Here is a 55,699-nt window from a genome sequence, read left to right as displayed (position 1 = left end):
GGTCCAGATGGGAGTGGGGGTTTCGGGCGTGCGCATGTGGCAGCCTCCAGTTATGTGCTTGTTGTGACTGAAGCCATACGTAACGTAGCGGATTAGGTTGCCAATACTCAACCTACTTGTGGGAGAGGTGGGTTGTTGGATACTTCAGTGGATGGCGATGAGGAGGCTGCATGGGGCTGAGGGCGAACCCGACGTATCGACAGCGACGCTTCGGCTCCGAGGTGCGAGCCATGCGTGAGAGTGCCGGATTCACTGCCGCACGTGCGGCAGAGGTGATGGAGATGAACGCCTCTCACATCAGTACCGTCGAGGCGGGACGGACGGGCCTGTCCGCAGACCGGCTCCATCGGCTTGCTACTGCTTCAGGTAGCGATGACTCAACCTATGTGGATGCCTTGGTTGATCTGGGTGCTGCGTCCGGCAAGGGATGGTGGACGGAGTATCGAGACCGGGTGCGTCCTTCGCTTCTCGATCTGGCCGAGTTGGAGGACGGGGCCGCTGAAGTGGTCTGCTACGAACCGTTCTTCGTGCCGGGGCTGCTCCAGACCGAGTCATACGCCTCGGTGATCCACCGCCAGGGGTACTCGAAGGCGCGGGAAGCCGAGCACGATCTGGCGGTCGAGTTCCGAGTCGCCCGCCAGCGGATCCTCCAGGGGGAACACCCTCCCCGGGTCCACGCGATCGTCCATGAGGCGGCACTGCACCCGTCGTACGGAGACAGGCGTGTCATGCGCGAGCAACTGGTCCGGCTGATTGAACTGTCACGCCTGCCTCACGTGACCATTCAAGTGCTTCCCTTTGACGGACCTGTGCCGTTCGGCACGTCCTTCACCGCGCTTCTGCCACCCGTGAAGAGGCTCGGAACCGTGATCGTCGCGCACGTCGAACAGTCCCTGTACCTGGGAGAGGTTGAGGCTCTTGCTCGGTACACGGACTTGTTCGCTAGGCTGCGGCACGCGGCGCTTCCGCCCATGGATGTGTCCGTGCCGCCTGAGGGGCACCTCGCCAAAGACTCCTTGGGCCTGATCCAGAGACTCCTCTATCCCCTCCTTTGAAGAAGGCGAGCATGACTGGGCTGCGGTGGCAGAAGTCGACCTACAGTGAAGGTGGCGCCGACACCTGCGTCGAGGTAGCCATTGACCCCGCCGGCACCCCCCACCTCCGGGAGAGCGACACCCCGGACGCCGTACTCACCGTGGCGCCGTCCGCCCTCGCGGCGCTGCTCGGCCGAGTCAAGAGCGGGAAAGCGTCCGGCGGTTGACCCCAACACGGGCCCGCCGAAACCCGTCGCGTACCCGAGCACCATCACCCCTTCAGCTCGACCCCGCCTTGCCGTAGCGGCGGAAGGCGCCGGTCTCCACGCTCCACGGGCCGAAGGGCACCGTATCGCCGAAGATGTATGGGTCCTTGTGCTGGTAGCGATCCTTGCAGGGGTCGGAGTGCACTTGGATGGTGCCGGTGCGAGGGTCGACGCCCATGTAGTGGGCGATGCCCATGGCTGGGTACTCGGCGAGTTTTTCGCCGTAGTCGTTGTCCGGATTTGACGGCGAGACGATCTCGATGACTGCCAGGACCTGCGTGGCGTCGACGGCGAGCCCCTCTTCGTCCAAAACGTCCTCGGGGATCACGACGGCGTCCGGGCGCCGCATCCGGCCGATCGCCGGGTGCTCGATCTCAGGGCCGTTCTCGCAGACATGGCCGGGGTGGGTTGCGGGCAGCTGCTCGTTGAGCTGGTTGCGGATACGGCGGACCGTGCCCCCATGGCGCTTCGAGGGGCTCATCATCGCGAGGAACGGTCCGGAGGGACCGATTTCGACATCCCAAGATCCCTCAAGGTGCTCGGCGTACGCCGTCAGCTCCTCGGCGATCGCGCGCATCTTCGCGTAGTCCATAACGTGAGACTAGCGAGGCCGATGCCTCCGTGCCGTCGCCAAGGAGGGGGTCCGCACCCTCCTGGTCGCGCACCCCCGTACGTGCACCCGCGTACGTGCATACGGATGGTCCATCCCCTCAGAAGGACGGATTCAATGCGCGCCATGTACCTTCTGCCCCGATATTGGGCGCTAAAGGTACAGCGCTCCGGCGCCGGAGCCACAGCGCACTCCGAGGAGGCACACCATGCGTGGAGCCACGCACGCCAGATGGGCCGCGAGCGCGGTGGCGGTAGCCCTCGCCGCGACGGCCTGCGGGGACGACGGGGGCGGCGAAAGCGGCGGCGAAGGCTCCGGCATCGTGAGTTCGTCGTGGGGTGACCCGCAGAATCCGCTGGAGCCGGCCAACATCAACGAGGTGCAGGGCGGCAAGGTCCTCGACATGGTCTTCCGCGGTCTGAAGCGGTACGACGCCGAGACCGGCGAGGCCAAGGACATGCTCGCCGAGAAGATCGAGACCACGGACTCGCGGAACTTCACGGTCACCATCAAGAGCGGGTGGACGTTCAGCAACGGCGAGCCCGTCACCGCCAAGTCGTTCGTGGACGCCTGGAACTACGGCGCCGGCCTCAAGAACAACCAGAAGAACGCGTACTTCTTCGGGTACATCGACGGCTACGACAGGGTCCATCCGGACGACGGCAGCAAGCAGAGCGCGGACACGCTGTCCGGGCTCAAGGTCACCGGCGACACCACGTTCACCGTCAGGCTCAACCAGAAGTTCTCGTCCTTCCCCGACACCCTCGGCTACGCGGCCTTCTCGCCGCTGCCCAAGGCGTTCTTCGACGACCACGCGGCCTGGCTGAAGAAGCCGGTCGGCAACGGCCCGTACACCATCGACTCGTACACCAAGGGCTCCCAGATGTCCCTCAGGAAGTGGGACGCCTACCCCGGCGCGGACAAGGCCCGGAACGGCGGCGTCGACCTCAGGGTCTACACCGACAACAACACCGCCTACACCGACCTGATGGCGGGCAACCTCGACCTCGTCGACGACGTGCCCGCCTCACAGCTCAAGAACGCCCCGAGCGACCTCGGCGACCGGTACATCAACACGCCGGCCGGCATCATCCAGACCCTCGCCTTCCCGTTCTACGACAAGGCCTGGGACAAGGACGGCATGGAGAAGGTCCGCATGGGCCTGTCCAGGGCGATCGACCGCGAGCAGATCACCGACACGATCTTCCAGAAGACGCGCACGCCCGCCACCGACTGGAACTCGCCCGTCCTCGGCAAGAACGGCGGCTACAAGGCGGGGCTGTGCGGTGACGCGTGCGAGTACGACCCCGGCGAGGCCAGGAAGCTGATCGAGGAGGGCGGCGGCCTGCCCGGCGGACAGGTCAAGATCTCGTACAACGCGGACACCGGCTCGCACAGGGAGTGGGTGGACGCCGTCTGCAACTCCATCAACAACGCGCTGGACAACGACAAGGCCTGCGTCGGCAACCCCGTCGGCACCTTCGCCGACTTCCGCGACCAGATCACGCAGTCGAAGATGAGCGGTCCCTTCCGGGCCGGCTGGCAGATGGACTACCCGCTGATCCAGAACTTCCTCCAGCCGCTGTACTACACCAACGCCTCGTCCAACGACGGCAAGTGGAGCAACGCCGAGTTCGACAAGCTCGTCGACCAGGCCAACGCCGAGACGGACCAGGCCAAGGCGGTGCAGCTGTTCCAGCAGGCCGAGGAGGTCCTGCGGGACAACATGGGCGCCATCCCGCTCTGGTACCAGAACGGCAGCGCCGGCTACTCGGACCGACTCTCCAACGTGGCCCTGAACCAGTTCAGCGTGCCCGTCTACGAGGAGATCAAGGTCAGCTGAGCCGCGAGGGCACCTCCCCCCCCAGAACCCGGAACACGGTGCCCCATCTACCTCCGGAGCCCTCATGGGACGGTATGTGATCCGGCGTCTGCTGCAGATGATCCCGGTCTTCTTCGGCGCCACCCTGTTGATCTTCCTGATGGTGAACGTGATGGGTGACCCCGTCGCGGGCCTGTGCGGCGACCGGCAGTGCGACCCCGCCACGGCCGCTCAGCTCCGGAAGGAGTTCGGCTTGGACAAGCCGGTGTGGCAGCAGTACGCGACCTACATGGGCAACGTCTTCACCGGCGACTTCGGCACAGCCTTCAACGGGCAGGAGGTCACCGAGCTGATGTCGACCGCCTTCCCGGTCACCATCCGGCTCACGATCGTCGCGATCCTCTTCGAGATCGTCATCGGCATCACCCTGGGCGTCGTCACCGGGCTGCGCCGCGGCCGCCCCGTCGACACCGGTGTCCTGCTCGTCACCCTCGTCGTCATCTCGGTGCCGACCTTCGTCACCGGTCTGCTGCTCCAACTGCTGCTGGGCGCCGAGTGGGGCTGGATGCGGCCCTCCGTCTCCTCGGAAGCCCCCTTCGACGAGCTGATCGTGCCCGGTCTCGTCCTCGCGTCCGTCTCCCTCGCGTACGTGACCCGGCTGACCCGTACCTCCATCGCGGAGAACCGGCGTGCCGACTACGTCCGTACGGCCGTCGCCAAGGGCCTGCCCCGGCGCCGGGTCGTCACCCGGCACCTTCTGCGCAACTCACTCATCCCCGTGGTCACCTTCATCGGCACCGACATCGGCGCGCTGATGGGCGGCGCGATCGTCACCGAGCGCATCTTCAACATCCACGGCGTCGGCTTCCAGCTCTACCAGGGGATCCTGCGCCAGAACACCCAGACCGTCGTCGGCTTCGTGACCGTCCTCGTCCTCGTCTTCCTGGCGGCCAACCTGCTGGTCGACCTCCTGTACGCCGTACTCGACCCGAGGATCCGCTATGCCTGAACCCCAGCCGCCGGAGCCGTACATCTCGGGCGGGGGCCGCGCACCGGAGGACGCCGCCGTCGCCTCCACGGGCATGGGCGGCGCCGTGGACCTGGCGACGAGCGAGGGCGCGAGCCTCGAAAAGGTCCCGGGCGGCCCGGAGGGCACGGGCCCACACCGGGGAGGCATGGGCCCACACTCGGGAGGCACGGGCCGACCAGAGCTGGATCCATCAGCCGCCTCCGGCGGACGGGCCCGCTCCCTCTGGTCCGACGCCTGGCGCGACCTCCGCCGCAACCCCGTCTTCATCGTCTCGGGGCTCGTCATCCTCTTCCTGGTCCTCATCTCCCTGTGGCCCTCGGCGATCGCCTCCGGCAACCCGCTCAAGTGCGAGCTCGCCAAGGCGCAGGAGGGCTCCCAGCCCGGCCACCCCTTCGGATACGACGGCCAGGGCTGCGACGTCTACACACGGACCGTGTACGGGGCGCGGGTGTCCGTCACCGTCGGCGTGTGCGCCACGCTCGGGGTCGCGATCCTCGGCTCGGTGCTCGGCGGGCTCGCCGGGTTCTTCGGCGGGGCGTGGGACGCGATCCTGTCGCGGATCACCGACGTCTTCTTCGCGATCCCCGTCGTCCTCGGCGGTCTGGTGCTTCTCTCCGTCGTGACCAGCTCCACCGTCTGGCCGGTGATCGGGTTCATGGTGCTGCTCGGCTGGCCGCAGATCTCCCGTATCGCCCGCGGCTCCGTGATCACCACCAAGCAGAACGACTACGTCCAGGCGGCCCGGGCCCTCGGCGCCTCCAACTCGCGGATGCTGCTGCGGCACATCACGCCCAACGCGGTCGCCCCGGTCATCGTCGTGGCGACCATCGCGCTCGGTACGTACATCGCGCTGGAGGCGACCCTCTCGTACCTCGGCGTCGGTCTGAAGCCGCCGACCGTGAGCTGGGGCATCGACATCTCCTCGGCGTCCGTGCACATCCGCACGGCGCCGCACGCGCTGCTCTGGCCGGCCGGCGCGCTGGCCGTCACCGTCCTCGCGTTCATCATGCTCGGCGACGCGGTGCGCGACGCCCTCGACCCGAAGCTGAGGTGAGCGACGTGCTGCTCGAAGTGCGCGATCTGCACGTGGAGTTCAGGACCAGGGACGGGGTCGCCAAGGCCGTCAACGGGGTCACGTACAGCGTGGACGAGGGCGAGACGCTCGCCGTGCTCGGCGAGTCGGGGTCCGGCAAGTCCGTGACCGCGCAGGCCGTGATGGGCATCCTCGACATGCCGCCCGGGAGGATCACCGCGGGCGAGATCCTCTTCCAGGGCCAGGACCTCCTGAAGTTCGGGGAGGAGGAGCGGAGGAAGGTCCGCGGCGCCGGGATGGCGATGATCTTCCAGGACGCGCTCAGCTCCCTGAACCCCGTCCTGTCCGTCGGCGCCCAGCTCGGCGAGATGTTCACCGTCCACCAGGGCATGTCGAGGAAGGACGCCAGGGCGAAGGCGATCGAGCTGATGGACCGCGTGCGCATCCCGGCCGCGGCCGCCCGGGTCGGCGACTATCCCCACCAGTTCTCCGGCGGCATGCGCCAGCGCATCATGATCGCCATGGCGATGGCCCTGGAACCCGCCCTGATCATCGCCGACGAGCCCACCACCGCACTCGACGTCACCGTCCAGGCCCAGGTCATGGACCTGCTCGCCGAGTTGCGGCGCGAGCTCGACATGGGGCTCATCCTCATCACGCACGACCTGGGAGTCGTCGCGGACGTCGCCGACAGGATCGCCGTGATGTACGCGGGCCGGATCGTCGAGTCGGCCCCGGTCCACGACATCTACAAGGCACCGGCGCATCCCTACACGAAGGGGCTCCTGGAGTCGATCCCGCGGCTCGACCAGAAGGGCCAGGAGCTGTACGCCATCAAGGGCCTGCCGCCGAACCTGACGCACATCCCGCCGGGCTGTGCCTTCAACCCGCGCTGCCCCCTGGCCCAGGACGTGTGCCGCACCCACGTGCCCCCGCTGTACGAGGTCGAGGTCTCCGGCGAACGCGGGAGCGCGTGCCACTTCTGGCGGGAGTGCCTCAATGGCTGAGCCACTCCTCCAGGTGCGCGGCCTGGTCAAGCACTATCCGCTCACCCAGGGCATCCTCTTCAAGAAGCAGGTCGGCGCGGTCAGGGCCGTCGACGGCGTCGACTTCGAGCTCGGCGCGGGGGAGACCCTCGGCATCGTCGGGGAATCCGGCTGCGGCAAGTCGACGGTCGCCAGGATGCTGGTCAACCTGGAGAGGCCGACCGCGGGCGAGATCAGGTACAACGGCGAGGACATCACCAGACTCTCCGGCCGCGCCCTGAAGGCCGTACGCCGCAACATCCAGATGGTCTTCCAGGACCCGTACACCTCGCTCAACCCCCGGATGACCGTCGGCGACATCATCGGAGAACCGTACGAGATCCACCCCGAGGTCGCGCCGAAGGGCGACCGGCGCCGGAAGGTCCAGGACCTGCTGGACGTGGTCGGGCTCAACCCGGAGTACATCAACCGCTATCCGCACCAGTTCTCCGGCGGCCAGCGCCAACGCATCGGCATCGCGAGAGGGCTGGCGCTGCGGCCGGAGATCATCGTCGCGGACGAACCGGTGTCGGCCCTCGACGTGTCGGTGCAGGCCCAGGTCATCAACCTGATGGACAAGCTGCAGAGCGAGTTCGATCTCTCGTACGTCTTCATCGCGCACGACCTGTCGATCGTGCGGCACATCTCCGACCGGGTCGGCGTGATGTACCTCGGGCGGATCGTGGAGGCCGGCAGGGACGCCGAGATCTACGACCATCCGACGCATCCCTATACACAGGCACTGCTGTCCGCCGTGCCCGTCCCGGACCCGGAGGCCCGCGAGCACCGGGAACGGATCATCCTCTTCGGCGACGTGCCCTCACCGGCGAACGTCCCCTCCGGCTGCCGCTTCCGCACCCGCTGCTGGAAGGCCCGGGACCGATGCGCGCTGGAGGTACCGCTGCTCGCGGTGCCCGCGGAGTTCCGGTTCGAGGCCGGTCCGGCCGCCCATGACTCGGCGTGCCACTTCGCGGAGGAGAAACAGGTGGTTCCACCCGAAGAGCCCACCGACGAGCCGACAGACGGGCTGAAATAGGATGAAAAAAGCGCATCAACTTCGTTAACACGCAGGCAACTTCACCGACCCGATACCGATATACGGACGCGTCACTCTCTACAACGTACGGCCGTGCGGGTGCCGTAGACCGGCCGGGGCGCGCCATGTCTCCCCGGCCGGTCGCACGTTCGCGTCCCGTCAGACGATGCCCAGCGAGCGCTTCAGGAAGTCCACCTGAAGCAGCAGCAGGTTCTCGGCGACCTGCTCCTGCGGAGTCATGTGCGTGACCCCCGAGAGCGGCAGCACCTCGTGCGGGCGGCCGGCGGCCAGCAGCGCGGAGGACAGCCGCAGGGAGTGCGCGACCACCACGTTGTCGTCGGCGAGGCCGTGCACGATCATCATCGGGCGCGCGGGCTCGACGGCGCCCACCAGGCCGTTGTCATCGATCAGTGAATTCGCGGCGTACACGTCGGGCCGGCTGTTCGGATCGCCCAGGTAGCGCTCCGTGTAGTGGGTGTCGTACAGCCGCTGGTCGGTGACCGGCGCGCCCACCACACCCGCGTGGAAGACGTCCGGGCGGCGCAGCACCGCGAGCCCCGCGAGATAGCCGCCGAACGACCAGCCGCGAATGGCGACCCGGCTCAGGTCCAGCGGGAAGCGCTCGGCGAGCGCCCGGAGCGCGTGGACCTGGTCGTCGAGGACGACCGCCGCCATGTCGTCCTTGATCGCCTTCTCCCAGGCGGGGGAGCGGCCCGGCATGCCCCGCCCGTCCGCGACGACCACCGCGAAGCCCTGGTCGGCGAACCACTGCGAGGTCAGATACGGGTTGTGCGCGGCCAGCACGCGCTGGCCGTGCGGCCCGCCGTACGGGTCCATCAGGACCGGCAGCGGACCGTCCGTGTAGCCGGTGGGGAGCAGAACGGCGCACGGCACGCGGCGCTCGCCCGCCTCCGTGAGCGTCACGCGCGGGCGCAGACCGGGGTGTTCGGCGTACGAGGCCACGGTCGCCACCCTCTTGCCGTCCCGCAGCACCTGCACCTGGGCGCCCGGCAGGTCGGGCACCGCCGAGACGAGCACCGTCACTCCGCCCGCGCGCACCGCCGAGTGCACCCCGGGCTCCTGCGAAATCCGTTCCATACCAAGGTCGTTGACCCGGTAGACGTGCACCTCACCGGTCTCCGGGACGGCCGCCTCCTCGCCCGCGGACGCGGAGACCAGCACGTCGTCGTCCGACACGTCGAGCACCGCACGCACATGCAACTGCGCTCCGGTCAGCGGGCGTTCACCCACCGCGAGCACGCGCGCCCCGCCCTCGTCGGTGATCCGCACAAGCTGTCCGCTGGGACTCCAGCTCGGTACCCCGGGGAAAAGATCAAGCCATTGTGGATCTTCGTCGGCGTGCACCATCCGGGTCACGCCGGTGTCCGGGTCCACGGCCAGGTAGAGCTGGCTCGCCTGGTCCCGCGCCTGCACGAGGAGAAGCGGCGCTCCGGCGGCTGACCAGTGCACTCGTGCCAGATACGGGTAGCGCGCCCGGTCCCAGACGACCTCCGTGCGCACCCCGTCGAGGTCGACGACGAAGAGCCGTACGTCCGCGTTGTCCGTCCCGGCCGCCGGGTACGCGACCTGCTGCGGGTCACGTTCCGGATGCGCGGGATCGGCGATCCACCAGCGGCGTACGGGAGCGTCGTCGGCGCGTGCGACCAGCAGCCGGTCCGAGTCCGGCGACCACCAGAAGCCGCGTGAACGGCCCATCTCCTCCATCGCGATGAACTCGGCGAGTCCATAGGTGACCGTGTCGGATTCGGGCTGCGCGAGTGCCCGATCGTCCTCGCCCTCGGCGCCGACGACACGCAGGGCGCCTCCGGATACGTATGCGACGAGCCGTCCGTCGGGGGCCGGGCGTGGGTCGAGGACCGGCCCCGGGACGGTCAGTTCACGTGCCGTGCCCGCCCGCAGCTCCGCTGTGAAAAGCCGCCCCGACAAGGCGAAGGAGGCCAGCTCAACGGCCGTGTCGGTGGCGTAGCCGACGATGCCCGCCCCGCCCTCGCGGCTGCGCTCGCGCCGGGCCCGTTCCGCGGCGGACAGCCGCTCCGAGGTACCTCCGAGCAGGGCCTGTGGATCGGCTGCCAGACGCTCCTCGCCGTTCGCCACGTCGAGGACCCACAGCTTGTTCGCCCGGTCCGTGCCGGAACCGGACCGCAGGAACGTGACGCGGGAATCGTCGGGCGCCACGGTGAACGCCCGGGGCGCCCCGAGCGTGAAGCGCAGGGTGCGCGCCTGCCGGCGCGGAAAGGAGAGAGGCTCGATCGTCATGCCTCGACCATATTGGCCATGCGCCCCCTTGTGCGGCCGTGCGCCGATCAATGCGCAGGTACGAATAGTTATGATCACTAGCGCTGCGTGGGTATCAACCTGCTGGCCCGCTGTATGGATTTACTGCCCCCACAATCCAACCCCCCGACCCCCATGTCCCTGGGATCCTTGGAGGTGAGCCGCCGTGGCACTCTCGATTTCGGCGGTGGTGCTGCTGGCGATCATCGTCTTCATCCTGATCAAGAAATCAGGGTTGAAGGCGCCTCACGCCATCGTCTGCGTTCTGTTCGGCTTCTACCTGGCCAGCTCGACGATGGCCCCCACGATCAACGAGGTGACCACGAACATCGCGGACATGGTCGGAGGCATCAAGTTCTGACCTGCCTCGTAGGGTGGGGTCCATGACGGAACCGCCCTCCCGGCGTCTCCTCCTGGTGCACGCGCACCCGGACGACGAGGCGATCAACAATGGCACGACCATGGCCCGGTACGCGGCCGAGGGCGCCCATGTCACGCTCGTGACCTGCACGCTGGGCGAGCAGGGCGAGGTCATCCCGCCCGAGCTCGCCCACCTGACGGGCGAGGCCCTCGGAGCCCATCGCCTGCGGGAACTCGGCGCGGCGACGCGCGAGGTCGGTGTGCACGACTTCCGCTCCCTCGGCGGCGCCGGACGGCACCAGGACTCCGGGATGATGGGCCTCTCCGAGAACGACAACCCGCGCTGCTTCTGGCGGGCCGACGTCGACGAGGCCGCCGCGGACCTCGTCCAGGTGATCCGCGAGGTACGCCCTCAGGTGCTCGTCACCTACGACCCGAACGGCGGCTACGGCCACCCGGATCACATCCAGGCCCACCGCGTCGCGATGCGCGCCGCCGACCTGGCCGCGGATCCCGGCTACCGCACGGACCTCGGCGAACCGTGGACGATCACGAAGATCTACTGGAACCGCGTGCCGCGCTCCGTCGCCGAAGAGGGCTTCGCCCGCCTGGAGGACGTACTCGACGAACTGCCGTTCCCCGCCTCCGCCGCGGTCGGCGACGTACCGGGGGTCGTGGACGACTCCCTGATCACCACGGAGATCGACGGCACCGCCTTCGCCGCCGCCAAGGCCGCCGCGATGCGGGCGCACGCCACGCAGATCGAGGTCGCCGAGCCGTGGTTCGCGCTCTCCAACCAGCTCGCGCAGCCTCTTTTCTTCGTGGAGTACTACGAGTTGGTGCGAGGAGAGCGCAACGAGGCGCGTGAGACGGACCTGTTCGCGGGGATCGCTGAGGAGGATGTCCGTTGAGTCCTGGTGGATGTCTGATGCGTATTGAGGTGCATGTCTGATGAGTACGACCAACAGGCCGGGCGCGGGAAGCATGCTCGCTCAGCCGCCGGTACCGCCCTCGGCCGGGCGGATCGCCGTGTACCTGGGGCTCTTTGTGCTCGGCGCGGTGGTCGGGGCGGCCGGTGGGCTGGTCCAATCGGGTTGGTTCCCGGGCGGGTTGGTGCTCGCGTTGGCCGGCGCGGCCGGGCTCTTCCTGGGCGGTGCGCGGGCGACCGGCAGCCGGGCCGGGGCGGTGGCGCCCGCGGCCGGGTGGATGATTGCCGTCGTGCTGCTCACCGCGAGCCGCCCCGAGGGCGACTTCCTCTTCGCCGCAGGAGCCGGCTCCTACCTCTTCCTGCTCGGTGGAATGGCTGTGGCTGTGATGTGCGCCACCCTTGGCCGGGGGCGGCAACCGGGTGGCTTCGCCGCCCGACTTGGCAAGTGACGTACCACTTCGCCACCGCGCGCAGGTGCGAGTCCGGTGTGGGTTTCTCCGACGGCCGGAAGATGCGTGCGACAAGTGGCCAGTATGGTGGTGCGCGCCGCCGAGCCGCCCGAATCGAGGTCGAGTAAACGGGCGGTGGAGCCAACCGGGAGAACCTGCCTTGAGTCGTGAAACTGACAGTTCGTCCTCCGGGCCCAACGGGCGCGGCGGAACCGCATACCCGTCGGGGACTCCGCCGTACGGAACCCCCGCGGTGTCCGACAACGGCACCGACGCGGGGCATTCCGCCGGTGACCGGCCGGAGGCGCCCAAGACCGAGACCACGCTGACGACGCGGATCCGGATCAACATCCCCGGATCGCGGCCCATTCCGCCGGTCGTCGTGCGCACCCCTGTCGCGGGCGCGGAGCCCTCCGACGGGACAAGTGCGTCCGGACCGGAGGCGACGGAGCCCGGGCCGGGTGCCGGTGCGGGCGGGCCTGCGAACACGGACACCCCGTCCTCCGGCGTGCCCGCCGCTCCCACCGGTGAGCGGACGAGCGACTGGTTCGCGCCACGCAAGGCCGGTTCGCCCAAGGGCGGTCCGGGTGGTGGCGGCACCAACGGGGCCGGACTGCCCGGCGGTTCGGGTACGCAGGGCTCGGGGACGAGCGCCGGTGCGGGAGTTGGCGCGGGCGGGCCCGGTGCGGGTTCCGGACCCGGCGCCGGCGGCGGGCGCCACGGGGGTTCCGGTGCGCGCCCGGGTGGCGCGAAGGGTTCCGGTGCGGCGCCTCGGCACGGCAGTTCCACGGGCAGCGGCTCGGGTGGTGCGCGGCCCGGCGGTACGAACGGGGCCGGGATGCCCGGCGCGGGCGCGGGCGGTACCGGTCCTGTGTCGCCCGGACACGGGGGTGGCACCGGTTCCTTCGACGTGTCCGGGGCGCTGGCGGCGGGGCCGCTGGGCACCGGGTCGTATCCGACGCCGAATGCCGGCTCGGGCGACGGTGGCGGTGAGCCGCGGCGCGACGGACTTCCGTACTTCTCCGACGGCGTCCAGGGCGGACCGGGCGGACCTTCGGGCCCGACCAGTGGTCCGGTCATGGGCGACGGGCCGCTTACGGCGCCCGGCGGTGCGGGTGGCCCGGGTGGCCCGGGCGGACTGGGTGTCTCCGGTGGGCCAGGTGGTCCTGGCGGACCCGGCGTGCCTGGCGGACATGGTGGGCCTGGTGGGCCTGGCGGACCCGGCGTGCCTGGCGGACACGGTGGGCCTGGTGGGCCTCGCGGACCCGGCGGTCCCGGCGGTGGGCGTATCCCCGGTGTTCAGAACGGTCCGGGTTTTCCCGGCGGCCAGGGTGACCCGGGTGGTTCGGGCTTCCCCGGCGGTCAGAACGGGTCTGCTTTCCCCGGTGGCCCCGGTGGCCCCGGTGGCCCCGGAGGACCTGGCGCCCCCGGAGGGTATGGCGCTCCCGGAAGGCCTGGCGGCCCCGGTGCTCCGGACGGATCGGGCTTCCCCGGCGGCAAGGGCGCGCAGAACGGCTCCGCCTTCTCCGGCGCCCCCGGCGCTCCCGGTGGCGGCATGAGCGACGACACCGCGATCCTCACCCCTCAGAAGCCCGCGCCCGAGCCCGGTACGCCGGGCTACGGCGGCGCAGGTGAGAACGTCTCCGGACACACCCTGACCAGCGGCATCCCTGTCGTACCCGCCGGCCCGAACTCACCGTTCGGACCGGGCGCGCACACCGACGGCCCGCTGCCGCACCAGCCCCCGAAGCTGCCCGACCCGGTCTCGCCTGCCGCGCCCGCCGCGGCCCGGCCGAAGAAGAAGGGGCGCAACAAGCTGGTGCTCCTGACCGCCGGCGTGGTGGCCCTGGGCGGTATCGCGTACGGCGCCGGGCTGCTCATGAACCGCTCCGACGTGCCCCAGGGCACCACCGTGCTCGGCGTCGACATCGGCGGCGGCACCCGTGACGAGGCGGTCAAGAAGCTCGACGACGCCTTCGAGGAGCGTGCGGCCAAGTCGCTCCAGCTCTCGGTGGACGGCGACACCGTCGCGCTCAGGCCGGACCAGGCCGGGCTCCAGCTCGACAGCCAGGCCACGGTGCGGGCGGCGGCGGGCAGCGACTACAACCCCGTCTCGGTGATCGGCTCGCTCTTCGGCAACCACCGTGTCGTCGAACCGGACATGCCCGTCGACGAGGAGAAGCTGCAGGCCGCCCTGGAGGACGCGGCGGGCGGCTCGGGCTCGGCGACCGAAGGCACGATCAAGTTCCAGTCGGGCAAGGCCGTCGCCGTGTACGGCAAGGCGGGCCAGGGCATCGACATCGGCCAGTCGACTGAGGCCGTGACGGCGGCGTACCGCGCGCAGGTGGAGACCGGGAAGACCACTCCCGTGAAGGTTCCCACCAAGACGCAGGAGCCCAAGGTCACCAAGGCCGAGGTCGACCGGATGATGAAGGCGTTCGCGGAGCCGGCGATGTCGGGCCGCGTGACGATCATGGCGGGCGGGTTGGAGCTCCTGTACCTCACTCCGGAGAATTCCCTGTGGAAGTTCCTCGGTGTGAAGGCGAATGCCCAGGGCAAGCTCGTGGAGTACTACGACACTGCCGCGCTGAAGAAGGTGTACGGCGGCGCCTTCGACGGCGTACTGATCACCCGCGGCAACGGCAAGAAGACCGCCGTGACCCCACAGGACGTGGTCGGCGCGATGCGTCCGGCGTTGCTCGGCAAGACGGCGGCGGAGCGGGTTGGCGTGATCGAGACGAACCCGAGCTGAGCGCTGGGCGCTCAGCTGGGTTCGGTGGGTGCTCCAGTTCGGTGGGTGGCTGCGGGCCGGTTGCGCAGTTCCCCGCGCCCCCAAAATGGGCGCCTCAGGCCTGTTTTTGCTGCGGGGTGGTGGGGGCTGGTCGCGCAGTTCCCCGCGCCCCTGACGGGCGCTCCTGACGGGCGCCCCTGACAGGGCGCCTCGCCGGTGCCGGAAGCGCGGTCAGTTGAGCATGGCCCGGGCCGCCTGTGCCTGCCGCCTCACCTGGTCCGCCGCCGGTGCGTCCACGGCGGCCACGATCTCCGCGTACGCCTCCAGTTCCGTGGCGCCGGTGAGGAAGTCACCCCGCTGGACGAGGAGTTGGGCTCGCTCGTAGCGGAGGCGGGCGGCGTGGGACGGGAGCAGGAGGGAAAGGTCGACGGCCCAGAGGGCGACGTCGGAGCGCTCGGGGCGGGCGGCGGCCCAGGCGCGGATGTTGTTGAGGATGCGCAGGACGACGTCGAGCGGGTCGGCGGGCGAGAGCATCGACGGGTCGAGGGGCGCGCCGGTGGCGCCGGCCACCAGCAGCTCCGTGTCGGTGCCGGTCAGAACGCGGCCGCCGTCGAACGGATCGACGAGAACCTGCTCCTCCGGAGGCCCGAAGCCGACCACGAAGTGCCCGGGCAGGGCGACGCCGTACACCGGTGCCCCGGCCCGTCGGGCGACCTCCATCCACACCACCGAGAGCAGGATGGGCAGCCCGCGGCGGCGCCGCAGCACCTCGTGGAGCAGCGAGGACTCCAGACGCTGGTAGTCGCCGGGCGTACCCCGGAACCGGCAGCGGCCACCGAGGTGCTCGGCGAGCGCCGTGGCCCAGGACCGCGGCCCGCCGGGCCGGAACGGCAGCTCCCCGGCCAGCCGGTCCAGCTCGATCTGCGCCTCGTCCATGCCCGTCTCGTCGAGCGCCTCGTCCGCCTGCGCCCCGACCAGCAAGCACAGCGTGGACAGATCGGGCCGCTCGGCCCGCGCCTCGTCACCGAACCGCCGCCGCCACTCGGCGCTCCGCTCCGGACCGGGAGGATGAGGAGGACGCATAGCTGGCTCGTGCCCTTTCACGCCGATCGATACCGCTCTGTGGCCGTGCCACCGTTTCCGCCGCCGTCGGGCGCCGTCGGCTGCCGGTAGTGGTGGTACGCGTGATGCGCCGCGAAACCCATGCCCGCGTACAGCGCCCGTGCCCCCGCGTTGTCGGCCTCCACCTGGAGCCACGCCGCTGAGGCGCCCTCGGCCAAGGCCTGGCGGGCCAGGGCCGTCATGACCGTGGTGGCCAGGCCCTGGCGGCGCAGTGACGGATCGACCTCCACCGCGGCGAAGCCGGCCCAGCGGCCGTCGATCACGCAGCGACCGATCGCCGCGGGTATGCCCGGCTCGGCGCCCGGCACGGTCGCGAACCACACCGAGGGGCCTCCCCCACTCTCGGCTTCTCCCCCACTCTCGGCTTCGCTCGAGCGGGGGGACCCCCGTCCCAGCACCTTCAGGGCCACCTCGCTCACGCCCTTGCGCTGGTAGCGGCCGAGCCACGCCTCGTCGGGCTCGCGGGAGAGCAGGACCGGCCGGTCCTGCTCCGGGTCCGCGAGGTCACCGATCGGCGCCAGCGCGCCGATCCACAGCTCGGCGGTCACCTCACGCACCCAACCGCGCGCCTCCAGCTCCGCGCACAGCAGCTCCTGCGCACCCTCGGCCCCGGTCGCGGTCTGGACGTACGCGGGCAGCCCCCGGGCCGCGTACCACTTCCGGATCAGCGACAGCGCCTCGTCCAGCGGTACGCCGGGATCTCCGAGTGGCAGCACCGAGTTGGCGCGTCGCGTGAACCCGGCGGCGGCCCGCAGCTCCCACTCGCCGAGCCGCTCCCGCTCCACCGGCTGCCAGGCCCGCGCGGCGACCCGCGCCAGCTCCTCGTACGAGGCCGCCGGGCCCCGCCGCCGGGTCGGCGCGGCCGGTACTACCTTGCCCGCCACCAGCGTCGATTCCGGAATCCGGACGCTCTCCCCGGACCGGCGTGTGATCGCCAGCACACCGTCGTCCCATGATGTGAGAACGCCAACCGTGTCGGTGAACTTCTCACCCTGAGGAGCGTGTTCGTCCAGCTGCCGCACCGAGACGCGTTTTCCCACGTCAGCAGGGGTAACACGGACTTCGAACCGGATACGCGCAGAGAATTCCACAGCTCAGTCCAACCCTCCTGTTCGGATCATGCCCAAGAACGGAGATACTAGGTGCGGGCATCGACGACGCCGCGCTCCCGCGCGCCAGGTGGCGGAGCCTGAAGACGGCTCGCCAGCGCCCTATCGAGGAGGAACGACAGCGTGACCTACGTCATCGCGCAGCCTTGTGTCGACGTCAAGGACAAGGCGTGCATCGAGGAGTGCCCGGTCGACTGCATCTACGAGGGCTCCCGGTCCTTGTACATCCACCCGGACGAATGCGTCGACTGTGGAGCCTGCGAGCCGGTCTGCCCGGTCGAGGCGATCTTCTACGAAGACGACACTCCTGAGGAGTGGAAGGACTACTACAAGGCGAACGTCGAGTTCTTCGATGAGCTCGGTTCGCCCGGCGGCGCCAGCAAGCTGGGACTGATCGAGCGTGACCACCCCTTCGTCGCAGCTCTGCCGCCGCAGAACCAGTAAGCGGTACGTACGAGAGTGCGCCGCCTCGGTCCCGTACGGCACCGCCGCCGTACGGGACCGAGGCGTTTGCCGTACGCGCCCCACGTACGTCCGTACGGTCCGTACGAGAAAGTGAGCCAGAACCCGTGTCCGCAGTTTCCGACCGGCTTCCCACCTTTCCCTGGGACAAGCTGGAGCCCTTCAAGGCGACGGCCGCCGCTCACCCGGGTGGCATCGTCGACCTGTCCGTCGGCACCCCGGTCGACCCGGTGCCCGAGCTGATCCAGAAAGCGCTGGTCGCGGCCGCCGACTCGCCCGGCTATCCCACGGTGTGGGGCACGCCGGAGCTGCGGGACGCGCTGGTGGGCTGGTGCGAGCGGAGACTGGGCGCGCGGGACTTCACCCACCGCAACGTGCTGCCGGTCGTCGGTTCCAAGGAGCTGGTGGCCTGGCTGCCGACCCAGCTGGGCCTCGGCCCCGGCGACAAGGTCGCTTACCCGAGGCTCGCGTACCCGACGTACGAGGTCGGCGCCCGCCTGGCTCGCGCGGAATCCGTGGCGTACGAGGACCCCACGGAGTTGGACCCCGAGGGCCTGAGGCTCCTGTGGCTGAACTCCCCGTCCAACCCCACGGGCCGCGTCCTGTCCCAGCAGGAGCTCACCCGGATCGTCGCCTGGGCCCGCGAGCACGGCATCCTCGTCTTCTCCGACGAGTGCTACATCGAGCTGGGCTGGGAGGCCGACCCGGTCTCGGTGCTGCACCCCGAGGTGTGCGGCGGCTCGTCCGAGGGGATCGTGTCGGTCCACTCGCTCTCGAAGCGGTCGAACCTGGCGGGCTACCGTGCCGCGTTCCTGGCTGGTGACTCCGTGGTGCTGGGGGACCTCCTCCAGATCCGCAAGCACGGCGGCATGATGACGTCCGCACCGACCCAGGCCGCCGCGGCCGCCGCCCTCGGCGACGACACCCACGTCCACGAACAGCGCGAACGCTACGCCGCCCGCCGCACCGCCCTCCGCGCCGCTCTGCTGAAGCACGGCTTCCGCATCGAGCACAGCGAGGCGAGCCTGTACCTCTGGGCGACCCGCGACGAGTCCTGCTGGGACACGGTGGCGCACTTGGCCGCGTTGGGGATCCTGGTGGCACCGGGCGACTTCTACGGCCCGGCGGGAGACCGCTTCGTACGCGTGGCACTGACGGCGACGGACGAGCGGGTGGCGGAGGCAGTGAAGCGCCTGTCCTGAGTCACGAACTCCCGACACGGCGAAGGGGTCCAGGGAAGCTCCCTGGACCCCTTCGCCGTACAGCCCTGGTGACTAGGCGAGCGGCAGCCCGTTCACCGGCAGCTGCTGGGTCGGCAGGCCACTGCCGGTCGCCGACCCCGCGGTGTCACCGAGCACGGAACCCGCGGTCCCGGCGACGTCCCCGGCGGTCTTCTGCGCGGCGGGCGTCGCGGTCTTCACGGCCTTGCCGCCCGTCTTGCCCGCGTTCGGCACGGCCTTCTTGACGGCCTTGCTGCCGGTGTTGCCGACGAGGTCGGTGGCGTTCTGCGTGGCACCCTCGACGGTGGTGCCCGCGCTGTCCAGCGCGGACAGCCCGCCGAGGTCGGGGGCAGCCGGCAGTTGGGGCGCCGCGCTGGCGGAGCCGGCCGCACCGACCCCGGCAGCCGCTCCCGCTGCGACGAGCAGCGCGGCACGGGCGATCCGGCGGGTCAGGGGGAGGGACATGATGCTCCTTAGACGGAAGAGAAAGATGAAGTGTCCGACCGCGCCCGGCAGTTGACCGACTGGATGTCGGCCGGCTGCCGATCGACCGGCTGTCGACCGGCTGTTGATCGACTGGCTGTTGATCGTTCCGGGCTCGGACGCAGTGACTACCGCTCGAAGCCCGCGAAGGTTGCGGTGGCCCAACGTAAAGAGTTGGCAATGCGTCGCATTATCGGCTGCGGAGAAACCCGGGCAAAGAACGCCCGGTGAGAAAGTCTGCTGAATCCTTACGGCCCTTTGTTCCCAAGGGATTCACGGGAAACGAGGGACGCCGGAGGAAAACCCGCGTGCCCCGTCGACATGGCACGCCGGGAGTGCCCCCAACGGGTGATGACTCGTACTACTGCCCGGTCACGATTCGGACCTCGCCGGTGGAGTTCTCGGAGTCCTGGGACGCTCCGGAGTTGCCGGCGGCCCCGGAGTTCCGCGCGCCCGAGCCCTCCGTCCGCCACTCGCTCTGGGTCCTCCCGGCCGTCCACACCCGGCCCGCGTAGGCGACCCGCTCGACGTGCAGGGCGGACGAGTTGGCCACGGCCCAGTGCGCCAGGGCCCAGCCGCGCCGCAGCTGCCCGCCCTCGGCGGCCGGGGTCTTCGGGACGGGGACGGTCACGGTGCGCTTGCTGCCGGAGCCGCTCGTCCCGGTGGGCGCGGCCGACGGCGTGGCACCCACCTCCGCGGCGGCTTCCTGGAAGGCGTCGCGCCCGAAGTCCCGTACGAGCGAGGCGCGCACCGCGTCCGGGCCGCCGGGCCGCATGTCGCGGCGCCCCTCGCAGGTGAACGTGGCGGCCGCGCGTCCGGTCAGCGCCGCGGCCAGCAGCGTGGCGTCCGGTTCGTGCTTCGCGTACGCCTCCGGAAAGCCGCTGCGCTGCACGCTCTGCGCGGCGACGGTGAGGGGCAGCCGCGAGTAGTCCGGAACCTTGGCCAGCTGCTCGTAGAACTCGCCCGCCGCGTACCTCGGATCACTGATCTGCCGCGCGGTGCCCCAGCCCTGCGAGGGCCGCTGCTGGAACAGGCCCAGCGAATCCCGGTCGCCGTGGCCGATGTTGCGCAGGCCGGACTCCTGGAGCGCCGTCGCCAGGGCGATGGTGACGGCCCGCTCGGGCATGCCCCGGTTGGTGCCGACCGCCGAGATCGTCGCCGCGTTCACCGCCTGCTCCGCCGTGAATTCGTACGACACTCCGTCGCCCTTGTCGGAGACGACTCTGCACTTCGGCTCTCCCTTGCTCCCGGTGAGGTACTGCACCGTGAGATAGCCCGCGAGGGCAAGCAAAACCGTGAGGGCCGCTCCGAAGCGGAGCAGGCGGCCACGGTGTGAGGAAGAGGGGGACGGCTCTGGCACGGGATACACGTTACTGGAGGGTACTGTGAATGATCTGTGGGTTTGTGGAAAAACAATTGGGCCCTCGATATCAGGGTCATTATCAGGTCACTGACAAAGCCCGTCCGCGGCCTCAGGCCGCCGACCGGGACCTGCCGCCCGGCGCGTTAGGGTCGACGGCATGGCCGACACCCCCCTTGACCTCACTCTGGACGCCGCCCGGCTCACCGCGCAGCTCGTCGACTTCCCCTCGGAGAGCGGCAACGAGAAGCCCCTCGCGGACGCCGTCGAGTCCGCGCTGCGCGCCCTGCCGCACCTGACGGTCGACCGCTACGGCAACAACGTCGTCGCGCGTACGAATCTGGGGCGGGCCGAGCGCGTGATCCTGGCCGGGCACATCGACACGGTCCCCATCGCGGACAACGTGCCGTCGAGGCTGGACGAGGACGGCGTGCTGTGGGGCTGTGGCACCTGCGACATGAAGGCGGGCGTCGCGGTCCAGCTGCGTGTCGCGGCCACCGTCCCGGCTCCCAATCGCGACCTCACGTTCGTCTTCTACGACAACGAAGAGGTCGCCGCACACCTGAACGGTCTGAAGCATGTGTCCGAGGCCCATCCCGACTGGCTGGAGGGCGATTTCGCGGTCCTCCTGGAGCCGTCGGACGGCCAGGTCGAGGGCGGCTGCCAGGGGACGCTCCGGGTGCTGCTGAAGACGAAGGGCGAGCGGGCGCACTCGGCGCGCAGCTGGATGGGGTCCAACGCCATCCACGCGGCCGCCCCGATCCTCGCCCGCCTCGCCTCGTACGAGCCGCGCTACCCGGTCATCGACGGGCTGGAGTACCGCGAGGGCCTGAACGCCGTCGGTATCTCGGGAGGGGTGGCGGGCAACGTCATCCCCGACGAGTGCGTGGTGACCGTCAACTTCCGTTACGCGCCCGACCGCAGCGAGGAGGAGGCCCTGGCCCACGTCCACGAGGTCTTCGCCGACTGCGGTGTCGACGAGTTCGTCGTCGACGACCACAGCGGCGCGGCCCTCCCCGGCCTGTCCCACCCCGCGGCCGCCGCGTTCATCAAGGCGGTCGGCGGCATTCCGCAGCCCAAGTACGGCTGGACGGACGTCTCCCGTTTCAGCGCGCTCGGCGTCCCCGCGGTCAACTATGGTCCCGGTAACCCGCATTTGGCTCACAAGCGGGACGAAAGGGTCGAAACGGCGAAGGTCCTGGCGGGCGAGGAACGGCTGCGGGCCTGGCTGACCGCCTGAGCCTGTCCGAACCCGTCTGGTCCCGTGCGAGGCGTACCTGACGGCGGTTCATGGCGGACATGCCCGCGTCCCCCCTCCGTAACCCGCGTAGATCTACGCTGGGGTGGAACGACCCGCAAGCGGAGGGAGCGGACATGGCTACTGGCAACCCGGAGGGCAAGAAGCGGCCGCCGGAGGAGCAGCGGCTGGGCCCTGTGCTGCGCAGGCGAGGGCAGGTGCAGGCGAGTACGACGGACCAGCGTCTGCTGGACGCCGGCGGGCCGTCGGACTGGGTGCACACCGATCCCTGGCGGGTGCTGCGCATCCAGTCGGAGTTCATCGAGGGCTTCGGCACGCTCGCCGAACTCCCGCCCGCGATCAGCGTCTTCGGCTCGGCCCGTACGCCTGAGGGGTCTCTCGAGTACGAGGCGGGGGTCAAGCTCGGGCGCGGACTGGTCGAGGCCGGGTTCGCGGTGATCACGGGTGGCGGTCCGGGCGCGATGGAGGCGGCCAACAAGGGCGCGTGCGAGGCGAAGGGCATCTCGGTCGGTCTGGGCATCGAGCTGCCCTTCGAGCAGGGGCTCAACCCCTACGTCGACATCGGTCTCAACTTCCGCTACTTCTTCGTCCGCAAGATGATGTTCGTCAAGTACGCGCAGGGGTTCGTGGTGCTCCCCGGCGGCCTCGGCACCCTCGACGAACTCTTCGAGGCCCTCACCCTCGTCCAGACCCAGAAGGTCACCCGCTTCCCGATCGTCCTCTTCGGTACGGAGTACTGGGGCGGCCTGGTCGACTGGCTCAAGAACACGCTCATCGCCCAGGGGAAGGCGTCCGAGAAGGACCTGCTGCTGTTCCACCTGACGGATGACGTGGATGAGGCGGTGGCGTTGGTGTCGAAGGAGGCCGGGAGGTAGACGGGGGGTCTTCGCCCCCGTTTCAGCCCGTCCCGCGTTTGAGGACGAGGCCGTCCAGGCCGAGAAAAGGGGGTCTGGGGGGCGCAACCCCCAGGGGACGGGACGGTATGTGCGGCGGGGGCGAAAGACGCTCTACGCCAGCCCCCGCCGAGCAACAGCCGGCGCCCGGTGCCCAGCGATCGACGCCACCATGTCCAGCACCTGCCGGGTCTCCGCGACCTCATGCACGCGATACACCCGCGCCCCCAGCCACGCCGAGACGGCAGTCGTCGCCAGCGTCCCCACCACCCGCTCCTTGACCGGCTTGTCGAGGGTCTCGCCCACGAAGTCCTTGTTGGAGAGAGAGACCAGCACGGGCCACCCCGTCTCGACCATCTCACCCAGCCGGCGCGTGGCTTCCAGACTGTGCCGCGTGTTCTTCCCGAAGTCGTGCCCCGGATCGATGAGTACGGAATCCCGAGCCACCCCGAGCGACACGGCCCGCTCGGCCAGCGCGAGCGTCACGCGCAGGATGTCGCCCATGACGTCGTCGTAAGCGACCCGATGAGGCCGCGTACGAGGCTGCGTACCGCCCGCGTGCGTGCACACCAGCCCCACCCCGTACCGCCCGGCGACCTCCGCGAGCCGAGGATCGACGCCGCCCCACGCGTCGTTGAGTACGTCGGCCCCCGCCTCGCAGACGGCTTCACCGACGTCGTGCCGCCAGGTGTCGACGCTGATGATCACGTCCGGAAAGCGCCGCCGCACCTCGGCGACGAAGCCGACGGTCCGCCGCGCCTCCTCCTCGGCGGTCACCTCCTCACCGGGACCGGCCTTGACCCCGCCGATGTCGACGATGGCGGCTCCCTCCGCCACCGCCTGCTCCACGCGCGCGAGGGCGGGCTCGTCGCGGAACGTGGCCCCCTGGTCGTAGAAGGAGTCAGGGGTCCGGTTCACGATCGCCATGATCACCGGCTCGTGCGCGTCGAATTCGCGCCTGCCCAGCCTGAGCATCCCCTGTGACCTCTCCCAGTAGTTCTCAGCGGTTGTCGCCGTTCCGCCGCCTGCGACCCTAACTGTCAGAGTCGCATGGCACGATCGGAGCCTGACACTTTCCGCGCCGACGCCTCCCGCGTCGGCATCAGAGCGTGGGGACCTCAGCGATGTTCATGTTCTTGTTCCTGGTCGTCGCCCTCGTCGTCGTGGTCGGCGCGGTGACCCTTTCCGTGGTGGGCGGCAGTGAGGGCGGAGCCCTCCCCGAGGTACCGCCGGAGCGCCTCCAGGACTCCCTGCCGCCGGACCGCCCCGTGCACCGCGGAGACGTGGAGACGCTGCGTTTCCCGCTGGCACTCCGCGGCTACCGCATGGCCGACGTGGACGACGCCCTGGGCCGCCTCGGTGCCGAGCTGTCCGAGCGGGACGCCCGGATCGCCGACCTGGAGGATGCGCTGGCCGGGGCCCGAGCGGCCCAGGCAACCTCGTTGCGGAAGCCCTCGGAGGAGGACCACCGGTGAGCGACGCTCTGCGGGGCCCCGACGGCGCCCTGCGCTGCCCCTGGGCCCTGTCGACCGAGGACTACGTGGCGTACCACGACGAGGAGTGGGGCCGCCCGGTCCACGGTGATGACGCGCTGTACGAGCGGCTGTGCCTGGAGGCCTTCCAGTCGGGCCTGTCCTGGATCACGATCCTGCGCCGCCGCGACGGCTTCCGTACCGCCTTCGCCGACTTCAAGATCGCCGCCGTGGCGGCCTTCACGGACGAGGACGAGGCACGGCTCCTCGCCGATCCGGGCATCATCCGCAACCGCGCCAAGATCGCGGCGACGGTCGCCAACGCACGCGTGCTGGCCGACTGGGCGCCGGGCGAGCTGGACGAGCTGATCTGGTCGTACGCGCCGGACGCGGCGTCCCGCCCCGCTCCGAAGGCCCTCATAGAGGTCCCGGCGGTCACGGACGAGTCGACGGCCCTCTCCAAGACACTGAAGAAACGCGGCATTCGCTTCGTGGGCCCGACGACGGCGTACGCCCTGATGCAGGCGTGCGGCCTGGTAAACGACCACTTGCAGGACTGTGTGGCCAGGGTCCGCTGAGGCGCCCCTCTAGGGGCGCGGGGCTGTGACGTATGCCGCTCCGCCGCGATGGGGGTCCCCCGCTCATGGGGGTCCCCCCGCTCGAGCGAAGCCGAGAGTGGGGGAGCGACCGCCACAACCGGCCCGCAGCTTACGAACCGAGCCTCCGAACCGCCGAATCCAGCGAAGCGTCACCGCCCCAAATACTTCGGCTTCTCCTTGTTGACGAAGGCCTGCACCGCGATCGTGTGGTCCTCTGAGGCCCCCGCCCGCGTCTGCAACTCGTCCTCCTTCTCCAGCGTCTCGTCCAGCGAATGCGACAGCGCGTAGGCAAGGGACTCCTTGAGCGCCGCATACGCCAGAGTCGGCCCCTCGGCCAGCGCACGGGCCACCTTCACCGCCTCGGCGGCGAGGTCGGCAGAGGGCACCACACGATTGGCCATCCCCAGCTCGTACGCCTCCTGGGCGCTGATGCTCCGCGGAAAGAGCAGCAGATCTGCTGCGCGAGAGGGACCGACGACCCGGGGCAGCGTCCAGGAGATCCCGGAGTCGGCGGTCAGTGCGACGCCGGCGAAGGAGGTGTTGAAGGCGGCCGTGTCGGCGACGACGCGGTAGTCGGCGGCGAGCGCGAAGCCGAAGCCCGCCCCGGCCGCGACGCCGTTGACCGCCGCCACCACCGGCTTCGCCGCCCCGGTCAGGGCCCGCACGATCGGGTTGTAGTGCTCCTGGACCGTGCTCATGACGCCTCCACCCGAGCCACCCGAGCCCGACTCGCGCGCCGCGAGCAGCCCGCCGATGTGCTCCTTGAGGTCCTGGCCCACACAGAACGCCCGGTCACCGGCGGCGGTGAGCAGCACGGCCCGTACGGCGCCGTCCGCCGCGGCCGCCTGTGCCGCGTCCCGGAAGGCGACCTTGGTCTCGGTGTTCATCGCGTTCATCGCCTCGGGGCGGTTCAGCGTGATCGTCGCGAGTCCGTCGCTCACCTCGTAGAGCACGGTGTCGGCCATGGTGGGTCCCCTCCGGTGTCGCGGCTCCGTCGTACCCCTCGGTACGTCCTCGTCTGAGGACAGCATGGCGGAGATCACGAGGAGCGGCTGGGTTCGGACATGTGAGCTGGGTCAAAGAATTCCGGCGCCCAAAAGTCGATGCGGCGGCGCAGTATCGCAGTCACACCGCCGAATTGAGTGGTTTTGCTCAAGCGCGTTGCGCAAGCGATGCCGACTGATGTTGGTCATCGGGTCCTGAGATGCGGGATAATGGCCTGGAAGCAATGTGTTCGATGCCGGTGACGCGTGTCCGACGTGCGGACGCGTGCCCTTCGACGGGGCCGTCGGCGACGATGAGCTGGTTTCAGGAAGGGGAACGAGCATGGCGGCCATGAAGCCGCGGACGGGCGATGGCCCGCTCGAGGTGACCAAGGAGGGGCGGGGCATCGTCATGCGCGTTCCGCTCGAGGGCGGCGGTCGACTCGTCGTCGAGCTGACCCCCGACGAAGCTGACGCGCTGGGCGACGCCCTCAAGAAGGTCGTCGGCTGACGCGCAAGCGACCATACCTTTCACTGCCCCGGCACCGTGCTTCGGTGTCGGGGCAGCGGTGTTCCAGGGGTACGTCGGTGACGTACCCCTGGTTATGTGTCCAGGTCAGCGGGGTGTGGCTCAGCGTTTGACGGCGCACAGCAGGCCGTCACCGACCGGCAGTAACGAGGGCACCAGATCCTGGCTCTCGCGGATCGTGCGCAACAGCTCGCGCAGCCGCAGGACCTCTGTGGGCTGTGGGCCCGACTCCACTGTCCGGCCGTTGGCGAAGACACCCTCGAATACGACGAGGCCGCCGGGCCGCAGCAGGCGCAACGATTCAGCGAGATAGTCCAGGGACTCCAGACGGTCGCCGTCGCAGAAGACGAGGTCGTATCCGGCGTCCGCGAGCCGGGGCAGTACGTCCAGTGCGCGACCCGGAATGAAGCGGGCCCGGTTGCTGGCGAAGCCGGACGCGCGGAAGGCCTGCCGGGCGAACTGCTGGTGCTCCGGCTCCGGATCCACGGTCGTCAGTACACCGTCCGGCCGCATGCCGTGCAACAGATGAATTCCGGAGACTCCGGTTCCGGTCCCGATCTCCGCGACCGCCTTGGCGTCCACGGTGGCGGCAAGCAACCGCAGCGCGTGGCCAGTGCCGGGTGACACCGAGCGCAGCCCTGCCTCCCGGGCCCGCTCCCGGGCCCAGTGCAGTGCGTCGTCCTCGGCGACAAAGGCGTCGGCGAACGCCCAGCTCGTCAGCCGGTTGCCGGTAATGACCCTCTCCTGTCCCCGTGGTTGCCTGGGCGTGACTGTATCCGTTGCCGCCGGGAACCCGCAGATGGGACCAGGCGTTTAGAGGGGGTGGGGAACTACGCGGGGGGAAGCGGATGGATCAGGACGCCGAGCAAGTGCTGACGCAGCCATATGAGCGCGTATCAAATTCCCGTAAAACCGCTTATCCGGAGCTAACGGGCGAGGTGGCTATGGTAGGGGCTCCACTGGACACCACCAGAGCCGACAGGGGAGGTGCGGCTGCGCCTGTGGATCGGGGAGGGGTGCTTCGGCGCCTGCTCAGATCGGCGGGTGAGCCGAAATCCGTGAACAACACCGCTGACCGTTACCACACTGCTGGCTCCGCTCAGACTGCCACCTTCACGTCCGACGCGGACTCGCAGACGTGGACTCCGCCCACCTGGGAGGAGATCGTCAGCACGCACAGCGGCCGGGTCTACCGGCTCGCCTACCGCCTGACGGGCAACCAGCACGACGCCGAGGACCTGACCCAGGAAGTCTTCGTCCGGGTCTTCCGCTCCCTGTCGACCTACACGCCGGGCACTTTCGAGGGCTGGCTGCACCGCATCACCACGAACCTGTTCCTGGACATGGTGCGCCGCAAGCAGCGCATCCGCTTCGACGCGCTCGGTGACGACGCGGCCGAGCGGCTGCCCAGCCGCGAGCCGTCCCCGCAGCAGGTCTTCAACGACACGCACTTCGACGCGGACGTCCAGCAGGCGCTGGACACCCTCGCGCCCGAGTTCCGCGCCGCGGTCGTCCTCTGCGACATCGAGGGACTTTCGTACGAGGAGATCGCCGCGACCCTGGGCGTGAAGCTCGGCACGGTCCGCAGCCGCATCCACCGCGGCCGCTCCCAGCTGCGCAAGGCCCTTGCCCACCGCTCGCCCGAGGCCCGCAAGGAGCGCCGCGGTTTCGCGGTCACCGGAGTGCCCGCTCTGGGAGGAGGGGGCGCGAGCGCGTGAGTGGATCACGGCTGAATCCTGCCGATCGGCCCCTTGCCGAGCAGCATCTCGGAGACCGGCTCTCCGCCCTGGTGGACGGCGAGCTCGGCCATGAGGCGCGCGAGCGCGTCCTGGCCCACCTCGCCACGTGCGCGAAGTGCAAGTCCGAGGCCGACGAGCAGCGACGACTGAAGAACGTGTTCGCGGAGGTCGCCCCGCCGCCCCCCTCGGAGAGCTTCCTGGCCCGTCTCCAGGGCCTCCCCGGGGGAGGTGACTCGGACGGCGACGGCTCGCCGCTGGGCGGGGGAGGGTTCGGAGCCTCCGGAGTCTTCGGCATGAAGCCGGACTCCTTCGGTTACGTGCCGTCGGGTCCGCATGCCACCGTGCTGCCCTCGGAGCAGCGCGGGTTCCGTATCCATGACATGAGCCGACGTGAGGCCGAGCGGTCGGCCTCACGGGGACTGCGTTTCGCGGCCGCCGCGGCCGGCGCCGTGTCGCTCGCCGCGATCGCCCTCGGCGGGGTGGCGACCGGCGGTGCGCCGACCGACACCACGGACGCGCGAGGCGGATCCGGGTCCGGCAGCAATGTGACACCGATGCGCGCCCAGGGCGCGGGCGGTGCGACCGCGCCCGAATCACAGCGCCGCCGATCCGTCGGGCCGCTGCTCGCGCAGGGCCAGCGCTCCTTCACCGGTGAGGGAGGCGCGCAGACCGAGATGTCCGCGCCGTTGCTGCCCGGGCCCGGGGTGCCCCAGCTCGCCGATGAGCACGGCGCGCGGTCGCTGCATGCGCTGACCACCCCGATGATGGCCGGTGCCGCCGCCGTGTCCCCGCTCATACGTCCCCTCACCACCGACGCACAGGTCGCGCTGACCGCGTGGTCGCCCGTGTCGGAGTTCGGGACGTCCGGGTCGCCGAGCGTCCCGCCCCACGACTCGTCCACCTCACCTTCGCCTTCCTCCTCCGGCTGAACGGCCCGCTGCGCGGCGGCCCGTGAACCTGGTTGAATCCAGGGATGGGCCGCGCCCGCCGGAGGGACCCCGGGTGCGGAGTCGACAAACCGCGGTGACCGCCGATGTGCTGGGCCGCCGCGGGTCAGGTGTGGGGAGAGCATGGACGAGGGGAAGCCCACGAAGCCGAAGTGGTGGAGCCGGCCTCGGACCCACGCGCCGGATTCCGCTCCGACGGGTTCTGATTCCGTGGGTTCCGAGTCCACGGGTTCCGATTCCGCAGGTTCTGATTCCGCGGGTTCGGATTCCAGAGGTTCCGCCATGGACGGGTTTCGCGGGCGCGCGATGGAGGGGGACTTCGAGCTGGCGAAGCCTGCCGGTGCCGGTGCCGGTGTCGGCCCCGGTGCTGTTGCCGGTTCGGCCGGAGAGCAGGTGGCGGGGGAAATGAGCGGCGGCGTGAGTGTGCCCGGAGAGCGGGCCAGGCCGCTGCATGATCCGGATCCGTACAGCACGCCGCCGTACGGCGGGCCCGGGCCCTGGGCTCCCGCGCCGCCGGTGCAGCATCCGGGGGCGACTCCCGCGCGCGGTACGGCTGTTCCTGCCGTGACTCCGCCGCAGGGCGGTGCCGCCGGAGGCGGGCCCGAGGCCGCTGCCGCGCAGGGTGCCCCCAGCACGGTGATGCCTCTTGGGTATGAGCCGGCGGTGATCCCCGCCCACGGCGCCGCCGGCCAGGGTGCCGCCGCTCAGCACACTCCCGCTCAGCACACTCCCGCGCCGAACGTTCCGGCGCCCTGGCAGCACTACGACCCCTGGGCCGCCGCCCCCCTCCAGCAGAACGGGGCCGCCGTCGAGACCCAGAGCGGGCGGCGCAAGCGGACCAAGACGGCACTGGTGCTCGCGGCCGTGCTCCTCGCGCTCGTGTCCGGAGGCGTCGGAGGGGCCGTAGGGGCGTATCTGGAGCGGAACGGCGGGCTCGACGACGTGGAGCTGCCGCAGGCCGGTACGGAGGCCAAGGGGCGGGCGTCGGACAGCGTGGCCGGGATAGCGGCCAGCGCCCTGCCCAGCGTGGTGACCCTTCATGTGCGCGGCTCGGAGGCGCAGGGCACCGGCACCGGCTTCGTCCTCGACGAGCGCGGCCACATCCTCACCAACAACCACGTCGTCGAGCCGGCGGGCGGCAGCGGCGAGATATCCGTGACCTTCAGCGGCGGCGAGACCGCCAAGGCCAAGGTCGTGGGCCGCGACAGCGGTTACGACCTCGCCGTCGTGAAGGTGACCGGCGTCAGCGGCCTCAAGGCCCTGCCACTCGGCAACTCCGACAACGTCCAGGTCGGCGACCCCGTCGTGGCCATCGGTGCCCCCTTCGACCTCGAGAACACCGTCACCGCCGGCATCATCAGCGCCAAGGAGCGCCCCATCACGGCGGGTGGCGAGGAAGGCGACGGCAGCGACATCTCGTACGTGGACGCGTTGCAGACGGACGCCCCGATAAACCCCGGCAACTCCGGCGGCCCTCTGGTCGACTCCAAGGCCCGCGTCATCGGCATCAACAGCGCCATACGTTCCGCGGACAGCGGCTCCGACCTGGAGGGCGGGCAGTCCGGTTCGATCGGCCTGGGCTTCGCCATCCCCATCAACCAGGGCAAGCGCGTCGCCGAGGAGCTCATCAACACCGGCAAGGCCACCCACCCGGTGATCGGCGTGACGCTCGACATGGACTACACGGGCGACGGCGCCCGCGTCGGCGCCAAGGGCAACGACGGCGGCCCGCCGGTCAACCAGGGCGGCCCCGGCGACCGGGCGGGCATCGAGGCCGGCGACGTCATCACCGAGGTCGACGGGCAGCGCGTGCACTCCGGCGAGGAACTCATCGTCAAGATCCGCGCCCACCGCCCCGGCGACCGGCTGGAGCTGACCCTGGAGCGCGACGGCAAGGAGCGGAAGGTCACCCTCGTCCTCGGCTCCGCCGACGGCGACTGACAGAGGCTCTACGGCTGACAGAAGCATTACGACCGACAGAAGCATTACGACTGACAAGAACCCCCACGACCGACAGAACCGCCATAACTGACAGAAACGTCACAGGTGGCGGGCCGAACCCAGCCCCCACTAGGCAAACATCCCGGAAAACCAGGCGTGTACACGTAGTCGGAGGGCCCGGGACAGTACCGGACAGACAGGAACGCCGGGTACCGTGGACCCGGCCCGGACCACGGAAAGCTGCCGAGGGCCGAGGACATCGCAAGGAGCTGCTAGGTGTTCAATGACATAGGACCGCTCGAGCTGGTGACGCTCGTTGTCCTTGCCGTGCTCGTCTTCGGCCCGGAGAAGCTCCCGAAGATGATCCAGGACGTCACGCGCACCATTCGCAAGATCCGTGAGTTCTCGGAGAGTGCCAAGGCGGACATCCGTGAGGAACTCGGTCCGGAGTTCAAGGACTTCGAGTTCGAGGACCTCAATCCCAAGACGTTCATCCGCAAGCAGTTGGACAACGACGAGCTGGGGATCAAGGAGATCCGCAACGGCTTCGACCTGAAGAAGGAGATGGCCGAGGTCACGGATGCCGTGCACGGCCGGGAGTCCGAATCCTCCGCGTCCTCCTCTTCCGATTCCTCGTCTTCCGGTTCGTCCTCCGGTGGCACCGTCGACATGACGAAGAAGCGCGAGAAGCTGGATCCGGACGAGCGCCCGCCGTTCGACGCGGACGCCACCTGAGCCTGAGACTGGCCTGACCGCGAGGCGTATGCCCGCGGTGCGTCCCGGAACGCCACGCCCGCTGTCCGAAGTCCGCTTCATCGGGTTCGTACGCCCGCGGTCTTCCCTCGCACAGCCCGTACGCCGCCTGGGTTCCGCATGCTCACGGTGGGCTGAATCCGACGACTACGCGACCCGCAAAGGCGACCGGTTTCCCGGCTCGCCGCGGAGCTGTGGCTATCCTGCCTAGTTGTTGTGCGGACCGGAAGGACGCCCGAAAGGGGGGCGGGTCGTTCGGTCCGACTAGAGCGAGGAGGCGTCCGGGCACATGGAGACGACAAGTCGGGTAGGCGCGCAGGCGCCGGCCGCGGAGGATGGACAACAGGTCCCCTCCGCCCGGCGTACGGTCGACGGCTACCTGCTGGCGCCCTTCCCGTGGTACGGCCTCGACGAGGCCTTCACGGGACCGCGCTGGCTGATGCAGGTCGGCGCCACCGCCGACGGAGCCATTGAGCACGGCTCGATCGGGCACGGCGACGAGCCTTCGGTACGCAGTGAGGGTACGGAGGACAAGGAGCGCTTCGCGGTCGTGGTGACCGTCGCGGCCAATCCGGTGCGGCGCACTGCCGACGGCACGGGAGTGCTGGAGGCCACGTCGGTGTCCTCCGCGGCGTGGCTCGCGGGGGTGGGGCTGCTGTCCTTCACCTGGCCCGGCCAGATGGACCACACCCTGCGCGACGACTGGCTGGACCAGCAGACCGAGACGGCGTGGGTTCTCGCGGACGATCTGACCGGCTCCGACTGGTCGACGCTGTCCCTCCCCGTGGACGGGGTGCCGACGCCCTTCCACTACCGCGAGTCCGAGTTCGGCTGGGTCCTCGCGGGGTCCACCCAGGAGGCGGTCCATCTGGGCGCGTACGGGCGGGGGATGAGTGCGTACGGTCTGGGCTTCTCCGTGATCAAGGACATCAGTACGTACGCGTAGCGGGTACGGAGATGGAGGCGCCGTCCTCCTGGACGGCGCCCCCTGGCGGCCTTGGTCAAGTCCGGTGCGGTACCCGCGCCCCGCCCCGTGAGGGGCGCGGGGAACTGCGCGACCAGCCCTCACCGGCCCGCGGGTTCATCACCGTTCCTTCAGTGGAGCGCTTGGTGCGGCCTAGAACTTGTTCCTCGGCGTGATCCCCAGCGACATGCCGGACAGGCCGCGCTGGCGGCCGCCCAGCTTGCCCGCGATGGCGCGGAGGGCCGCGCCGGCCGGGGAGTCGGGGTCGGTCAGGACGACGGGCTTGCCCTCGTCGCCGCCCTCGCGGAGGCGGACGTCGATGGGGATGGAGCCGAGGACCGGAACGTTGGCGCCCGTCGTGCGGGTGAGGCCGTCGGCGACCGACTGGCCGCCGCCCGTGCCGAAGACGTCGACCATCTCGTCGCAGTGCGGGCAGGGGAGCCCGGACATGTTCTCCACGACGCCCACGATCTTCTGGTGGGTCTGGACGGCGATGGAGCCCGCGCGCTCGGCGACCTCGGCCGCCGCCTGCTGCGGGGTGGTGACGACGAGGATCTCGGCGTTCGGAACCAGCTGTGCGACCGAGATCGCGATGTCGCCGGTGCCCGGCGGGAGGTCGAGGAGCAGGACGTCCAGGTCGCCCCAGTAGACGTCCGCGAGGAACTGCTGGAGTGCGCGGTGGAGCATCGGGCCGCGCCAGACGACCGGCGCGTTGCCCGGAGTGAACATGCCGATCGAGATGACCTTCACGCCGTGCGCGGACGGCGGCATGATCATGTTCTCGACCTGGGTCGGACGCCCGTCGGCGCCGAGCATGCGCGGCACGGAGTGGCCGTAGATGTCGGCGTCGACGACGCCGACCTTGAGGCCGTCGGCCGCCATCGCCGCCGCGAGGTTGACCGTCACGGACGACTTGCCGACGCCGCCCTTGCCGGACGCGACCGCGTACACGCGCGTGAGTGAGCCGGGCTGGGCGAAGGGGACCTCGCGCTCGGCCTGGCCGCCACGCAGCGAGGACGCCAGCTCCCGCCGCTGCTCGTCGCTCATCACGTCCAGGGTCACGTCGACGCGGGTGACGCCCTCGACCGCAGAGACGGCGTCCGTCACGTTGTTCGTGATGGTCTCGCGCATCGGGCAGCCGGAGACCGTGAGGTAGACGGTGACCGCGACCGCTCCATCCGCTCCGATCTCCACCGATTTGACCATCCCGAGCTCGGTGATGGGTCGATGGATCTCGGGGTCGTTCACCGTAGCCAGTGCTTCACGCACCGCGTCTTCCGTAGCCGCCATAAGGACGATGGTACGGCGCCCGGCAGGGCGGCCGGAAAGCCCCTCAACGGTCGTCTACGTCACGCCCCCGAGGCCGTTCCGCCGGGAATACGACGCGACCGCCGCCGTGCCGCTCCTCCACGTCCTTGACCAGGTCCTCGATTTCGGAGCGGATCCAGTCCCGGGTGGCGACCTCACCCAGGCCGACGCGCAGCGCGGCGATCTCCCGGGTCAGATACTCGGTGTCCGCGATGGACCGCTCGTTCTGCTTGCGGTCCTGTTCGAGATTGACCCGGTCGCGGTCGTCCTGGCGGTTCTGCGCGAGAAGGATCAGCGGGGCGGCGTACGAGGCCTGCAGCGACAGCATCAGGGTCAGGAAGATGAACGGGTACGTGTCGAAGCGAAGGTCGCGCGGCGCGGACACGTTCCACACCACCCACAGGATGACGACGACCGTCATCCCGACGATGAACCGCCCCGTGCCCAGGAATCGAGCGATCCGCTCCGAGAGCCGTCCGAAGGCCTCCGGGTCGTACTCGGGCAGCAGTCTGCGCCGGGGCGGCTGCGGCTGGTCGAGCCGGATACGCGACCGGGTGGCGGCGGTCGCCCCGGTGGCGGCCCGCTCGCGCACCTCGCGCTCAGGAGCCATGAGCGGCCCCCTCCCCGTAATTTCGCCGACCGGACATTCCCTCGCCGGAAGTCGCTTGGTCAGCGGGCTCCTCGTCGAGGTGGAACTCGGTCTCGCGCCAGTCCTCGGGCAGCATGTGGTCGAGTACGTCGTCCACGGTGACCGCCCCGAGCAGCGAGCCGCTCTCGTCGACGACGGGCGCGGCGACCATGTCGTACGTCGCGAAGAAGCCCGCCACGACGGGCAGTTCGGCCTCCGGGTCCAACGGCTGCAGGGCGTCGTCGAGCATCGCTCCGACGAGCGTGTACGGCGGATCGCGCAGCAGCCGCTGGAAGTGGACCGCGCCGAGGTACTTGCCGGTCGGTGTCTCGTCCGGCGGGCGGCACACGTACACCTGGGCGGCCAGCGCGGGGGAGAGGTCCGGGTTGCGCACCCGCGCGAGCGCGTCCGCGACGGTCGCGTCGGGCCGCAGCACGATCGGCTCGGTCGTCATCAGACCGCCCGCCGTGCGCTCCTCGTACGCCAGCAGCCGCCGTACGTCCGCCGCGTCGTCCGGACGCATCAGCGCCAGCAACCGCTCCTTGTCGTCCTCCGGCAGCTCGCTGAGCAGGTCGGCCGCGTCATCGGGGTCCATCGCCTCCAGGACGTCGGCGGCGCGTTCCTCCTTGAGCTTGCCGAGGATCTCGATCTGGTCGTCCTCCGGGAGCTCTTCGAGGACGTCGGCGAGCCGGTCGTCGTCCAGGGCGGCCGCGACCTCCGCCCGCCGCTTCGCCGACAGGTGGTGCAGGACGTTCGCGAGGTCGGCGGGGCGCAGCTGCTCGAAGGTGGCGAGCAGGCTCTCGGCGCCCTGCCCGTGCTCCTCCAGTGAGAACCCGGTGACGGCCGACCACTCGACGGTCAGCGTCTCGCCCTTGGCCCGCCGGAAAGCGCTGGCACTCCGCCCCTTCCGTACGAAGACCCGGTCGATCTCCCAGTCGCGGCGGGCCGGCAACTGCTGGATCGACACGTCGAGCACGGTCACCTCCTCGCCGCTCTCGACGAGCCGTACCCGCCGGTCGAGCAGCTCGCCGAGCACGAGCCGCTCGGTGGGCCGCTGCTCGAAGCGCCGCACGTTGAGGACGCCGGTGGTGATGACCTGGCCGGACTCGATGCCGGTCACGCGGGTCATGGGCAGGAAGATGCGGCGGCGGGTGGAGAGTTCGACGACGAGGCCGAGCAGCCGAGGGGGCCGCCTCCCCACGCGCAGCATGGCGACCAGGTCGCGCACCCGGCCCACCTGGTCGCCGTTCGGGTCGAAGACGGCGATGCCGGAGAGATGCGAGACGAAGATCCTGGGGGCGCCTGCCGCCATGCCCGCGCCTCCTTACCTCATACGGGCTTCCGTTCGGGTGTTTTGATGCGTCATGTCCGCTCGGGTGGGCTTCAGGCTAGCCCGTCCCGGTCGGATACGCCCTGGTGAGCGGTCCGGACGGACTGATTCAGAGTGGCGCGGGGAGCCCCGGTACGCTGCGTTACGCCGTTGAGGACCCCCGCACGAGAGGCAGCGCCACCTGTGACTGCGATTTCCCAGGGACGCACCCGTAAGTCCGCGCTGGCTAGCGCTGTGTGCGCGCTGGTCGTGACAGGGACCGGGCTGACGGGGTGCGGCGGCGACGACCCGGACGCGGGCACGAACGGGGTCGGGAAGCTGCCCCCGGCCAAGATCCAGAGCAGGACCCAGTCGGCCGCCAGGACCGCGGAGACGGTACGGCTGTCGGGGGCGGTGATCAGCAACAAGCGCACGTACAAGCTGGACATGCGGCTCAAGGACGACGGCGGCACGGGCTCGGTCACCTCGAAGGGCGTGACGTTCCGCCTGCTGCGGGTCGACGAGCACCTCTTCATCAAGGCCGACGCGGACTTCTGGGACCACCAGGACGGCAAGAGCGACGACGGTACGACCGACGCGACGGCCGCGGGCAAGCTCGACGGCATGTACGTGAAGGTCCCCAAGGGAGACCCCGCCTACCAGCAGCTCAGCGTCTTCACCGACAAGGACGTACTCCTCGACGGCCTCCTCACCCTGCACGGCGAGCTCGCCACCGACGGCCGCCACGAGCAGAGCGGCATCCGCACGATCCGCCTCACCGGCGACAAGGGCTCCGGCGGCGAACTGGACATTTCCCTGGAGGGCAAGCCCTACCCCCTCCTCCTGGTCCGCGCGGGAGGCGCGGGAACGCTCCGCTTGACGGACTGGGACAAGGACTTCGCCCTGGAGGCCCCGGAGAAGGACGAGACGGTGGACTACGGTCAGCAGCTCCCGTCGTCGTGAGCGGGTTCATCTCCGCGTGACGCCCGACGCCCGACAGTCCGGCGGGCGGGGTGGTCAGGCGACTGCGGGTGGTTTGTGGGGTCGCGCAGTTCCCGCGCCCCTAAGGACAGCTGGGCCACAGGTGCCCCTTCAGGGGTGCGGGGAACTGCGCGACCAGCCCACTACAACCCCGCGGTCGCCCACCGGCCTCCGCGCGGAGCGCCTACGCTCAAGCCCGCCTGCGCTTCTTGAAGAGCAAGCGTGGAAGCCCCGCCGGGGCCGCCTGACGCGTGGTCGCCGAGGTAGCCAAGGGCGGCGCAGAAAGCGACCCCTCCGGCAGCGACGCAGTCTCCCCCGTGGGCTCCAGCCGGAGCACACGACACTCCCGCGCCCACCGCCCCGGCATGGCCTCACCATCGGGCGCGTTCAACCGCTTGCCCTTCAGCTCGGCAACAGCCGCATCCCACTCCTCGGACCCCGGAGCCAGCTCCACGACCTTCGCGGACCAGGAGACGAGCCGACCGCCCTTGTCCTTGCTGCGTACGGTGACCACCGCGCCGCCGCCGTCCACGAGACCGGGAAGCGGCTGCTCGCCGGGCCCGTCGCCGACCAGGCACACCGCCCCGTCGTGCCATACGTGCCACAGCGCCTGGGAGGGCATCCCGTCGGACATCCCGTCCCCCTGGACATGGAGCCCTCGCACCCAGACGAGCCCGGACTTCTTGGTGGCCTCCTCGACGAGGGCCTGGTCGAGCAGCTGATCGGTCATACGGCCAGCCTAGCCGGGCCCTTCACAGCCACCCATTACAGCCATTCGTCACAGCCATCTGTCACAGCCAACCGTTGCGCTTCAGCGTGCGGTGGATCGCGAAGCAGATGCCGACCGTGACGCCCAGCACGAGCGGGTAGCCGAACCTCCAGCGCAGCTCAGGCATGTAGTCGAAGTTCATGCCGTACACGCCACACACCATCGTCGGTACGGCGATGATCGCCGCCCAGGACGTGATCTTGCGCATGTCCTCGTTCTGCGCCACGGAGGCCTGCGCGAGGTTGGCCTGGAGGATGGAGTTGAGCAGCTCGTCGAAACCGATGACCTGCTCCTGCACGCGCGCGAGGTGGTCGGCGACATCGCGGAAGTACTTCTGGATGTCGGGGTCGACCAGCCGCATCGGCCGCTCGCTGAGCAGCTGCATCGGCCGCATCAGCGGCGACACCGCGCGCTTGAACTCCAGCACCTCACGCTTGAGCTGGTAGATCCGGGCCGAGTCGACACCGCGCGACACCCCGCCCCTGCGCCCGGGCGAGAACACCTCGGTCTCGACCTCGTCGATGTCGTCCTGCATGGCGTCGGCGACCGCGACGTACCCGTCGACGACATGGTCGGCGATGGAGTGCAGCACGGCCGAGGGTCCTTTGGCGAGCAGCTCGGGGTCGTCCTGCAGCCGGTGCCGCAGCGCCCGCAGCGAGCCCTGCCCGCCGTGCCGGACGGTGATGAAGAAGTCCCGCCCGGTGAAGCACATCACCTCGCCGGTCTCCACGACCTCGCTGGTGGCGGTGAGTTCGTCATGCTCGACGTAGTGGATGGTCTTGAAGACGGCGAACAGTGTGTCGTCGTAACGCTCCAGCTTGGGCCGCTGGTGGGCGTGGACGGCGTCCTCGACGGCCAGCGGGTGCAGCCCGAACTCAGCGGCGATACCGGCGAATTCGGCCTCGGTCGGCTCGTGCAGACCGATCCAGGCGAACCCTCCGTCCCGCCGCACGTCACGGATCGCCGCATGTGGCGTGAGGCTGGTGAGGTTGTCGTCGGACCGGAGGCGGGCGCCGTCGCGGTAGACCGCGCAGTCCACGACGGCCGAACTCGTTCCGGCCTCTCGGGTGGTGTCGTACGCGCCACCGTCCTTGCGGATCGAGGGACGGACCGCGGCACGCAGGTCACGGATCATCGACATGGCAGGCTCCTTCGCGAACACGAGCCGCCGGCAACGGTTGAGACTGCCCGGAATGGGGACGTCCTGACTGCGGATGTTTGGCACGTCCACAAAGCGGGGAGCACCGCACCGTCGCGGTGGCAGCTTTGCTACTGATACAGATCAGACAGATCAGGCAAAAACGAAGTGCTCTTCCGTCGTGCACCGGACAGGCATGACGCGAGTACGGGAGGCGGCAGCCAGCAGAGCGGGAGTTGAGGTACTCAGCAGCCGGAAGAGCGGGTGGTACTGCACGGTCGACTTCGATCCATGGAGCCCCACCTCCTCCGGCCGGTCCCCCGTGGGGGAGGTCCATCCCCCGTAGGGGAGTCTCATGCGTCGAGACTGTCGAGACATGGGCCGGGACTCGAGAGCGACGCTTCTGCGTGCTGCCCCGGCCGGCGGCCTAGACTACCAGCCGACTCATGTGTCAAGTCGTCGCTTTGCCCGTTGTTGGCCAAGGGGCAATGGCCGATCCACCAGAAAGCCGCAGGCCGGCCACGGCCTATGCTCGGCGCATGGCTGATGTTCTTCCCCTGGTGGAGGCCCGGTTGCGTACCGCCCTGGGCGAACCGGACGCGCGTGCCGCGGTGACCTTTCTCGGCACGGACCGCATCGAGGTTCTCCGCTTCACCGACGGCGACATCGTCCGCTACGCGACGCTCGGCATGTCCGCCCAGCCGATGGCGGACCCCACGGCGGTCGTCGCCGACCCGGTCGCGGGCCCGCGCGCCGAGCTGGTCCTCTCCGTACGCGCGGGCGTCGCCGACACCGACAAGGTGCTCCGCCCCCTCGCCGTACTGGCCGCGTCCCCGCAGGTGGAGGGCCTGGTCGTGGCGCCGGGCGCGTCGCTCGACGTGGGCGATCCCCTGTGGCCCGGTGCCCCTTTCACCTCCGTGCTGGTCGCCGAGCCGGGCGGTCTGGTCGAGGATCTCGAGCTCGACGCGCCCCTGGATCCCGTACGTTTCCTGCCGCTGCTGCCCATGACGCCGAACGAGGCCGCGTGGAAGCGCGTGCACGGCGCGCAGGCCCTCCAGGAGCGCTGGCTCACGGGCGGAACGGACCTGCGCGATGCCTCACGCAAGTCCGTGTCCCTGGACTGACCGCCCGGAAGGGCCCTCAACAGCTGGCCGAAGACCACCAGTTGGGAATCTCACACTCGGGATCCGGCGTCCTCGGGCGCCCGCCGGCCTCGGTGGGCGAAGACGGTCAGGAGTTGGCGAAGACGGTCACGCCGTCCTCCGTCGCGTGCCGCGGCGCCAGCTCCTCGGCCTCGTCCGTGAGCGCGCTCCGGCGTACGACGACCACGAGCGCCCCGAGCAGCGCGGTGACCGCCGCGACCACGAACGGGATGTGGATGTCGGTCCACTCCTCGATCTTCGGCGCGAAGTAGGGAGCCGCGGCGGCCGCGAACCAGCGGACGAAGTTGTAGCCGGCGCTCGCCACGGGGCGCGGCGCGTCCGAGACGCCCAGGGCGAGCTCCGTGTAGACGGTGTTGTTCACGCCGATGAAGGCGCCGGACAGGATCGTGCAGACGATGGCGGTGGTGTGGCTGCCGTACCCGAGCACGAGCACGTCGGCCGCGAGCAGTACCAGCGAGCCGCCGAGCACCTTCAGTGAGCCGAACCGCGCCTGCATGCGCGGCGCGACGACCACCGAGAACACCGCGAGCAGTACACCCCAGGCGAAGAAGACCGCGCCGGACTTGTACGGGGTCATGTTCAGCACGAACGGCGTGAAGGCCAGCACGGTGAAGAACGTGTAGTTGTAGAAAAACGAGGAAGCGGCAGCCGAGGCGAGTCCGCCGTGGCCGAGCGCCTTGATCGGGTCGAGCAGGCCCGTCTTGCGGGCCGGCTTCGGCTGCTCCTTCAGGAACGCCGTGATGCACAGGAACCCGATCGCCATCAGGAACGCGGTGCCGAAGAACGGATAGCGCCAGCTGGCGTCCCCGAGCAGCGCGCCCAGCAGGGGCCCGCAGGCCATGCCGAGGCCCAGGGCGGACTCGTACAACAGGATCGCCGCGGCGCTGCCGCCGGCTGCCGCGCCGACGATGACGGCGAGGGCGGTGGAGACGAAGAGGGCGTTGCCGAGCCCCCAGCCCGCTCGGAACCCGACGAGTTCGCCGACCGACCCGGACGTGCCCGACAGCGCCGCGAAGACCACGACGAGGGCGAGGCCCAGGAGCAGGGTCCGGCGGCCGCCCACGCGGCTGGAGACGAAGCCGGTGACCAGCATCGCGATGGCCGTGATCAGGAAGTACGAGGTGAAGAGCAGGGAGACCTGGCCGGCGGTGGCGTCCAGTCCCTTGGCGATGGACGGCAGGATGGGGTCGACGAGGCCGATGCCCATGAAGGCGACGACGGATGCCCCGGCGGTCGCCCAGACCGCCATCGGCTGACGCAGGAGGCTGCCGGCTCCCGCGTCGAGCGTGTCCCCTTCGGCGAGGCCTCCCGTGCTGCTGCTGTTCATGCCCGCTCCTTCGCTCACTGATCGCGGAGAGATTGTTGGTGTATACACATAATAAGTTAGATCAGCTAATTGATGCAAGCTACATCTAGATTTCCCAGGTGACAGGCACACGCCGGACGGGTGATCGTCCTTGACGCGACGAAAGACGGGGAGGACCGTTGGGCCCTATGAGGGGCGAACCCAGTTGCCCGAAGTGTGGTGGCCGGGTCCGGGCTCCCGGCCTCTTTGCCGACTCCTGGCAGTGCGATGTGCACGGCACTGTGCATCCGCTGCAGCCCGTGATCCCGCCCAGCGTCGAGGCGCTCAGCGTGGTGGTGCGTCGTGCGCGCGTACCGGTGTGGATGCCCTGGCCGCTGCCCGTCGGCTGGCTCTTCACCGGCGCGGGCTTCGCGGGCGACGACCGCAGCGGCGGCCGTGCCACGGCTGTGGTGTGCTCGGGGCCGGGGCCGCTCGGTGGCATGGGGGAGCTGCTGCTCGTCGCCGAGGAACTCGGCGTCGGCCTCGGTGCGCGGTACGCGGGCATCGACGGACCCGATCCGGGGCCGTACATGAACGTCGAGAAACCGCCCCAGGCGAAGGTCCTCGCGGCGGGCCGCCCGACTCCGCTCTGGCATGTCTCCCGAACCCCGGACGACCGTGCCGTCTTCGCGGGCGAGGCGTGTGGTTTGTGGCTGTGGGCGGTTGTGTGGCCCGAGCAGGCAGGGCTGTTGATGTATGACGAGCTGGTGCTGACGGATCTGCGGGATGCGGGTGCGGAGGTTGATCTTCTGCCGTGCGGGGCGTTGTCGCCACGGATTCTCGAGGTCTAGCGCGGTGGCGCTCCGCTGGGTTTGGCCGGTGGGGTGGGGGATGCCTTGGGTTGGTTGGGTTTGTGCGGGTGGTTTGTGGCTGGTCGCGCAGTTCCCCGCGCCCCTCGCGGGGCGGGACGCGGTTCGTCGCGTCCTCCCTTGCGGGGCGTGGCCGCGGTTCGTTGCGTCCCTTGCGAGGCGTGGCCGCGGTTCGTCGTGTTCCGGACCGGGCCCCTGACGGGGTGCCCGTAGGGGCGGTTCCGACCCCCGTTATCCTTGGGCGTTCCCTTTCGTCCGCTCAAAGCCTGGAGTCCGCGTCGTGCGTATCGATCTGCACACCCACTCCACGGCTTCCGACGGTACGGATACTCCCGCCGAGCTCGTTCGGAACGCGGCCGCCGCCGGGCTGGACGTGGTCGCGCTGACCGATCACGACACCACCCGCGGCTATGCCGAGGCCATCGCGGCCGTGCCCGCCGGGCTGACGCTCGTGACCGGGGCCGAGCTTTCCTGCCGCCTCGACGGGGTGGGGCTGCACATGCTGGCGTACCTCTTCGATCCCGAGGAGCCCGAGCTGTTGCGCGAGCGCGAGCTCGTACGTGACGACCGGGTGCCGCGAGCCCAGGCGATGATCGGCAAGCTCCAGGAGCTGGGGGTGCCGGTCACTTGGGAGCAGGTGGCGCGGATCGCGGGCGGCGGGTCCGTGGGGCGGCCGCACATCGCCACCGCGCTGGTCGAGCTGGGGGTCGTGGCCGACGTCTCCGACGCCTTCACGACCGAGTGGCTCGCCGACGGCGGGCGGGCGTACGTCGAGAAGCACGAGTCGGATCCCTTCGAGGCGATCCGGCTGGTCAAGGCCGCGGGCGGGGTGACCGTCTTCGCGCATCCCGCCGCCGCCAAACGGGGGCAGATCGTTCCCGAGAGCGCCATCGCGGAACTCGCCGCGGCCGGGCTCGACGGGATCGAGGTCGACCACATGGACCACGAGCCGGCCACGCGGGCCCGACTGCGGGGGCTCGCGGGCGAGTTGGGGCTGCTGACGACCGGGTCCAGCGACTATCACGGCAGCCGTAAGACGTGTGTGCTCGGGGAGTTCACGACGGATCCCGAGATCTATGGGGAGATCACGCGGCGAGCGACCGGTGCGTTTCCGGTGCCGGGTGCGGGCGGACTCGCGGGCGCCTGAGTATCCGCCAGAGGTGCGGGCGTCTGAGCGCTCCTCCAGAGGTGCGGGCGCCTGGGCATCCACCAGAGGCACGGGCGCCCGAACGCCCACATCACCGGTAGCGGCCGACGTGTCGCCCCTATTCGTGTTCCGCGTGTTCCACCCACCACCGCAAGGCTCACCGTGTTCGATCTCGCCGTCTTCGGCTCGCTCTTCCTCACCCTCTTCGTGATCATGGATCCCCCCGGGGTCACGCCGATCTTCCTCGCGCTGACGTCCGGACGGCCGGCCAAGGTGCAGAAGCGGATGGCGTTCCAGGCCGTCTGTGTGGCCGGCGGTGTCATCGCCGTCTTCGGGCTGCTCGGGCACCAGATCCTGGACTACCTGCACGTGTCCGTTCCCGCGCTGATGATCGCGGGCGGACTACTGCTCCTCCTCATCGCGCTCGACCTGCTCACGGGCAAGACGGACGAGCCCAAGCAGACCAAGGACGTCAACGTCGCGCTCGTACCGTTGGGCATGCCGCTGCTCGCCGGGCCGGGCGCGATCGTGTCCGTGATCCTGGCCGTCCAGAAGGCCGACAGTGTGGCGACGCAGGCGGCGGTGTGGGCGGCGATCGTCGCCATCCACGTCGTGCTGTGGGTCGTGATGCGGTACTCGCTGCTGATCATCCGCGTCATCAAGGACGGCGGTGTCGTGCTGGTGACCCGGCTCGCGGGCATGATGCTCTCCGCGATCGCCGTACAGCAGATCATCAACGGGGTCACGCTCGTGATCGAGGGAAGCTGAACATGACCCGGGGAAGCTGAACGTATACGCAGAACCCCCGTACGGCATCGGAGCCGTACGGGGGTTCTGAAGTCTGTCAAACGTCCGCTGCTATGAGGCCGAGGAGTCGGCCGGGCGGATCCAGAGGCGCTGCCCGATTGCTGCGGCCTGCTGAACGATCCGGTTGACGGAGGCGGCGTCCACGACAGTGCTGTCCACGGGCGTGCCGTCGACATCGTCGAGTCGCATGATTTCGAAGCGCATGGCTTCTCCCTTCGTCTGGTCATCCTCCTGAAGGAGAACTACTGATGGTTGGGTGCGCGGGGCGTCTGTGTCCCGCGTTCCCAACGGATACAACCGGATGTCTGTTACGAACATTCCCTACGCTAAATAAAATTTTCGAACGTCTAACTACTTGCGAGTATCGGGACCTGTTGTGTTCACGCGGTGACGGCCTGCGACAATGAGGCGCATATGAATGACGACTTCGCGGCGACGGACGACCTGGCCTCCCTCGGTGTGCGTATCGACCGCACGAACGAGCTGCTCCAGCGCATGCTCGCCGAGGTGGCGAAGACGCCGTCCACGCACGCGATCTTCGTCGACGCCGGGTATCTGTACGCGGCCGCGGGTCGCCTCGTAGCCGGGACCGAGGACCGACGGGCCTACGACCTGGACGCCGAGGGGCTCATCGAGGCGCTCATCGACCGGGCCCGCACGATCTTCGCGGACAGCAGGCTGCTGCGCGTCTACTGGTACGACGGGGCGCGGCGCCGGATCCACACCGCCGAGCAGCAGTCCATCGCCGAGCTGCCCGACGTCAAGGTCCGGCTGGGCAACCTCAACGCCAACAACCAGCAGAAGGGCGTCGACTCCCTCATCCGCAGCGACCTGGAGTCGCTGGCCCGGCACCGCGCCATCAGCGACGCGGCGCTCATCGGCGGCGACGAGGACCTGGTCTCGGCGGTCGAGGCGGCGCAGGGGTACGGGGCCCGGGTCCACCTCTGGGGCATCGAGGCGCCGGAGGGGCGCAACCAGGCGGAGCCGCTGCTCTGGGAGGTCGACAGCCAGCGGACCTTCGACCTCGAGTTCTTCAAGCCGTACGTCGCCCGGCGGACCGCCGCCTCGTACGACATGGCGGCAGGGGCGCGGCCCACGCGCGAGGACGTGCGCTTCGTGGGGGCGCAGATCGCCGCGAAGTGGCTGGCCGCGCGGGGGCGGGAGGCGCTGGCGGACCTGCTGCCCGGGCATCCGTATCTGCCCGGGCCGGTCGACCAGGACCTGCTCGTGGAGTCCGAGGGGCTGCTCCAGTACTCGTTGCGGGGGCAGGCGGACCTGAGACGGGCGCTGCGGGACGGGTTCTGGGAGCACCTGCAGGGGCAGTACTGAGCGCGAAGCGCTCCGCTGGAAGAACCGTGAATCCCCGCGGGCCGGTGGGGGCTGGTCGCGCAGTTCCCCGCGCCCCCTACGGGGCGCGGTACCCGTTCTGGCCCGACTGGTCCCAGAAGGCGGCGATGGCTTCGGCCGTCTCCAGGGGGCGGTCCGAGTTGGGGGAGTGCTCGGCTCCGCGGATGATCGTGCGGTGCGCGTGGAGGCGTGTGGCCATGTGGTCCAGGAGCGCTACCGGCCAGGTGTCGTCGTATTCGCCCGACAGGACGTGCTTGGGCAGCGGTACGGCGGCCAGATCGTCCACTCGGTCGGGTTCCGTGCACAACTGGCGCCCCGCGGCGGTGAGTTGGGCCGGGCTGTTACCGAGCCAGCGGCGCTTGAGGTCCTCTTGGTCGTCGAGACCGGCGTCCAGGTCGTCCTCGGCGTCCTCCGGGGGCTCCAGTGCCCGGATCGCGTCCCACACCTGCGCCATGTCCATCACGGCGAGCGCGTCCCGCAACAGCTTCACGCGCTGCTGCTGGGAGGGCGAGATCTCGGCCGGGCCGGAGGACATCAGGGTGAGCGACCGGAAACGGGCGGGTTCCCGCAGCACGGCGTTCCTGCCGACGAGCCCGCCGAAGGAGTGGCCCACGAGGTGCACAGGGTCCGCCACCTCCAGGGCATCCACCTGCGCGAGCACGTCCTGCGCCAACTCGGCCTGCGCGTATGCCGATTCGTCGTCCCTCGGACCCGGTGACTCGTACTGCCCGCGCCCGTCCACGGCGATGGTCCGGTATCCGGCCGCCGCCAGCGGTTCGTGCAACGAGATGAAGTCCTCTTTGCTGCCGGTGAACCCGGGCAGGAGCAGCGCGGTTCCTCTCGCGTCGACTCCGGGCGCCACGGGCGCGTCGATCACGGCGAACTCCCCGCGTGCGGTGCGGAGCCGATACGCGCGGACCCAGGAGGGCGGGACGAAGGTGGCAGGCCTGCTCATGAGAAGGAGGCTATCCGGGGAACCTTGCGGGCGGGACCAGGGGTGCGGGATCCGGGGTGTCGGCTGCGGGGGCGGACCGGGGGCTGGGTGTTCGCTCACCCGTGCTCGGGAACGCCGACGACCCTGTGCCCGGGAACGCCGATGGCCCGGCCCCACCAAGTGGGGCCGGGCCATCGGGTGAGCGTCAGCTCTCCGTCGTCTCGGCGGCCGCTGCCGTCTTCCGAGCGCGGCGGCGCGGGGGCTTGGCCTCCGGCGCCACCTCGGCCGTGACCGCGTCCGCGACGGCGGTCGTGGCCGTGGTCGCTGCCTTGCGGGTGCGGCGGGGCTTGGCCGGGGTCTCGACCGGGGTGGCCTCGGTGGCCTGGGCCGGGATGTCGGCCTCGGCAACCGCAGCGACCTTACGAGTGCGGCGGCGCGGCTTCGTCTCGGCTGCCTCGGCGGTGTCCACGGCGGCCTCGGCGGCTGCCGCGGTCTTGCGCGTACGGCGAGGCTTCGTCTCCGTCGCCTCTGCCACCGCGACCGTCGTGCCTTCCGCGGTGTCCACCGCGGTCTCGGCGGCCTTGCGCGTACGCCGACGCGGCTTGGCCTCCGCGGCGGGCGCCTCCTCCGCCGGAGCGGTTTCGGCGACCTTGCGGGTGCGGCGGCGCGGCTTGACCTCGGGCTCCTCGGTCGCCTGGGCCGGGATGTCGGCCTCGACAACCTCAGCGGCCTCGGTGACCTTGCGCGTACGGCGGCGGGGCTTGGCCTCGGCCGCCTCGGCGGTGTCCAGGGCTGCCTCGGCCGTCGTCGCCTTGCGAGTGCGGCGCGGCTTGGCCTCGACGGCCTCCGCCACCACGTCGAGGGCCTTGTCGGCAGCGGCTTCCACCGGGGCCGCGGCGGTCTTCCGAGTGCGGCGGCGCGGCTTCGTCTCCGTCACCTCGACCGGTGTGTCCGTCACCTCGACCGTCGTGCCCTCGGCGGTGTCCACCGCGGTCTCGGCGGCCTTGCGGGTGCGGCGGCGCGGCTTCGGCTCGACCGCGGGGGCCTCCTCGACCACGCTCTCGACCACAGCGGCAGCCGGCTGCGCGACCTCCGCCGTCCTGCGCGTGCGGCGGCGGCGCGGCTTGGCCTCCGCGTCCACCGGCTCGGCCGATGCGGCGACCTCGACCGAGCTGTCCTCGACCGAGGTGCTCTCGGCCGTGGCGACGGCGGTCTCGGCCGCCTCCGACACCGCTCCGGCACGCGCCCGGCGGCGCCGTCGCGGTGTGCGCGACTCCGTGGCCGGGGCCGACTCGGTGGTCTCGGTCGTGGTCGGCTCCGCGGCGTCCATCGGCGTGCCGTTGCGCGTACGACGACGGCGACGCGGCGTACGCGCCGGGCGCTCACGCTCGCGCTCGGCGGCCGGGGCCGCCGCCGGAGCGGCGGAACGGCCACCGCGGCCGCGCGGACCGCCACGGCCACCGGTCTCGCCGAGGTCCTCGACCGCCTCGGCCGAGAGGCCGGCACGGGTGCGCTCGGAACGCGGCAGGACGCCCTTCGTGCCGGCCGGAATGTTCAGCTCTTCGAAGAGGTGCGGAGACGTCGAGTACGTCTCCGGCGGGTCGCTCAGGCCGAGTTCAAGCGCCTTGTTGATGAGCTGCCAGCGCGGGATGTCGTCCCAGTCGACGAGCGTGATCGCGATGCCCTTGGCGCCCGCCCGGCCCGTACGGCCGATGCGGTGCAGGTACGTTTTCTCGTCCTCGGGGGACTGGTAGTTGATGACGTGCGTGACGCCCTCGACGTCGATGCCACGGGCGGCGACGTCGGTGCAGACGAGCACGTCCACCTTGCCGTTGCGGAAGGCGCGCAGCGCCTGCTCGCGGGCGCCCTGGCCGAGGTCGCCGTGGACCGCGCCGGAGGCGAAACCGCGCTGCTGGAGCTGGTCGGCGAGGTCCGCCGCCGTCCGCTTGGTGCGGCAGAAGACCATCACGAGACCGCGGCCGTCGGCCTGCAGTATCCGCGAGACCATCTCCGGCTTGTCCATGTTGTGCGCGCGGTAGGCGAACTGCGCGGTGTTCCGGACCGTCTGGCCCTCGTCGTCCGGCGCCGTGGCGCGGATGTGCGTGGGCTGCGACATGTAGCGGCGCGCGAGACCGATGACCGCGCCCGGCATGGTCGCCGAGAACAGCATGGTCTGACGGCGGGCCGGCAGCATGTTGATGATCTTCTCGACGTCGGGCAGGAAGCCCAGGTCGAGCATCTCGTCGGCCTCGTCGAGCACGAGGGCCCGCACGTGACTCAGGTTCAGCTTCTTCTGGCCCGCGAGGTCCAGCAGACGGCCCGGGGTGCCGACGACCACGTCGATACCCTTCTTGAGGGCCTCGACCTGCGGCTCGTACGCCCGGCCGCCGTAGATGGCGAGCACGCGCACGTTACGGACCTTGCCCGCGGTCAGCAGGTCGTTCGTCACCTGAGTGCACAGCTCGCGCGTCGGGACGACGACGAGTGCCTGCGGGGCGTCGGTGAGCTGCTCGGGCTTGGCCCGGCCCGCCTCGACGTCCGCGGGAACGGTGACGCGCTCGAGGAGCGGAAGGCCGAAGCCCAGCGTCTTGCCGGTGCCGGTCTTGGCCTGGCCGATGACGTCGGTGCCGGTGAGGGCAACGGGGAGCGTCATTTCCTGGATGGGGAAGGGACTGGTGATGCCTACGGCCTCAAGGGCCTCGGCCGTCTCGGAAAGGATCCCGAGGTCTCGGAAAGTAGTCAGGGTGCTGCCTCTTCTGTGTATGCGGTGCGAGGCGAGCGCGGGGGTCGTGTCGGGACCGTGCCGGGGACGTCGGCCGCTCTTGACCAGCGGGCCGGGTGGCATGGGACCACTGCCGACGCTCGAGCTCTCGTACCGCTGAGGGTCCCCCCGGATGCCGTACGCATCTGTGCCGTACGGGTGAGGAGGGCTGTCGGGTCGGAGCCGATCGGGCCACCGACCGGGCATCCTCATTCGTGCGGCCTGTCGAGTTGGTCGAGTTACGTAGATCAACTCAGCAGGCGCATTACCACCATACCCCGGAATCGCGCATATGCGATGGCCGATTTGGTCACGTAGTGGTCGTCACAGTGATTGACCAGGGACTTCCGCGTTGCGGTGAGCGGGCTATTGTGCGCTTCATGACGACGCCTGACAACGCCCCCGACGCCCCCGCCGAACCGACCGGAGTCGCCGCCCAGGACTGGGCGAAGGCCTGCGTCGACCCCCAGTACCGTGCCGCGGTCGTGGACCTGCTCGGAGCGCTCGCGTACGGAGAACTGGCGGCGTTCGAGCGGCTCGCCGAGGACGCCAAGCTGGCGCCGACGCTCGCCGACAAGGCGGAGCTGGCGAAGATGGCGTCGGCGGAGTTCCACCACTTCGAGCAGTTGCGGGACCGGCTCACCGAGATCGGTGCGGAGCCCACGGAGGCGATGGAGCCGTTCGTCGCAGCGCTCGACGGCTTCCACAAGCAGACGGCGCCGTCGGACTGGCTGGAGGGACTCGTCAAGGCGTACGTCGGTGACTCGATCGCCAGTGACTTCTACCGGGAGGTCGCGGCGCGGCTCGACTCCGATACGCGCGGGCTTGTGCTGGCCGTGCTCGACGACACGGGGCATGCCTCGTTCGCCGTCGAGAAGGTGCGTGCCGCGATCGACGCGGATCCTCGTGTGGGTGGGCGACTCGCGTTGTGGGCGCGGCGGTTGATGGGGGAGGCGTTGTCGCAGTCGCAGCGGGTTGTCGCCGACCGGGACGCCTTGTCGACCATGCTTGTCGGTGGGGTCGCGGACGGGTTCGATCTCGCCGAGGTGGGGCGGATGTTCTCGCGGATCACTGAGGCGCACACCAAGCGGATGGCTGCGCTCGGGCTGGCCGCCTGAGCCCCGTGCAGGCCGGTTCGTTGTCTGCGGGTTGTGGGGGCTGGTCGCGCAGTTCCCCGCGCCCCTGAAGCACAGTTCCCCGCGCCCTGAAGAGGGGGCGCCTCAGCGGTCGTCGGTTGAATCGGAGCCGTCGGAGTCGGTGCTCACACCGTTGCTGATCGGCGGCCCAGTCTTCCCGCGGGGCGCAGGAGCAGGGACAGGGAGGCCGCCGAGACGGCCACCGCGCCGAGCATGATGACCAGGAAGTGGACCGAACCCACTGCGGTGTGGGTGAGGAATGCGCCGAAGAGGGCTCCGGCGGCGCCCGTCGGCAGGACGAGGCGGCGGGCGGGCAGGCGGTGCGGCAGGCGGTATGCCGCTGTCCAGGCCAGTGCCAGACCGAGGATCGCGGAGCCGAGCGCTTCCAAGAACATTTGGGGGTCCCTCCCGCACGGCCGTGTGCACTTCGGTCGTAGCCCGTCATACCCCTGACCTGCGGAATGCAATCCTTCCCTGTGGGTGACTTGTGCTCCATCTGTGAAGTGCACGGACAGGGAGCGGGCACTCGGAGAGGACATGGCGCGGAAATGGAGAGGGCATGGTGCGGACATGGAGGGGACATGGCGCGGACATGAAAAAGGGGCTCGGCGGCCTCTGCCACCGAGCCCCTCCCCGTTGCCTTACAGCGCGCCGAAGCCCACCTTGCGCGGGGCCGGCTCGCCGAGCTCCACGTAAGCGATGCGTTCCGCCGGGACGAGGACCTTGCGGCCGTGGTCGTCCACGAGGCTGAGCAGCTGCGACTTGCCGGCCAGCGCCTCGGACACCGCGCGCTCGACCTCTTCCGGGGTCTGACCGCTCTCCAGAACGATCTCGCGGGGCGCGTGCAGCACGCCGATCTTGACCTCCACGGCTATGTCCCTCCGACGGTCATTGATGTGCGCGTTCGTCCGCGCCGTACGCAGCACACATTAGCCCGGCGAGGGGACGTGCATGCTCCGTCCAAGAACGCCACGAGCGAACAGGAGGCGGGAACAAACGTGCCGTCAGTGGTGCTCGGAGCCGTGCAGCGGGAAGCCGGCGATGCCCCGCCAGGCCAGCGAGGTCAGCAGCTGTACCGCCTGGTCGCGCGGCACGCTGCGGTCGCTGTGCAGCCAGGAGCGGGCCACCACCTGAGCGAGGCCGCCGAGGCCTGAGGCAAGCAGCATCGACTCGTCCTTGGACAGGCCGGTGTCCTCCGCGATGACCTCGCTGATCGCCTCGGCGCACTCGAACGTGACCTTGTCCACGCGCTCGCGCACCGCGGGCTCGTTCGTCAGGTCCGACTCGAAGACCAGCCGGAAGGCACCGCCGTCGTCCTCCACGTACGCGAAGTACGCGTCCATGGTGGCCCAGACGCGCAGCTTGTTGTCCGTCGTGGACGCCAGCGCGGTCCGCACGGCCTGGAGCAGGGACTCGCAGTGCTGGTCCAGCAGTGCCAGGTAGAGGTCGAGCTTGCCCGGGAAGTGCTGGTAGAGCACCGGCTTGCTGACGCCCGCGCGTTCGGCGATGTCGTCCATCGCGGCCGAGTGATATCCCTGCGCAACGAATACTTCCTGGGCGGCGCCGAGGAGCTGGTTGCGTCGGGCACGGCGCGGCAGGCGAGTGCCCCGCGGGCGTGCCGCCTCTGTCTGCTCGATGGCTGTCACGCCGCCTCCCAAAATCGTCCACATGCGGTGAGCGCCGCGCCGCCATCGTACTTTTCGGTAACCCTGGTGTGCGCGGTGCGAGCGGAGAATTTCACGGACCGGACGCCGGTAAAACCCGTGCGGAATGTTCTAAACAAGGGCATGCCGGGCAGGTCAGGATTCCTGCGCACGCCTCCTGGCGGACGCCGGTGGTCGCTCCGGGCCTGCTTCGGCCTGCTTGTGCCGGCTTCTGCACGCCGCAGTCGACTGCTGCTCGCTTCGCGTTCGCTGCGGTCGGTTCCTGCTCGAGGTTCTCGCTCGCGATCCCTGCTCGCGATTCCTGCTCACTTCAGCGGTCTTCGGGAGCGGTTTTCGGGCCGCTTCACCGGTAGTCGTCCTCGTCGAGTTCGACGACTCTTGCCTGCTCCGCGAGGTCCGCCTCGTTCGCCCTGTCCGGGTTCACGCCGGTCAGCGGTTCGTCCCGGTGGGGCGTGAGCTCCGCGTGCTGTTCGGCGGCGTCGGCCTCGGGGGCCTCCACGTCGAACTCGGCGTCCTGGGTGTCCTCGGAGTCGGCGAGTGCCTCGGGGTCGGTGGGGTCGACGGTCATGTGTCCTCTTCCCGAGCGGTGCGAGTGCGCTCTTGCACGAGTACGAGTGCCCTCGTTTACGAAGCGTATGAGAGTCGAGATCAGGGCGCTATGCGATCCGGCCCCCATCCGGCCGCCACGGGACCCCGCCCTCCCACCACGACTCGCCCCGCCCTCCGACCGCCCCTCGCCCCGCCGTACGGCGCCGTGTCGGCCTCGGCCTGTGACCGCGAACACACGATCCAGGGTGTGATCGTCTCGTAACATTGCCGCATGTCTTCGACCGAACTGCCGTCCGTTCCGGCAACCACTGTCACGCCGAGGGTCGGCGCCGTCAGGGTGGCGGCTGGGGAGCGACTGCGATCGGTAGGGCTCCCCGGCATCACGCTGACGGTCCGGTCGAGACCGCCGGCCCGCGAGGGACTGCCGCCCGCGCTGTACGTACACGGGCTGGGCGGTTCCTCGCAGAACTGGTCGGGCCTGATGCCCCTCCTCGACGGCCTCGTCGAAAGCGAGGCCATCGATCTGCCGGGCTTCGGAGACTCACCGCCGCCCGACGACGGCGACTACTCGGTGACCGGGCACGCGCGCGCGGTCATCCGCTATCTCGACTCGGCCGACCGTGGACCGGTGCACCTCTTCGGCAACTCGCTGGGCGGCGCGGTCACGACCCGCGTCGCGGCCATCCGGCCCGACCTCGTCCGCACGCTCACGCTGGTCTCGCCCGCGCTCCCGGAGATCCGGGTGCAGCGCACGGCGGTGCCGACGGCCCTGCTGTCTGTGCCCGGAGTGGCGGCCCTGTTCACCCGGTTCACCAAGGACTGGTCCGCCGAGCAGCGCGTGCGCGGCGTCATGGGGCTCTGTTACGGGGATCCCTCCGTGGTGACGCCCGAGGCGTTCCGCAACGCGGTCGAGGAGATGGAGCGGCGGCTCGCGCTCCCCTACTTCTGGGATGCCATGACGCGGTCGTCGCGCGGCCTGGTGAACGCGTACACGCTGGGTGGCCAGCACGGACTGTGGCGCCAGGCCGAGCGGGTGCTGGCGCCGGCGCTCCTCATCTACGGAGGCCGCGACCAGCTCGTCGGGTTCCGCATGGCCCGAAGGGCGGCGCGTGCTTTCCGCGAGTCCCGGCTGCTTACGTTGCCGGATGCGGGGCATGTGGCGATGATGGAGTACCCGGAGACCGTGGCCACGGCCTTCCGCGAACTCCTCGCGGACACAGGCGAGTTGGCCGACGCCGGCACAAGTAGCGCTAGCAGCGCGAGGAGCTGAGGCGGGAAGTGGGACGTCACAGCCGTCGCGGGCCCGCCCCCAAGGGCGACACCGCCGACATACCCGTGGTCCCGGCTGCTCGGCCGGAAACGGGAACGGATGCAAGGGGGGCGGGGCGCGGTCGCGGCCCCGCGAGGCAGCAACCGCCGCCGTCGGCACCGATGGGCGGCACGTCCGCTCGGGGTGTGCCGAGGCTGCCCGAAGGATGGGTGCCGCGAGGGCCGGAGGGCGCGCCCGGGCAGGGAGTTCCGCGACCGGCGGGCGGTATGCCCTCGGACGGAGGTCCGGGATTCCCCGGTGGCGGCATGCCCGCGGGAGGAGCTCCGCGACGTTTCGACCCCCCGCCCGGTACGCCCGCGCGGGGGGTTCCTCGGTCGGCGGACGGGCCGCCTGGGCGAGGGGGCCCGCGGTTGCCGGACGGGACTCCGGCGCACGGGTTTCCGCGTATGCAGGACGGGACGCCCGCTCATGGGTTTCCACGTATGCAGGACGGGACGCCGGCATACGGGTTTCCTCGGCTGCCTGATGGCACGCCCGCCCATGGCTTTCCCCGGTTGCCGGACGGGACCCCGGCTCATGGGTTTCCGCGGCTTCCCGACGGGACCCCGGCGCACGGCACTCCTCGTTATCCCGACGGCAGCCCTGCCCACGGCGTCCCCCGGGTCCGTGGTGGGCACCCCGAGCAGCGTGAGAACGGTGGTGGCTGGGGCGAGTTGAGGGGTGGGCCGCGGACCGGCGTCGGGTACGGCGTACCCCAAGCGTCTCCGCAAGGACCTCCCTATCCGCAAGCGTCTCCATACGGCCCTCCGCAGGGCGGTCCCCGCGGCCCTCGGCAAGGAGGCCCCCAGGGCTCTCCGTACGGCGCGGCCCAGGGGCCGGGCCCGACCGGACCGGGGCCCACGATTCCCCGGCAGCGGTACGTTCCCTCGCGGGACCAGGACCCTCGTGGCCCGGGCGGCGGCCCTGGAGGCGCCCGTCAGGCCTACGTCGACGCCTTCGAACAGGGCGACGACGCGTTCGCGCCCCGGTCCGCCGCCGGGGCGGCGCTCCGCGCGGACCCTTTCGCGTCCGTCACCGGCTGGGAAGAGGACGTCGAGCACAAGGTGCCCCCGAGGAACCCGGAGGCACCTCAGGACGAGGAGCGGCCGGGGAAGACCAGGGGCGGCAAGGGGCGGGCCTTCACCGGAATCACGGCCGCCGCTGTCACCACGGTGCTGGCCTTCATCGTGGCCGGGCAGGTCACAGACGGGCGCGAGGACAGCTCCGTACGCCCGCAGACCGCCGGCGGCGCCGACCGTGAGACGGAGTCCAAGGACTACGCGGCGCGCGCCGGCAGCCGGCCGACCCCGTCCGAGTCGGCGAGCGTGGCCCCGCTGTCGTACGACCAGAAGATGGCGAAGAAGTATCCGCTGGCCGCCGAACTCAAGGGCCCTGGGGAGTTCGTGGCGGTCGCCGGATTCGACAAGGCACCCGGAACCGGACGGAAATACACCTACCGCGTCGACGTCGAGAAGGACCTCGGCCTCGACGGTGAGCTCTTCGCGCAGGCCGTGCAGAAAACCCTGAACGACGACCGGAGTTGGGCCCACGACGGCGGCCGTACCTTCGAGCGCGTCTCCTCCGGGAAACCCGACTTCGTCATCACGCTGGCGAGCCCCGGGACCACCGCGTTCTGGTGCGCCAAGTCCGGCCTCGACACCACCGAGGACAACGTGTCCTGCGACTCGGCCGCCACCGACCGCGTGATGATCAACGCGTACCGCTGGGCCCAGGGCGCCGAGACGTACGGCGACAAGATGTACGCGTACCGGCAGATGCTGATCAACCACGAGATCGGTCACCGGATCGGCTTCAACCATGTGACCTGCAGTACGGACGGCGCGCTCGCGCCCGTCATGCAGCAGCAGACCAAGTTCCTCGAGTACGACGGAATCCGCTGCCGGGCCAACCCGTGGCCGTTCCCCGGCAACTGAGCGACCGCCGACGAGCGACCGGCCGGCGAGCAGCCGTTCAACGAGCAGCCGCCGCGCAGCCGCCAAGAACTGGCCGAGGCGTGACGAAGTGTGTTCGGTTGATCTCTTAGCGCGACGGAACGCGATCCGCACGGGAAAGTTACGACCGTTCACCCCTTTTGGTGGCGCGATGGACAACCGTCCACCTCGACACCATCATGTCCGCATA

55 protein-coding genes (1 of these 55 cut by a window edge) are annotated in these 55,699 nt (G+C 70.1%); 32 read left to right on the top strand and 23 right to left on the bottom strand.

All coding sequences use genetic code 11. The features are described 5' to 3' along the window. Positions 1-36 carry the start of an ATP-binding protein gene (locus ACTWQR_RS42905; RefSeq protein WP_443232708.1) on the bottom strand. Its footprint begins 372 nt before the window's first position, so 36 of the gene's 408 nt are visible here — the first part of the coding sequence; its start codon is at positions 34-36; its stop codon lies off the left edge, out of view. Between the two features lie 134 nt (positions 37-170). Here ACTWQR_RS42905 and ACTWQR_RS42900 point away from each other — a divergent pair, with 134 nt between their 5' ends. Beyond that, a complete protein-coding gene (locus ACTWQR_RS42900) occupies positions 171-1,055 on the top strand; it encodes a helix-turn-helix domain-containing protein (RefSeq protein ID WP_443232707.1) in 885 nt (294 codons plus the stop codon). An 11-nt stretch (positions 1,056-1,066) separates the two neighbouring features. Continuing rightward, the gene (locus ACTWQR_RS42895; protein WP_443232706.1) at positions 1,067-1,261 is read left to right on the top strand and encodes a DUF397 domain-containing protein; all 195 of its coding nucleotides are present in this window, start codon (positions 1,067-1,069) and stop codon (positions 1,259-1,261) included. A 52-nt stretch (positions 1,262-1,313) separates the two neighbouring features. Here the strand turns inward: ACTWQR_RS42895 and ACTWQR_RS42890 are convergent, their stop codons facing one another. After that, the gene (locus ACTWQR_RS42890) at positions 1,314-1,892 is read right to left on the bottom strand and encodes a Uma2 family endonuclease (RefSeq protein WP_443232705.1); all 579 of its coding nucleotides are present in this window, start codon (positions 1,890-1,892) and stop codon (positions 1,314-1,316) included. A 226-nt stretch (positions 1,893-2,118) separates the two neighbouring features. Between ACTWQR_RS42890 and ACTWQR_RS42885 the strand changes: the two genes are divergently transcribed. From ACTWQR_RS42885 to ACTWQR_RS42865, 5 genes are all read left to right on the top strand, one after another. Continuing rightward, positions 2,119-3,753 carry a peptide ABC transporter substrate-binding protein gene (locus tag ACTWQR_RS42885; protein ID WP_443232704.1) on the top strand — a complete coding sequence of 545 codons (1,635 nt, stop codon included), beginning with the start codon at positions 2,119-2,121 and terminating at the stop codon, positions 3,751-3,753. A 64-nt stretch (positions 3,754-3,817) separates the two neighbouring features. After that, on the top strand, positions 3,818-4,741 hold the full coding sequence (locus ACTWQR_RS42880) for an ABC transporter permease (RefSeq protein WP_443232703.1): 924 nt from the start codon (positions 3,818-3,820) through the stop codon (positions 4,739-4,741). Then, positions 4,734-5,816, top strand: coding sequence for an ABC transporter permease (locus tag ACTWQR_RS42875; protein ID WP_443232702.1), 1,083 nt, complete (start codon positions 4,734-4,736; stop codon positions 5,814-5,816). The genes ACTWQR_RS42880 and ACTWQR_RS42875 overlap by 8 nt, the downstream gene beginning before the upstream one ends. Before the next feature lie 5 nt (positions 5,817-5,821). Next, on the top strand, positions 5,822-6,802 hold the full coding sequence (locus ACTWQR_RS42870; RefSeq protein WP_443232701.1) for an ABC transporter ATP-binding protein: 981 nt from the start codon (positions 5,822-5,824) through the stop codon (positions 6,800-6,802). Continuing rightward, entirely contained in the window at positions 6,795-7,856 is a 1,062-nt protein-coding gene (locus tag ACTWQR_RS42865; protein ID WP_443232700.1) for an ABC transporter ATP-binding protein, read from the top strand. The genes ACTWQR_RS42870 and ACTWQR_RS42865 overlap by 8 nt, the downstream gene beginning before the upstream one ends. Positions 7,857-8,015: 159 nt before the next feature. Here ACTWQR_RS42865 and ACTWQR_RS42860 read toward each other — a convergent pair whose 3' ends face one another. Beyond that, complete coding sequence (locus ACTWQR_RS42860; protein ID WP_443232699.1) at positions 8,016-10,133, bottom strand: prolyl oligopeptidase family serine peptidase; 2,118 nt, start codon at positions 10,131-10,133, stop codon at positions 8,016-8,018. A gap of 184 nt (positions 10,134-10,317) precedes the next feature. On the opposite strand from ACTWQR_RS42860, the gene ACTWQR_RS42855 reads away from it, so the two are divergent. From ACTWQR_RS42855 to ACTWQR_RS42840, 4 genes are all read left to right on the top strand, one after another. After that, on the top strand, positions 10,318-10,512 hold the full coding sequence (locus ACTWQR_RS42855; RefSeq protein WP_443232698.1) for a hypothetical protein: 195 nt from the start codon (positions 10,318-10,320) through the stop codon (positions 10,510-10,512). 22 nt (positions 10,513-10,534) lie between these two features. Beyond that, entirely contained in the window at positions 10,535-11,422 is an 888-nt protein-coding gene (gene mshB / locus ACTWQR_RS42850) for an N-acetyl-1-D-myo-inositol-2-amino-2-deoxy-alpha-D-glucopyranoside deacetylase (protein ID WP_443232697.1), read from the top strand. A gap of 40 nt (positions 11,423-11,462) precedes the next feature. After that, positions 11,463-11,888: a DUF6113 family protein gene (locus ACTWQR_RS42845; RefSeq protein WP_443232696.1), complete on the top strand. Its 426-nt coding sequence runs from the start codon at positions 11,463-11,465 to the stop codon at positions 11,886-11,888. Positions 11,889-12,048: 160 nt separating this feature from the next. Continuing rightward, the gene (locus tag ACTWQR_RS42840) at positions 12,049-14,640 is read left to right on the top strand and encodes a hypothetical protein (RefSeq protein ID WP_443232695.1); all 2,592 of its coding nucleotides are present in this window, start codon (positions 12,049-12,051) and stop codon (positions 14,638-14,640) included. A gap of 210 nt (positions 14,641-14,850) precedes the next feature. On the opposite strand, the gene ACTWQR_RS42835 is transcribed toward ACTWQR_RS42840, so the two are convergent. Then, a complete protein-coding gene (locus tag ACTWQR_RS42835) occupies positions 14,851-15,702 on the bottom strand; it encodes a transglutaminase family protein (protein ID WP_443232694.1) in 852 nt (283 codons plus the stop codon). A 17-nt stretch (positions 15,703-15,719) separates the two neighbouring features. Further along, the gene (locus tag ACTWQR_RS42830; RefSeq protein WP_443232693.1) at positions 15,720-16,832 is read right to left on the bottom strand and encodes a GNAT family N-acetyltransferase; all 1,113 of its coding nucleotides are present in this window, start codon (positions 16,830-16,832) and stop codon (positions 15,720-15,722) included. A 141-nt stretch (positions 16,833-16,973) separates the two neighbouring features. On the opposite strand from ACTWQR_RS42830, the gene fdxA reads away from it, so the two are divergent. Together fdxA and ACTWQR_RS42820 are read left to right on the top strand one after the other, a co-directional pair. Continuing rightward, entirely contained in the window at positions 16,974-17,294 is a 321-nt protein-coding gene (gene fdxA, locus ACTWQR_RS42825; protein ID WP_019058397.1) for a ferredoxin, read from the top strand. A 125-nt stretch (positions 17,295-17,419) separates the two neighbouring features. Beyond that, positions 17,420-18,514: a bifunctional succinyldiaminopimelate transaminase/glutamate-prephenate aminotransferase gene (locus ACTWQR_RS42820; RefSeq protein WP_443232692.1), complete on the top strand. Its 1,095-nt coding sequence runs from the start codon at positions 17,420-17,422 to the stop codon at positions 18,512-18,514. A gap of 72 nt (positions 18,515-18,586) precedes the next feature. Here the strand turns inward: ACTWQR_RS42820 and ACTWQR_RS42815 are convergent, their stop codons facing one another. Further along, a complete protein-coding gene (locus ACTWQR_RS42815; RefSeq protein WP_443232691.1) occupies positions 18,587-18,997 on the bottom strand; it encodes an ATP-binding protein in 411 nt (136 codons plus the stop codon). Between the two features lie 379 nt (positions 18,998-19,376). Beyond that, positions 19,377-20,375, bottom strand: coding sequence for a heavy metal transporter (locus tag ACTWQR_RS42810; protein ID WP_443232690.1), 999 nt, complete (start codon positions 20,373-20,375; stop codon positions 19,377-19,379). Positions 20,376-20,535: 160 nt separating this feature from the next. On the opposite strand from ACTWQR_RS42810, the gene dapE reads away from it, so the two are divergent. After that, positions 20,536-21,615, top strand: coding sequence for a succinyl-diaminopimelate desuccinylase (gene dapE / locus ACTWQR_RS42805; protein WP_443232689.1), 1,080 nt, complete (start codon positions 20,536-20,538; stop codon positions 21,613-21,615). Positions 21,616-21,749: 134 nt separating this feature from the next. Further along, entirely contained in the window at positions 21,750-22,508 is a 759-nt protein-coding gene (locus ACTWQR_RS42800; protein WP_443232688.1) for a TIGR00730 family Rossman fold protein, read from the top strand. A gap of 132 nt (positions 22,509-22,640) precedes the next feature. Here the strand turns inward: ACTWQR_RS42800 and folP are convergent, their stop codons facing one another. After that, positions 22,641-23,501 (bottom strand): dihydropteroate synthase, encoded by an 861-nt coding sequence (gene folP, locus ACTWQR_RS42795; protein ID WP_443232687.1) that lies wholly within the window; start codon positions 23,499-23,501, stop codon positions 22,641-22,643. Positions 23,502-23,650: 149 nt separating this feature from the next. Here folP and ACTWQR_RS42790 point away from each other — a divergent pair, with 149 nt between their 5' ends. Then, complete coding sequence (locus ACTWQR_RS42790) at positions 23,651-24,001, top strand: DivIVA domain-containing protein (RefSeq protein WP_443232686.1); 351 nt, start codon at positions 23,651-23,653, stop codon at positions 23,999-24,001. Further along, on the top strand, positions 23,998-24,576 hold the full coding sequence (locus tag ACTWQR_RS42785; RefSeq protein ID WP_443232685.1) for a DNA-3-methyladenine glycosylase I: 579 nt from the start codon (positions 23,998-24,000) through the stop codon (positions 24,574-24,576). The genes ACTWQR_RS42790 and ACTWQR_RS42785 overlap by 4 nt, the downstream gene beginning before the upstream one ends. Positions 24,577-24,746: 170 nt before the next feature. On the opposite strand, the gene ACTWQR_RS42780 is transcribed toward ACTWQR_RS42785, so the two are convergent. Next, a complete protein-coding gene (locus ACTWQR_RS42780) occupies positions 24,747-25,562 on the bottom strand; it encodes an enoyl-CoA hydratase/isomerase family protein (RefSeq protein ID WP_443232684.1) in 816 nt (271 codons plus the stop codon). A gap of 361 nt (positions 25,563-25,923) precedes the next feature. Between ACTWQR_RS42780 and ACTWQR_RS42775 the strand changes: the two genes are divergently transcribed. Then, the gene (locus ACTWQR_RS42775; protein WP_003966491.1) at positions 25,924-26,091 is read left to right on the top strand and encodes a DUF3117 domain-containing protein; all 168 of its coding nucleotides are present in this window, start codon (positions 25,924-25,926) and stop codon (positions 26,089-26,091) included. A 120-nt stretch (positions 26,092-26,211) separates the two neighbouring features. Here the strand turns inward: ACTWQR_RS42775 and ACTWQR_RS42770 are convergent, their stop codons facing one another. After that, positions 26,212-26,910 (bottom strand): O-methyltransferase, encoded by a 699-nt coding sequence (locus ACTWQR_RS42770; RefSeq protein WP_443232711.1) that lies wholly within the window; start codon positions 26,908-26,910, stop codon positions 26,212-26,214. A 215-nt stretch (positions 26,911-27,125) separates the two neighbouring features. Between ACTWQR_RS42770 and sigE the strand changes: the two genes are divergently transcribed. From sigE to ACTWQR_RS42745, 5 genes are all read left to right on the top strand, one after another. Next, positions 27,126-27,827: an RNA polymerase sigma factor SigE gene (gene sigE / locus ACTWQR_RS42765; RefSeq protein ID WP_443232683.1), complete on the top strand. Its 702-nt coding sequence runs from the start codon at positions 27,126-27,128 to the stop codon at positions 27,825-27,827. Continuing rightward, positions 27,824-28,777, top strand: coding sequence for an anti-sigma factor family protein (locus tag ACTWQR_RS42760; protein ID WP_443232682.1), 954 nt, complete (start codon positions 27,824-27,826; stop codon positions 28,775-28,777). The genes sigE and ACTWQR_RS42760 overlap by 4 nt, the downstream gene beginning before the upstream one ends. A gap of 141 nt (positions 28,778-28,918) precedes the next feature. Continuing rightward, entirely contained in the window at positions 28,919-30,736 is a 1,818-nt protein-coding gene (locus ACTWQR_RS42755; RefSeq protein ID WP_443232681.1) for a S1C family serine protease, read from the top strand. 276 nt (positions 30,737-31,012) lie between these two features. Then, positions 31,013-31,471 (top strand): sec-independent translocase, encoded by a 459-nt coding sequence (locus ACTWQR_RS42750; RefSeq protein ID WP_443232680.1) that lies wholly within the window; start codon positions 31,013-31,015, stop codon positions 31,469-31,471. A gap of 307 nt (positions 31,472-31,778) precedes the next feature. Then, positions 31,779-32,435 (top strand): hypothetical protein, encoded by a 657-nt coding sequence (locus ACTWQR_RS42745; RefSeq protein ID WP_443232679.1) that lies wholly within the window; start codon positions 31,779-31,781, stop codon positions 32,433-32,435. Between the two features lie 171 nt (positions 32,436-32,606). On the opposite strand, the gene ACTWQR_RS42740 is transcribed toward ACTWQR_RS42745, so the two are convergent. The 3 genes from ACTWQR_RS42740 to ACTWQR_RS42730 are packed head-to-tail and all read right to left on the bottom strand — an operon-like array spanning position 32,607 to position 35,701. Beyond that, positions 32,607-33,743, bottom strand: a complete 1,137-nt coding sequence (locus tag ACTWQR_RS42740; protein ID WP_443232678.1) for an Mrp/NBP35 family ATP-binding protein — start codon at positions 33,741-33,743, stop codon at positions 32,607-32,609. A gap of 43 nt (positions 33,744-33,786) precedes the next feature. Next, positions 33,787-34,371: a DUF1003 domain-containing protein gene (locus ACTWQR_RS42735; RefSeq protein ID WP_443232677.1), complete on the bottom strand. Its 585-nt coding sequence runs from the start codon at positions 34,369-34,371 to the stop codon at positions 33,787-33,789. After that, positions 34,361-35,701: a magnesium transporter MgtE N-terminal domain-containing protein gene (locus tag ACTWQR_RS42730; RefSeq protein WP_443232676.1), complete on the bottom strand. Its 1,341-nt coding sequence runs from the start codon at positions 35,699-35,701 to the stop codon at positions 34,361-34,363. The genes ACTWQR_RS42735 and ACTWQR_RS42730 overlap by 11 nt, the downstream gene beginning before the upstream one ends. A 201-nt stretch (positions 35,702-35,902) precedes the next feature. Here ACTWQR_RS42730 and ACTWQR_RS42725 point away from each other — a divergent pair, with 201 nt between their 5' ends. Continuing rightward, a complete protein-coding gene (locus ACTWQR_RS42725; RefSeq protein WP_443232675.1) occupies positions 35,903-36,661 on the top strand; it encodes a hypothetical protein in 759 nt (252 codons plus the stop codon). Between the two features lie 208 nt (positions 36,662-36,869). Here ACTWQR_RS42725 and ACTWQR_RS42720 read toward each other — a convergent pair whose 3' ends face one another. Further along, positions 36,870-37,409 (bottom strand): hypothetical protein, encoded by a 540-nt coding sequence (locus ACTWQR_RS42720; RefSeq protein WP_443232674.1) that lies wholly within the window; start codon positions 37,407-37,409, stop codon positions 36,870-36,872. A gap of 61 nt (positions 37,410-37,470) precedes the next feature. After that, entirely contained in the window at positions 37,471-38,589 is a 1,119-nt protein-coding gene (locus ACTWQR_RS42715; protein WP_443232673.1) for a magnesium and cobalt transport protein CorA, read from the bottom strand. Between the two features lie 536 nt (positions 38,590-39,125). On the opposite strand from ACTWQR_RS42715, the gene ACTWQR_RS42710 reads away from it, so the two are divergent. Next, a complete protein-coding gene (locus ACTWQR_RS42710) occupies positions 39,126-39,710 on the top strand; it encodes a suppressor of fused domain protein (RefSeq protein WP_443232672.1) in 585 nt (194 codons plus the stop codon). Between the two features lie 106 nt (positions 39,711-39,816). Here ACTWQR_RS42710 and ACTWQR_RS42705 read toward each other — a convergent pair whose 3' ends face one another. Then, entirely contained in the window at positions 39,817-41,076 is a 1,260-nt protein-coding gene (locus ACTWQR_RS42705) for an MFS transporter (protein WP_443232671.1), read from the bottom strand. 167 nt (positions 41,077-41,243) lie between these two features. On the opposite strand from ACTWQR_RS42705, the gene ACTWQR_RS42700 reads away from it, so the two are divergent. The 3 genes from ACTWQR_RS42700 to ACTWQR_RS42690 all read left to right on the top strand — a co-directional run bounded on the left by ACTWQR_RS42700 (position 41,244) and on the right by ACTWQR_RS42690 (position 43,818). Further along, complete coding sequence (locus tag ACTWQR_RS42700; protein WP_443232670.1) at positions 41,244-41,885, top strand: DUF6758 family protein; 642 nt, start codon at positions 41,244-41,246, stop codon at positions 41,883-41,885. Positions 41,886-42,183: 298 nt separating this feature from the next. Continuing rightward, positions 42,184-43,050: a PHP domain-containing protein gene (locus ACTWQR_RS42695; protein WP_443232669.1), complete on the top strand. Its 867-nt coding sequence runs from the start codon at positions 42,184-42,186 to the stop codon at positions 43,048-43,050. Between the two features lie 162 nt (positions 43,051-43,212). Continuing rightward, the gene (locus ACTWQR_RS42690) at positions 43,213-43,818 is read left to right on the top strand and encodes a MarC family protein (RefSeq protein ID WP_443232668.1); all 606 of its coding nucleotides are present in this window, start codon (positions 43,213-43,215) and stop codon (positions 43,816-43,818) included. Between the two features lie 90 nt (positions 43,819-43,908). Here ACTWQR_RS42690 and ACTWQR_RS42685 read toward each other — a convergent pair whose 3' ends face one another. Then, complete coding sequence (locus ACTWQR_RS42685; RefSeq protein ID WP_105968294.1) at positions 43,909-44,061, bottom strand: hypothetical protein; 153 nt, start codon at positions 44,059-44,061, stop codon at positions 43,909-43,911. Positions 44,062-44,271: 210 nt separating this feature from the next. Here ACTWQR_RS42685 and ACTWQR_RS42680 point away from each other — a divergent pair, with 210 nt between their 5' ends. After that, positions 44,272-45,186 carry an NYN domain-containing protein gene (locus tag ACTWQR_RS42680; RefSeq protein WP_443232667.1) on the top strand — a complete coding sequence of 305 codons (915 nt, stop codon included), beginning with the start codon at positions 44,272-44,274 and terminating at the stop codon, positions 45,184-45,186. 76 nt (positions 45,187-45,262) lie between these two features. Here the strand turns inward: ACTWQR_RS42680 and ACTWQR_RS42675 are convergent, their stop codons facing one another. Together ACTWQR_RS42675 and ACTWQR_RS42670 are read right to left on the bottom strand one after the other, a co-directional pair. Continuing rightward, positions 45,263-46,159 (bottom strand): alpha/beta fold hydrolase, encoded by an 897-nt coding sequence (locus tag ACTWQR_RS42675; RefSeq protein ID WP_443232666.1) that lies wholly within the window; start codon positions 46,157-46,159, stop codon positions 45,263-45,265. A gap of 184 nt (positions 46,160-46,343) precedes the next feature. Beyond that, on the bottom strand, positions 46,344-48,791 hold the full coding sequence (locus ACTWQR_RS42670; protein ID WP_443232665.1) for a DEAD/DEAH box helicase: 2,448 nt from the start codon (positions 48,789-48,791) through the stop codon (positions 46,344-46,346). 488 nt (positions 48,792-49,279) lie between these two features. Between ACTWQR_RS42670 and ACTWQR_RS42665 the strand changes: the two genes are divergently transcribed. Next, a complete protein-coding gene (locus tag ACTWQR_RS42665) occupies positions 49,280-50,017 on the top strand; it encodes a ferritin-like fold-containing protein (protein ID WP_443232664.1) in 738 nt (245 codons plus the stop codon). Positions 50,018-50,160: 143 nt separating this feature from the next. On the opposite strand, the gene ACTWQR_RS42660 is transcribed toward ACTWQR_RS42665, so the two are convergent. The 4 genes from ACTWQR_RS42660 to ACTWQR_RS42645 form a co-directional block, all read right to left on the bottom strand. Next, positions 50,161-50,430, bottom strand: a complete 270-nt coding sequence (locus ACTWQR_RS42660) for a hypothetical protein (protein WP_443232663.1) — start codon at positions 50,428-50,430, stop codon at positions 50,161-50,163. Between the two features lie 246 nt (positions 50,431-50,676). Next, positions 50,677-50,904, bottom strand: a complete 228-nt coding sequence (locus ACTWQR_RS42655) for a DUF3107 domain-containing protein (RefSeq protein WP_443232662.1) — start codon at positions 50,902-50,904, stop codon at positions 50,677-50,679. Between the two features lie 135 nt (positions 50,905-51,039). Next, positions 51,040-51,681: a TetR/AcrR family transcriptional regulator gene (locus tag ACTWQR_RS42650; protein ID WP_443232661.1), complete on the bottom strand. Its 642-nt coding sequence runs from the start codon at positions 51,679-51,681 to the stop codon at positions 51,040-51,042. Positions 51,682-52,042: 361 nt separating this feature from the next. Beyond that, positions 52,043-52,267, bottom strand: a complete 225-nt coding sequence (locus ACTWQR_RS42645; RefSeq protein WP_443232660.1) for a hypothetical protein — start codon at positions 52,265-52,267, stop codon at positions 52,043-52,045. Positions 52,268-52,519: 252 nt separating this feature from the next. On the opposite strand from ACTWQR_RS42645, the gene ACTWQR_RS42640 reads away from it, so the two are divergent. After that, positions 52,520-53,518 carry an alpha/beta fold hydrolase gene (locus ACTWQR_RS42640; protein WP_443232659.1) on the top strand — a complete coding sequence of 333 codons (999 nt, stop codon included), beginning with the start codon at positions 52,520-52,522 and terminating at the stop codon, positions 53,516-53,518. Between the two features lie 482 nt (positions 53,519-54,000). Further along, positions 54,001-55,491 carry a DUF3152 domain-containing protein gene (locus tag ACTWQR_RS42635; protein ID WP_443232658.1) on the top strand — a complete coding sequence of 497 codons (1,491 nt, stop codon included), beginning with the start codon at positions 54,001-54,003 and terminating at the stop codon, positions 55,489-55,491. The last annotated feature ends 208 nt before the right edge of the window (positions 55,492-55,699 follow it).

Source organism: Streptomyces sp. 2A115 (assembly GCF_052245575.1).
GTDB lineage: Bacteria > Actinomycetota > Actinomycetes > Streptomycetales > Streptomycetaceae > Streptomyces.
The sequence above is the reverse complement of the archived record's forward strand: the minus strand, read 5'-3'. Positions and strand labels throughout refer to the sequence as shown.

Excerpts from the sequence above, each read along its gene's own strand:
- dapE (WP_443232689.1), top strand. The coding sequence starts at position 20,536 with ATGGCCGACACCCCCCTTGACCTCACTCTGGACGCCGCCCGGCTCACC.
- ACTWQR_RS42745 (WP_443232679.1), top strand. The coding sequence starts at position 31,779 with ATGGAGACGACAAGTCGGGTAGGCGCGCAGGCGCCGGCCGCGGAGGAT.
- ACTWQR_RS42660 (WP_443232663.1), bottom strand. The coding sequence starts at position 50,430 with ATGTTCTTGGAAGCGCTCGGCTCCGCGATCCTCGGTCTGGCACTGGCC.
- ACTWQR_RS42900 (WP_443232707.1), top strand. The coding sequence starts at position 171 with ATGGGGCTGAGGGCGAACCCGACGTATCGACAGCGACGCTTCGGCTCC.
- ACTWQR_RS42885 (WP_443232704.1), top strand. The coding sequence starts at position 2,119 with ATGCGTGGAGCCACGCACGCCAGATGGGCCGCGAGCGCGGTGGCGGTA.
- ACTWQR_RS42705 (WP_443232671.1), bottom strand. The coding sequence starts at position 41,076 with ATGAACAGCAGCAGCACGGGAGGCCTCGCCGAAGGGGACACGCTCGAC.
- ACTWQR_RS42895 (WP_443232706.1), top strand. The coding sequence starts at position 1,067 with ATGACTGGGCTGCGGTGGCAGAAGTCGACCTACAGTGAAGGTGGCGCC.
- ACTWQR_RS42665 (WP_443232664.1), top strand. The coding sequence starts at position 49,280 with ATGACGACGCCTGACAACGCCCCCGACGCCCCCGCCGAACCGACCGGA.
- ACTWQR_RS42670 (WP_443232665.1), bottom strand. The coding sequence starts at position 48,791 with ATGACGCTCCCCGTTGCCCTCACCGGCACCGACGTCATCGGCCAGGCC.
- ACTWQR_RS42845 (WP_443232696.1), top strand. The coding sequence starts at position 11,463 with ATGAGTACGACCAACAGGCCGGGCGCGGGAAGCATGCTCGCTCAGCCG.
- ACTWQR_RS42680 (WP_443232667.1), top strand. The coding sequence starts at position 44,272 with ATGAATGACGACTTCGCGGCGACGGACGACCTGGCCTCCCTCGGTGTG.
- ACTWQR_RS42720 (WP_443232674.1), bottom strand. The coding sequence starts at position 37,409 with ATGACCGATCAGCTGCTCGACCAGGCCCTCGTCGAGGAGGCCACCAAG.
- folP (WP_443232687.1), bottom strand. The coding sequence starts at position 23,501 with ATGCTCAGGCTGGGCAGGCGCGAATTCGACGCGCACGAGCCGGTGATC.
- ACTWQR_RS42755 (WP_443232681.1), top strand. The coding sequence starts at position 28,919 with ATGGACGAGGGGAAGCCCACGAAGCCGAAGTGGTGGAGCCGGCCTCGG.
- ACTWQR_RS42800 (WP_443232688.1), top strand. The coding sequence starts at position 21,750 with ATGGCTACTGGCAACCCGGAGGGCAAGAAGCGGCCGCCGGAGGAGCAG.
- mshB (WP_443232697.1), top strand. The coding sequence starts at position 10,535 with ATGACGGAACCGCCCTCCCGGCGTCTCCTCCTGGTGCACGCGCACCCG.
- ACTWQR_RS42775 (WP_003966491.1), top strand. The coding sequence starts at position 25,924 with ATGGCGGCCATGAAGCCGCGGACGGGCGATGGCCCGCTCGAGGTGACC.
- ACTWQR_RS42700 (WP_443232670.1), top strand. The coding sequence starts at position 41,244 with ATGAGGGGCGAACCCAGTTGCCCGAAGTGTGGTGGCCGGGTCCGGGCT.
- ACTWQR_RS42710 (WP_443232672.1), top strand. The coding sequence starts at position 39,126 with ATGGCTGATGTTCTTCCCCTGGTGGAGGCCCGGTTGCGTACCGCCCTG.
- ACTWQR_RS42860 (WP_443232699.1), bottom strand. The coding sequence starts at position 10,133 with ATGACGATCGAGCCTCTCTCCTTTCCGCGCCGGCAGGCGCGCACCCTG.
- ACTWQR_RS42715 (WP_443232673.1), bottom strand. The coding sequence starts at position 38,589 with ATGTCGATGATCCGTGACCTGCGTGCCGCGGTCCGTCCCTCGATCCGC.
- ACTWQR_RS42815 (WP_443232691.1), bottom strand. The coding sequence starts at position 18,997 with ATGTCCCTCCCCCTGACCCGCCGGATCGCCCGTGCCGCGCTGCTCGTC.
- ACTWQR_RS42685 (WP_105968294.1), bottom strand. The coding sequence starts at position 44,061 with ATGCGCTTCGAAATCATGCGACTCGACGATGTCGACGGCACGCCCGTG.
- ACTWQR_RS42740 (WP_443232678.1), bottom strand. The coding sequence starts at position 33,743 with ATGGCGGCTACGGAAGACGCGGTGCGTGAAGCACTGGCTACGGTGAAC.
- ACTWQR_RS42645 (WP_443232660.1), bottom strand. The coding sequence starts at position 52,267 with ATGACCGTCGACCCCACCGACCCCGAGGCACTCGCCGACTCCGAGGAC.
- ACTWQR_RS42835 (WP_443232694.1), bottom strand. The coding sequence starts at position 15,702 with ATGCGTCCTCCTCATCCTCCCGGTCCGGAGCGGAGCGCCGAGTGGCGG.
- ACTWQR_RS42735 (WP_443232677.1), bottom strand. The coding sequence starts at position 34,371 with ATGGCTCCTGAGCGCGAGGTGCGCGAGCGGGCCGCCACCGGGGCGACC.
- ACTWQR_RS42880 (WP_443232703.1), top strand. The coding sequence starts at position 3,818 with ATGGGACGGTATGTGATCCGGCGTCTGCTGCAGATGATCCCGGTCTTC.
- ACTWQR_RS42635 (WP_443232658.1), top strand. The coding sequence starts at position 54,001 with ATGCAGGACGGGACGCCGGCATACGGGTTTCCTCGGCTGCCTGATGGC.
- ACTWQR_RS42780 (WP_443232684.1), bottom strand. The coding sequence starts at position 25,562 with ATGGCCGACACCGTGCTCTACGAGGTGAGCGACGGACTCGCGACGATC.
- ACTWQR_RS42730 (WP_443232676.1), bottom strand. The coding sequence starts at position 35,701 with ATGGCGGCAGGCGCCCCCAGGATCTTCGTCTCGCATCTCTCCGGCATC.
- ACTWQR_RS42875 (WP_443232702.1), top strand. The coding sequence starts at position 4,734 with ATGCCTGAACCCCAGCCGCCGGAGCCGTACATCTCGGGCGGGGGCCGC.
- ACTWQR_RS42790 (WP_443232686.1), top strand. The coding sequence starts at position 23,651 with ATGTTCATGTTCTTGTTCCTGGTCGTCGCCCTCGTCGTCGTGGTCGGC.
- ACTWQR_RS42640 (WP_443232659.1), top strand. The coding sequence starts at position 52,520 with ATGTCTTCGACCGAACTGCCGTCCGTTCCGGCAACCACTGTCACGCCG.
- ACTWQR_RS42890 (WP_443232705.1), bottom strand. The coding sequence starts at position 1,892 with ATGGACTACGCGAAGATGCGCGCGATCGCCGAGGAGCTGACGGCGTAC.
- ACTWQR_RS42865 (WP_443232700.1), top strand. The coding sequence starts at position 6,795 with ATGGCTGAGCCACTCCTCCAGGTGCGCGGCCTGGTCAAGCACTATCCG.
- ACTWQR_RS42675 (WP_443232666.1), bottom strand. The coding sequence starts at position 46,159 with ATGAGCAGGCCTGCCACCTTCGTCCCGCCCTCCTGGGTCCGCGCGTAT.